This window comes from Pseudomonas sp. LBUM1672, from assembly GCF_059695655.1.
Genome location: NZ_CP166781.1, coordinates 3,672,501 through 3,728,481 on the forward strand (window position 1 = coordinate 3,672,501; position 55,981 = coordinate 3,728,481).

Here is a 55,981-nt window from a genome sequence, read left to right on the forward strand (position 1 = left end):
CTTAACAAACCACCTACGCGCGCTTTACGCCCAGTAATTCCGATTAACGCTTGCACCCTCTGTATTACCGCGGCTGCTGGCACAGAGTTAGCCGGTGCTTATTCTGTCGGTAACGTCAAAACACTTACGTATTAGGTAAATGCCCTTCCTCCCAACTTAAAGTGCTTTACAATCCGAAGACCTTCTTCACACACGCGGCATGGCTGGATCAGGCTTTCGCCCATTGTCCAATATTCCCCACTGCTGCCTCCCGTAGGAGTCTGGACCGTGTCTCAGTTCCAGTGTGACTGATCATCCTCTCAGACCAGTTACGGATCGTCGCCTTGGTGAGCCATTACCTCACCAACTAGCTAATCCGACCTAGGCTCATCTGATAGCGCAAGGCCCGAAGGTCCCCTGCTTTCTCCCGTAGGACGTATGCGGTATTAGCGTCCGTTTCCGAGCGTTATCCCCCACTACCAGGCAGATTCCTAGGCATTACTCACCCGTCCGCCGCTCGCCACCAGGTACAAGTACCCGTGCCGCCGCTCGACTTGCATGTGTTAGGCCTGCCGCCAGCGTTCAATCTGAGCCATGATCAAACTCTTCAGTTCAAACATCTTTGGGTTTTTAAGAAACCCTAAACTTGGCTCAGCAATCGTTGGTTACATCTTTGATTTCTCGCGGAGTAACTTGTGATGCTGATAATCTTGTTGACTATCAGTCTGACTCCACAAGCACCCACACGAATTGCTTGATTCAGTTGTTAAAGAGCGGTTGGTTAAGATCTTTCGTCTCAACCGAGGTGCGCACTCTACAGCACGACTCCTCAAGTAGCAACCCTTAAAAACTCCTGATTTTATTAACAAAATCAATCGCTTAAGCCAGAAGCAGCATCACGCTGCTCGTTAGCGGGAGGCGAATAGTACAGTATTCAAATACGTGGTCAACCCTCTTTTGAAAATTCTTTTCCCTTGCCCACGCAGGTGAGTGTGGGCTGCAAGTGGCACCCTGTTGCAGCACGCCGCAATCCCCCATGGACTGTTGCTGGGCTCGATACTCGCGAGCGCGTTGATTGCCAGCAACCTGCACTTCTCGCCCACCCTGCCCTTCGGCCTTGGCTACGTGCAAATCGTGTTGGGGATCGCGACCGGTCTGATGTTCACCTCGTGGGACAACCACACCGTGGCGGCCATGTTGCCCAGCCTCGGTTTCATGCTTCTGTGCCTGGCAGTCCAAAGCACGGTGGCAGGTTTCTGGTTGTTCAGGGTCTCGGGCTGGAACGTCAAAGACTCAATGTTATCCGTGCACCCGGGCGCACTCGCCGCCGTTTTCGACTTGATCGAGTCCGAACGCGCGTCCGGCAAATTGATCGTCGTGCACCTGGTTCGACTGTTGTCGATCACCTTGCTGGTCAGTTTCTGCATTCCCGGGCGCTGGCGTACATGTCGGGCGCCATCGAAACCATCGCCATCGTCGCGTTCAGTGGCGGGCTCAACGTGGTGTTCATCCTGACGCATCACCTGGTGCGGATGATCGTGCTGCACTTTGCACCGGCGCTGATCGTGCAGGCGCGGCGCTGGCGGGCAGAGTGATTGCTGAACACAAACCGGCAACGCCTCCCACTGTGGAGGCGTTTTGCTTTGTGCTGACGGGAGGAAGGGACTAAGCGGGAGAGATCGTGGCCAAGGCGCCAATCAAAATGGTTAACACCAGAAATCCACCGAGGAAAATTGCCATCTTGCCCATAGGGCCTCCTACATTATGAGTTTACGGTGCAGTGACTGCGCGGCTGCGGACCGTGCTGTCATTGTGAGCTGCAGGCGGGGTGCATTACAGGGGCAGATGGCGACGGAAAATACGGATCAGATCGTTTAATCGGCAGCTACCGATCAGCTCATTGTGGCGAGGGGGCTTGCCCCCTCGCCACAGATAGGTGGAGTTACTCTTTTGGCTCGACGTTATCCAGCGCCTGGTTCACGGCCAATTCCCCTAGCATCACCACTTGCGTGATCCCCAGCAGCGTCTTGCGGTGTGAGTTGTCGAGCAATGCCGCGAAGTTGCTGAGCATGGTGGTGGCCGAGCCCAGTGATTCGCTGGCGTTGGCCAGCAGGGATTCGGTGTCGTACTTGGGGTTGGCGAGGAACATGGGTTCGGGTTCATTAGTGCTCGCCATGATGTGGGCACCCGGGTTGAGGTAGTGGTCGAGGGCGCGTTCGGCGGCGTCGTGGAGTTTTTTCGAATCGAGGGATTCGTAGGGGGATGCCGGATCGGTTTTCGGTGGGTTTGGCGTAGGTTTGAACATAGATGAAACTCCTGGAATAACTAATGAGGAGCCATCACCCTTTGCTACCAAACGCAGGGTGGCGGCCATACACAGGTTGGTAGACCGGTCCAGGAACCCGGCGCCCCCGAAGGAGCCCTGCGCATGGCCACCATAAACAACAGAGATTCAAACGACCTCTACAAACGGTGGCGATATGCGCCTGGAATACCGGGCTACCAAACCCGATCACTGTTTTTCAGTGACCCGGAAACGATAAAACCCGTGCCCCAGACGCACAAGCCGGCGGATTCTGTCTTACGTGTAGGGGGTGGCGCAAGGCGTTGTAGCCTCGATGCGGTAACAGCAAGCTTCATTTAAACGTGTCTGGTTTTTCTGTTTAAACAAGCTGCGAGCGAGCCACATCCGATCGTCACTTCAACAACCACCGCGACATCAACCGCGTCGTCAACGGCATCAGCCAATACACCATATTGAACGACACCAACCCGGCAACCGTGACCTTGAATACCCAGACAGGCAGCCGTAGATCAGACAGCTCCAGCACCACCGCCAACCCCCAAGGCAAAAACACCGTCAACGGCAAAACGATCATCCACGACAGCACCCATTGCTTCCATCGCGCAACAGCCACCCGCCCCTGCACCGGCTCAAACCAGAATTTCGAATCATCGTCAGTGCGATGGTAGTCCTGCCGCAACCAAGGCAAAGACTCGCGCAACAACGCCTGCCGCACCTGGGATTCCAGCCAAGCCACAACATGCCCCTTGCTGACAAAGCGCAAAATGATCGCGTACCGCAGGTGCGAGCCAACTGGCTTGACCACATCTGTCGCCAGATAACCCGGAAACTGCCGATGGGCATCGATAGCCTTGTTCATCCATTGCTCATACAACGCCTGATGCTGCGGATTGACCTCATGCACAATCACGCTGACGCCAATCTCGGCGTCAATGCTCATGGCTGCCGCCGCCTGAGCAGGGCCCGCTGGTAGATGCGTTCGCGCGCCAGAACCATCGGGTCGTGGCTCGGTGCAATGCCGTCGAGCAAGCGTCCGGGGTTGAAGTCGAGGCGCTGCTGGGCGGACTGTTGTTCCTCGGCGGGGACTAGCGCACCAAGGGTCAGAATCCCCAGTTCAACTTCATCGTGGCTTCGCGACCAAGGAATCGAGCCGTCTTCGATGGCATCGCCGGGCGCCGCCAATTGCACCACCAGGCGCATCTTCACAACGCCCCGACCCAATCGTGCGCTGATTTCGTCCTGCAAATAATCCGCCGGCATCGCGGCGGCTTGCTGCTCGCTCAAGGCAGGTTCTGTCCGCAACGGTTCAATCCGGTAGCGACCGACATGCGCTTCACCCTGACGGTTGGTGAACACCAGCGCGTTGATGCCGAAGTACTCGGCGGTCGCGTAACTGCTCGGCGCGGGCTTGGGCGTCTGCAGAAAATGCTCGGCTCTTGGGTGGCTGGCCAGGAAGGCTTGCAGCGGAAGCGGGTCCGGTGGTGTGGCGACATTGGCGGCAATGCCTTGCAGAAAACTCAGGAAGTCTTCGGGGGTGGCCACCGGAAAGCCGTCGAACGAATGGGTCACGATATCCGTGAGCCCGCCATCCGGCAGAGTAAACCGAACGGCCAAGCCATGAGGACTGGCCGTCGGGTCACCGTCCTCGGTAGCGGGCACGCCGCTAAAGTTGGAGAACCTCAGTAACACCGGCACCGGTTGCCCCTGCAAATGGGACGCCCGACTCAGTACAGGCGCGGGCGGCGACGCAATAAAGGTTCCGCTGAGTAATACACCCTTGGCATGGGTCGCACGGAATCCCGGGTGATGGCCGAACGTCGCGGTCAGCGCATCAAGTAACGCGTCGTAAAGTCTGTCCTTGGACATGAGGGCACTTCTCATGGGTGACACATCATTCTCATGGGCGGCAAAGGCAAAGGACGCGGTGAGCGTCCCTGCCAGCAGCGCGCCGATCAATAATCGGGGGGGCCGCACTGGATTCAATCCTGGCGCAGGCCGGGATTGAGGGCGATGTGTTTGTACTCGACAAAATCATCCATGGCCGCCACGCCGTTGAGGCGCCCCTGCCCCGACTGCTTGAAACCGCCCTCCTCAAACTCGTCATAGACCACGGCCCAGTCGTTGACCCACACCGTCCCCGCCTCCAGTTCGCGAGCCACCCGCAGCGCGCGGTCGACGTCGCGGGTCCAGACGCTGGCCGCCAGGCCGAACTCGCTGTTGTTGGCCAACTCAATGCCCTCGGCTTCGCTGTCGAACACCTGCAGCGTCAGCACCGGGCCGAAGGTCTCGTGCTGGACGATGGCCATCTCCGGGTCGCTGACCCGCAGCAAGGTCGGGCGATAGAACGCACCCTTGGCCAACGGCCCCTCGGTCACCGGACCACCGCGAACGATGACTTGGGCGCCGGCGGTGATCGCCTCCTTCACGATTTGATTGACCCGTTGCACATTGGGCTTGTCGATCAATGGCCCCATCTCGCTGGCCGCATCCGCCGCCGGCCCAACACGCACCGCTTGCAGTTTTGCGGCCAAACGCTCGGTCAACGCCGTGGCGATATCCCGTTGCACCAGCAGCCGCGAACCCGTCATGCAGAACTGACCAGCGAACACCGTCAGGGCTTTCACCAAAGTGGGCACGGCGGCATCAAGGTCGGCGTCGTTAAACACCAGCATCGGCGTCTTTCCACCCAACTCCAGGCCAAAGCGCTTGAGGTGCTGGGCACCCGCGGCTGAAATCGCCCGACCGGTGCTGGTGCTGCCGGTGAAACTGATCACCGGAACCCGCGGTGACTCCACCAGATGGATCGAGCCGGCCGCGCCCTGCTCGCTGAACAGATTGATCACGCCACGCGGCAGCGAGGGTGCCTCGCTCATGATCCGCGCCACCAGGCAGTTGGTCTGGGCGGTTTGCCCGGGCATTTTGATGACCGTGGTGCAACCGGCTGCCAGTGCTGGTGCCAGCGAACGAATCATCAGCACCACCGGCGAGTTCCACGGCACGATGATACCCGCCACGCCGACGGCCTGACGGATCACCAAAGAGATCTTGCCGGGTTTTGGCTCGGCCGCTCGCCCGTATTCGGCACGGGCCAGCGCGGCGTAATAACGCAACTTGGAGGGCACCATGCCGACCTCAAACCCGGCTTCGGGCCTGATCTTGCCGTTTTCCAAAGCCAAGGTTGCGATCAGCTCATCGGCGTTGCGTTCGAAGGCATCCGCCAATTCCAGCAACACCTGTGCGCGCAACTGGCGGTCGTCTTTCCAGGGGGTTTCGGCAAACGCCCGTTGCGCCGCCTCGATGCCTTCTTGCGCTTCGTTCAAGCCGCCTTCGGCGTACCGACCAATCAGCTCGTAAGTCGCGGGGTCGATTGAGTCTTTGTAAACGCCGGAGTCCAGCCATTGGCCGTCGATCCAGTTCAATACCGGGGTGCTGTTCATAGAGGCAGGTTCCTGAGGATCAAGCGTAGAGACGGGCAATGTGCTCGGCAGTGGCAATCACGGTGATGTTGGTGGCGACCGAGGGCACGTCGGGGAAGATCGATGCGTCCACCACGCGCAAACCCTGCACACCGATGACCCGCGCTTGCAGGTCGACCACCGCCCGCGCATCCCCCGGTTTGCCCATCGGCGCCGTCGAGGTCGGGTGGTGATAGGTGTCGAGGCTGGCTTTGACGCTGGCCAGCAACGCCTCGTCCGAGTCGTTGCCTTGACCGGGGTTGAGCTCGGAATGGATCAGGTTATTCAGCGGCCCCGTGGTGCCGATTTTGCGGGCCAGGCGGATGCCATCCAGCAAGCGCTGGCGGTCCTTGGGCTCGGCGAGAAAATTCAGGTCGATGTTCGGTGCCACGAACGGATCACGACTGGCCAGCGTCACCTTGCCCCGGGACAGTGGCCGCGTCAGCGCGACGGCGAGCACGAAGCCGACGCCGGTCGGGCTCTGCTCATGAGGAAACAAGTGGGTGGCGGTGATGTGCAGATCCAGCTCGCCATTCTCGGCACTACGGCTGTGGGTCCAGAGCTTGGCGCCGATGGCGGGCGACTGGCTGCCGATCACGTCAGGCTTGGCGGCATAAGCGTTGTAGTAGAACGGGTGATCCACCAGGTTCTGCCCGACCGCCAGCTCCGCGACTTGCGGAATCTGCAACGCACGCAGATCCTCGCCAGGCCCAATACCCGAACGCAAGAGGATCGCGGCACTGCCGTAGCTGCCGGCGGAAAGGATCACTTCACCGGCCAGCAACTTCTCACCGTTGGCCAGTTGCACACCGATCGCACGCTTGCCGTCGAACAGCACTTTGTCCATCAGGCTGTCGGTTTGAATGTGCAGGTTGTCACGGGCGCGCACCTCTTCGGTGAGATACGCCATACCGGTGTTGACTCGCACGCCGTTGACGATGTTCATCGGGTACGGGCCTACGCCATGGGCATCAGCGCCGTCGAAGTCCTCGATTACGCGGTAGCCATTGGCGAAGGTCGCGTAGATGAACGCGCGCTGCATCGGCGTGACGTCGGCCTTGCCGAGTTGATGCACCGGCAGCGGTCCTTCATGGCCGTGCAACGCGCTCGCACCACCGCTGTGGGTTTCCAGTTTTTTGAACGACGGCAGCAGCTCTTCATAGCTCCAGCCCGGCAAATCCCAGCGCTTGAAGTCGGTGGCGCGGGCACGGATGGCCACCGCGCCGTTGATCGCCGAGCTCCCTCCCAACACCTTGCCGCGCAAGGCGCCGATGGGGTGATCGATGTAGCCCGGCCGGCTCTTGTAACCCCACTCGAATTCAGGATTGGCGTTAGCGCCGACGATGTCGCTGCTGGCAACGATCTCGGGGTAATTGTGCGGGCCGTAGCTGTGGCCTGCTTCGAGCAATAACACCTGACGCGTGGTGTTCTCGCTCAAACGACGGGCCAGCACCGCGCCGGCCGAACCACCACCGACAACGATCACATCAACCGGCGCGCGGTGGGTGGCGCGCTTGCCGGCGATACCGCTGGACTCCAACGCCTGTGCCAAACCACTGCCCGCCGCCAACGTCGCAGCGGCCACAACTCCTCCGGCCAAAACCGCACGGCGAGCAGGATTGTTAAGGGTACTCTTCATCCGTCTTCTTCCCTGTCAGACACCAGATTGCGTCTGTTGGGAAAAAGCATATGGGAAGGCGCGCCGGCTCATAAGCCACTGAAAAACGATTCGACGTTCCGTTTTTCTCGAACGAAATCAACTCGGTGGCGACGCGTGATCCGCGAGCATTTGCTCCCACACCGGTGGGCTGCCGATTTGTTCGATGAGGAAGCTGGTCAGCGCATGCAGCTTGGGCGACGCTCGCTGGGAACGTCGGTACACCGCCGAGATATTGCCGCCACGCGGGGCATAAGGCGCCAACACTTCTTTGAGTTCACCGGCCACAATCGCCTGCGCCGCCAGGAAGGTCGGCAGAATTGCCAGGCCCATGCCGGCCTTGGCGGCTTCCATGAGTTGATGGCCATTATTGGTGCGCATCCGACAGCGCACGCGGAACGATTCCAGGGTGTTGTTCACCGGCAGCGTCCACATGCCGTGGGGTTCGCGGTTCACATAGAGCATGGCAAAATGCTGGGACAACTCTTGCGGGGTTTGCGGCGTGCCGTGAGCGGCCAGGTAGTCCGGGCTCGCACAGATGATGTGGCGGTTGGGCGTGATGGTCTTGGCGACCAGCGAGGAGTCCGGCAACTCGCCGATGCGGATGGCCGCGTCATAGCGCTCTTCGTGCAGGTTGACGTGACGGTCATCAAACTCGATATCCAGCCGCAACTCCGGGTAACGCACAGCGAAGGACGACAGGATCGGCGTCAGGTAGCGAATGCTGAAGGCCATCGGCGCGGCAAGTCGCAACACGCCGCGCAAGCTCGATTGAAACACCTGCACCGCGTCTTCGGCGTCCTCGACGTCGGCCAGAATCCGCACACAATAACGGTAAAACACATCGCCCGACTCCGTCAGCCGGGCCTGACGCCCGCGCTCCAGCAGGATGCTGCCCAGGCGTTTTTCCAGTTGCTGGATGCGCAGGCTGACCATTGATTTTGCGATACCCAAACGCCGAGCGGCTTCGGAAATACTGCCGGTGTCCACCACCATGACGAAAGAATGCATCTCGGACAGCTTGTTCAAGTTTTAGTCATCCAGAGAAAAATCGGGGGCATGCCCAAATACTAGCCAGTTAAGCCGTAACGCAAACTTTGTAGCAGCTGGCGCAGCCTGCGTTCGGCTGCGCAGCAGTCGTCAATCCTGAGCACGCGGTTTTTCTGATCCACCGTGCCGTCTGATTTCACGACTGCTTCGCAGCCGAACGCAGGCTGCGCCAGCTGCTACGGATTGCGTTATGGCTTAAATGACTGACGGGATTGTTTGATGGCATCGGCCAACTTTTCCGCCGTCATGATGACGGTCGGGTTCAAGTTGATCAGCGGGATTTCGGGAAAAATAGAGGCATCAATAACGCGCAATCCTTGCATGCCGTACACGCGCCCCTCCTCGTCCACCACGGCACCCGGGTCATCCGGCAAGCCCATCGGCGCCGTAGAACACGGATGCTGCAAGGTTCCCACGCCTTTTGCCAGCGCCGCACGAATGTGACCGTCGCTGTCGTCAGTCGCTGCGCCTGGATAGAGTTCTTCTACGATCAGGCTCTTGAGCGGTTCGGTGGTGGCCAGTTTCCGGGCCAGGCGGAAGCACTCGATCATCCGGTTCATGTCCTCTTCACTGGCCAGGTGATTAAGTTCGATGACCGGTGCCTCTTTCGGATCGCGACTGTTCAAACGCAGACGACCGTGGGACGTGCAATGCATCAATTCCAGTCCCAGCGAAAAAGCGACACCGGTTGGACTGATGGCGGGATCGAGCAGATGCGAAGGAGAAATCCCGATATCCAGTTCCTTATCCGAGCTGGCGTAGGACGAGTGGGTCCACAACTGTGCCCCCACCACCGGATGCTCTTGCCCTTTCAGCGCTTCTACCCCAGTGAAGTTCATCCAGAAAAACGCATGATCGAGCAGTCGAACACCGACCGGCGCGTCTTTTACCAAGGGAATATCCAACGCTTCAAGGTCTGCCCTGGGGCCGATACCCGAGCGTAAAAGAATCGCAGCAGAGCCATAGGCACCTGCACTCAGAATCACTTCGTTGCCGTGGACTTTTTCACCGCCCGCCAACAACACCGACTGAACCTTGCCGTCTTCAAACAACACCTTGTCTACCAGGCTTTGATCAAGGATCGACAGGTTCTCGCGAGCGCGCACTTCACGTGTGAGGTAGGCCATCCCGGTGTTGACGCGAACGCCGTTGATCACGTTCATCGGGTTAGGGCCTGCACCGTTATTGGCCTCGGGGTCGTTGAAGTCGTCGACCTTTTTTGCTCCGCACGCCCATGCTGCCTCGACCATTGCGCGCTGCACAGGGGTGATGTAATCCAGCGACATCTGGTGAATCGGCAGCGGCCCGTTGCGGCCATGCCATTTATCTTCACCGTGGGCCGTGCGCTCCATTTTTTTGTAGTACGGCAGCACCTCTTCAAAGCTCCAGCCTTTCAGGCCTTTGGCGGTGAAGCGCGCAAAGTCAAAGGGCAACGCACGGCAGGCAACGGCACCATTGATGGCAGAGCTTCCGCCCAGCACTTTTCCCCGCGGGGTGTAGACCGCTTGCGGTTGCTCGACCGGCGTTGCGAAATAGCCCCACTCATAACGCTCATCCGCGTTGGCGGCGATGATGTTGCTGCTGTAGATCTCTGCCGGGTATTCATCGGGGTCAAAGGCTCGACCCGCTTCAACCAACAGCACATTCAGTTGCGGGGCTTCCGACAAACGCGCCGCCAATACGGCACCGGCAGAGCCGCCGCCCAGAATGACAAAGTCGAATACCTTGCTGTGCACAGTCATTTTCATATCCCTATTGATTGATGTGGCGACTTGAATTGATATCGCAGGTCATGTTCAGCGCGTGCTGTTGAGCGCTTCGGTAATGACCCTGGCCACGTCTGCAGGTCGGGACTGATGCGGCACATGGCTGGTCGGCAGCGCCGTCGTAGTGGCGTTGATTTTCCGGGCGAGTGCGCGCTGCAAGTCAGGTGCAATCATGCGATCGCGCTCACTGACGATGTACCACGAAGGTTTCTGCTTCCAGGCCGCCACGCTGATACGCTCGTCGAACGCTCGAGAGTTAATGGCGCCTTGCGTAGCGGCCATCACCCGACCCTGGGCAGCGGGCACGTCCGGAGCGAAATCCTGCTCGATACCCTGCTGGGTGAGCGACAGATACCCCGCCTTGTCGGCCAAGAATTGGCCCATGCCCGGCGATGGCGGATAGTCCTTGCCGACCTCAGCCGTGGTCTGCCCAGCGTCAGGGACGAAGGCGGCCACATAGACCAGCGCCGCGACCTTGTCGCTCGCACCGGCCTCGGTGATCACACTGCCGCCCCACGAATGCCCGACCAGCACGACCTTGCCCGGTGCCGTTTCAATGGCACGGCGGGTCGTGGCCACATCATCGGCCAGCGAATTCAAACCGTTCTGCACGGCCTGTACTTTCACGCCCTTGTCCTGCAGCAACCTGATCACCTTCGCCCAGTCAGAACCGTCGGCAAACGCACCGTGCACCAGCACCACGGACGGATCGTTGGCAGCGTTGGCATAACCCACCGAACCCAATGTGACCAAACCCAAAGACATCGCGAAAACTGTCCTGCGTAACATCTGAAGCTCCTTTAATGAACCAACCGAACGGCGGCAATCTAGGCGCTTCGCGGTCTTGTGAACCAGTCCCGAAAAACGGGTTTGTCTTTCCCGTCCATTGGACGATCGTTCTTGTATAGTTGGCCTCTTTTGGCCGAATGGACGCCACCCGGTGCTCGACCTCAATGACCTTCAGTACTTTGTGATGGTAGTGGACCACGGTGGCTTCGCGCCGACCGCACGGGCGCTGGGCATTCCCAAATCCAATCTCAGCCGCCGAATTGCGCTGCTTGAAGAACGTCTGGGCGTGCGCTTGATCATCCGCAACACCCGCCATTTCACGGTGACGGAATTAGGGCAGACGTATTACGCCCATTGCCGCGCCATGCTCAAAGGGGCAGAAGCCGCTGAAGCCGCCGTCGCCCTGACCCGCTCAGAACCCGGCGGCTTGCTGCGCGTCACCTGCCCGACGGTGTTACTGGAAGAATGCGTCGGCAGCATCATCACCCGATTCATGGCCATGCACCCGCGTGTCGAAGTGCATCTGGAAGCCAGCGACCGCCAAGTCGATGTAGTCGCCGAGGGCGTTGATCTGGCACTGCGAGTGCGCCCGCCTCCCCTTCAGGACTCAGACTTGGTCAACCGCGTCATGTCCCAGCGGCCGCAATGCCTGGTGGCCAGTCCCGCGCTATTGAACCGCCTCGGTACACCCCAGGGGCCGGAAGACCTGGCACGTTTCCCCAGCGTCCATCACGGCAGTCCGCAACGTGATTACAGTTGGACGCTGTTCCATCAAGATGGCGCGGAATTCACGATCCAGCACCGTCCGCAACTGATTACCAAGGGCCTGCCGATGCTGCGTTGCGCGGCGATAGACAGCGTTGGCATTGCGCAGATGCCGATGTCGCTGGTGCATGACTTTATTGAGCGCGGGCAACTGGTGGTGGTGTTGCCTGATTGGTCACCGCGGACCGAGATGATTTATGCGGTGTTTGCGAGCCGGCACGGGATGCTGCCGTCGATGCGGATGTTGATTGATTTTATGGTGGAGCAGTTCAGGTTGCTGGATGATCCGGCGCGGGGGATGCGCGGGGTTCCACTGACTTGATGTTTAGTTTCAGGGAAGTCGCCCGTGAACCCAACGGATCCGGATGCCGCACACCAAAAAGCCCTAACCCTTACCGATTTGACCAGCTACCCGCGAGTGTCCCCGAAAAAGTTGTCTCTACCGGCCCACTGAGAAACACCGATCCCACGCCATCCCATTGAACGGTTACGGTGCCACCGTCACATTCAACCTCAACCGAATCATCTAACAAACCACGACGAATTCCGTTAACAACGGCGCCGCACGAGCAGGAACCTGAACCAAGCGGTATACCGCCGCAGCGTTCCCAAATGCGCAACCGGATATGCTTTCGGTCAATGATCTGGACGAAATGCACGTTCGTCCTGAGGGGAAACAGAGGGTTGATTTCAATGGTGGGTCCGATTGTCGCGATATCAATCGCCGCAAGATCATCGACAAAATAAGTGCAGTGCGGATTTCCCATACTGCACGCAGTTGGACCGCCATCAATGGGTAATACAGCGGTATCCATTTCCTGAGCCAGCGGAACATCCGACCAGCCAAAAAGCGGCTTCCCCATGTTGACCGAAATGGCGCCGGTGGAGGTTCGTTCGCAAGTGAGCAGCCCCCGGTTGGTTCGGAGTGCTATCGACATAGCATTCGATTCGCGCATCAGCATATCCGCGGCTCCCCGCGTTGCGCTGCAACACACGTCCAGCGTGGAGCCATCTGCGTTCCAAAACATCAAGCGCGCATCGGCATCATCGCAATCGAGCACCACTGCGAGTTGATTGAATCCAACGCCGCGGTTGCGATCACCCATTCGCCGAGCCATGGAGCCTGTCACTGGATTGGCGGAGTTTCGCGAGTCCACCACAACGAAGTCATCGCCATTGGCGTGCATCTTGTGAAATCTCAGTGGCATAAATTGATCCTGGCGAGGAGACATGGGTGAAGGCGATCTAGCCCCATCAGCATGACTTATGCAAGATAAGACGAGCATTGCCATCGAAATCAAGCCCCGAAAATCCGGGGCTTGATAGGGTCAAACGACATCAGGACTTACGCCCTCCACCTCCGCTCATCCCATCATCATTGCGCCCCGTTCCAGACGACTTGTCGCGGTCATCGGCGAAATTGCCGCCGCGTCCGCTTCCTTGCCCGCCACTGGACGATTGATCAGCCTTTTTGGGCTGTTGTCCGCCTGAAGCCTGGCCACCTTTTTGGCCGGGTTTGGACATGTTTTCCTTATCGTCGGCAAATTCCCCTCCGCGATTTGTACCTTGCCCGCCTCCGGACATGCGGTCGCGCTCGCGCGATGGTTGCCCGCCAGAAGCCTGACCACCTTTCTGGCCTGCTTCAGACGCCCGTTGTGGATCATTGGCAAAATTTCCGCCGGAGGCTCCTCCGCCTTTCTTGCCGGCTTCAGAGGCCTTGTCCCGGTCATCAGAAAAATTGCCTGGATTTTTATTTCCTGTATTGGCCATTTTGTTCACCTCTACATCGTTAGCACGAGCATGGGCTCGTCTAATTCGGAGGACGCACAAAACAGAAAGTTTGAACGAAAACGGGGGGCTGGCGACGAGTGGATTCGGGGATTTGGTTCCATCGAAAAGCCGCGCGGTCGACTGGCGGCGTGTCATTCATCGATGGCTGGCTTTTCATATCAGATGTTCGATGTTTACTAGACTTAATACGCGTACACGCCCTCCAGGCATCACACTCGGGAGGTCAATCGATGACTGAACACATCGTGCATTTTCATTGCCAGATCGACCAGGCAACGGCAGAACGCTTCAGGGATACCTGCCTTGAAGCCATCGATCAGGGTGCCACCTCACTTCTCCTGAACCTGTCCACTTGTGGCGGTAGTACCAATTTTGGCTTCACGCTCTACACGTTCCTGAAGTCATTGCCGGTACCGCTTTGCGCAATCAACGCCGGCAATATCGAATCGATGGGCATCATCATGTTTCTGGCGGCAGGCCGGCGCATCACATCACCTCATGCACGCTTTCTGATTCACCCGATGAACTGGTACTTCAGCCAAAAATCCGTCGACCATCAACGGCTGCGGGAATACCTGTCCAGTCTCGACAATGACCTCGCGCGCTACGTGCAAATCTTCATGCTTGAAACCGCTGATGCAGCGACCAAACTCGATATTTTTCATTGTTTGTCAGCGGAGGAAAAAGTCATCGCTGCACACGAGTCGCTGGCCTACGGCATTGCTCATGAGATGAAGCAGATGGTGTTTGCGGATGACGTGAAACACTGGAAGGTCAGTGGCGGATGATCAATCTTCGTCTTAGCGCCACAATTCGAATTCCGCACGCAAAAAAGCCCACTGACCGTCACCGGCCCAGTGGGCTTTTTACAACGAGACGCGTTTGAACAACGCCCCAACTACTCCAGCGGATCTACCTGATCCAACGTCCCCGATTTACCACTTATTTCGATTGGCCACCTGCGTCGCGATCATCAGCCTTTGATGAACGCCAGTAGATCCGGATTGATCACCTCGGCATGGGTAGTGCACATGCCATGGGGCAAGCCCGGGTAGGTTTTCAGTGTGCCCCGTTTGAGCTGCTTGATTGAAAGGTATGCCGAATCGGCGATCGGTACGATCTGGTCGTCTTCGCCGTGTAGCACCAGTGTCGGCACGTCGATGTTCTTCAGGTCATCGGTAAAGTCGGTTTCCGAGAAGGCTCGAATGCAATCGTACTGCGCCTTGACCCCACCGCTCATGCCTTGGCACCACCAGTTTTCGATGATGGGTTGTGAGACTTTCGCGCCCGGGCGATTGAAGCTATAGAACGGACCTGTCGGAAAATCTCGATAAAACTGGGCGCGATTGTCGGCCAGGGTTTTGCGTAAACCATCGAAGACTTCCAGAGGCAGGCCGCCCGGATTTTTTGCGGTGCGCATCATGATCGGCGGCACCGCACCGATCAGCACCGCTTTGGCGACGCGACCGCGACCATGACGCGCCACGTAGCGAGCCACCTCGCCGCCACCGGTGGAGTGACCGATATGCACGGCGTTCCTGATGTCGAGATGCGCCATCAGTTGAGCAACGTCGGCCAGCGGTGATGGAACACGATCGGCTGTCCGGTGCCCCAGTCCTTGTAGAAAATCCGCGTGCCGTCCTTGACCGTGATCGTCCCCGTGCCACTGGTATCGCCGTCGCTTTTGCTGCCCGCCGGCACGGCTGCCTGGGCCTGCTGCGCAGGTATTGTCACGGCTAGGGCTGCGGCCATGGCACCGGTTCTCATCAATTTTCTACGGGTGGTTCCGCTTGTCTCATCAGTCATTTTCGACACCCCTGTTTGTTCTAAAAGGTTGCGCCTGCGAGGCACAAGACAGTCCGACTGACGACGGCACCGCCCTCTCGGCAACTGAGAATCTATGAGCAAACACTGGCAGTGACCACTGAACATGGGTGTTTGAAATTAACGCTTTGGTATGAGCGGTACCTGACACAAAAAAGCCCGTTGACCGTTACCGGTTCAGTGGGCTTTTGACTGTGTGACGCGTTGAAACAACGGCCTCACCTGCTCCTGCGGATCGGGCCGGTTAGACTGAATGCCAATTCGCTGGCCATGACGCTGGCTGAAGCGAGGGTTTCGCAGCTGTGGGCCTATTTGCGCGCTCGCTGTTCATACCATTGAATGAACGCATCGGCGCTTACCGGTCGGCAGACGTGAAAACCCTGAGCCATATCGCAGTGGTAGTCTCCCAGCGCATTGAGCACGTCGGCTGTTTCTACGCCTTCGGCGATGACCGCCATGCCAAGGTTATGGCCCAGATCGACGACGCTTCTTACGATGAGTTCGTTCGCCTGATCGCTCTGCATGGCCAGTACAAAGGATTTGTCGATCTTAAGCTCGCTGATGGGCAAATCCTTTAACTGAGCCAGACTTGTATAGCCGACGCCGAAATCATCGATGGCGATATGGATACCCATGGAATGTAACTGCCTCAAGATGGTTCGAGCAGCATAGGAATCGAGCATGATCGCAGACTCGGTCACTTCGAGCATGAGCATGTCTGGGGTCAAATGATGGTGTTCAAGTAGATCGACGATCTGATACACCAACTTGTCGTCCAGCAGGTTGCGTGCAGAAATGTTCACGGCAACCGGTATGCATATCCCGATGTCAGCCCAGGCTCGCACCTGAGACATCGCGAGGTTCAGCACGTATCGCGTCAAGGAGCCGATGATTCCGGTCAGCTCGGCAAACGGAATGAACTCATCTGGGTTCACCAGTCCTCGTACCGGATGCTGCCAGCGCACCAGCGCTTCGACTCCGGTGACGGCTCCTGTACTCAGGCTTACTTTTGGCTGGTACTCCAGGAACAATTCGCCTCGCTCCAGACCTCGCCTTAGTTCGCCGAGCATTGCCAAGCGTTCTGGGGAGCGACGATCCGTTCCCGGGTCATAGGCGAGTATGCCCTTGCCCTGCTTCTTGGCTGCATACATGGCGATGTCGGCGCGCTGCATGAGCGTCGAAGGATCGTCACCGTGCAGCCCGGAAACCACTACCCCAAAACTGGCCTCGACATCCAGTTCGACCCCATCGATTTCAAATGATGCGGTAATCGCCGCATGCAGCCGCCGCGCCGCTATCAACGCCCCATCCAGGCCTTCGACGGCGGGGAGCAGAATCGCAAACTCATCACCCCCTAGCCGGGCAACTGTGTCGATTTCCCGTGCTTCACTTTGCAGGCGCTTGCCCATCTGATCAAGCAGGCGGTCCCCGTAGTGATGCCCCAGTGAATCGTTGACTTCCTTGAATCGATCAAGGTCAATCAGCAAAAGGCCTGTGGTCGTTCCCTGGCGACGGCCCAGGCGCAGTGCCTGCTCGAAACGGTCTGCCAGCAGCGTTCGATTGGCCAGCCCGGTAAGTTTGTCATGCAACGACGCGTGCAGGGCATCCTTGCGCTCACTGTCGAGTTCGATACGCGTGCCCCGTAGCACTTGGGCGAACAAGCCAGCCAGAAGCAGCCCGGCCATAAAAACGATTGGAGTGGTATTGGCGTTGAAAGACTCCCGTGTACGCAGCTTCTCCAGCGCCGCGATCGACCCCCGGTGGTGAGCGGCGGCTGCTTGCAGGACAACATTTTCAATCTTTTCGAATAGCGGGTCAGCCTCCTCTTCATCAATTTGGCGCGCCAACATGGAATCTCCAAGCTCCACGGCGTCGAACATCTTGTAGATGCTTTCCAGATAAGGAACCAGTGAGGTACGAACATCCTGGACAAGCAAATGATCAGCAGGTGATCCGGAGTGGTGAATACGCTCCAGCGCCGTGCTCAATTGCGCTGCAACGTCGTTGAAACTACGAAGTATTTTCGGACTGGGGTCCAACCGATACTTATGCTCCAAAGACTCGGCGGCTAACACGGCACTCGCCGCTGCTGTGTAGTGGTCAGACAGCATGCTTGCGGCGATCGCCTCCTGCCCCAAGCGTCCAGTGGCGACGGAAGACCATACCGCAAAACCGCTGACCGCCAGCAATACGACGACCAGGCCATGGCGCGCCCACCTGCTGGGAATTGATTTGCTCCAACGCATGAAATAAGGTGTGGCACTCACTTGCGCACCGACTTCCGGATGCTGCGGACTTGCTGGCGGTAAATTGCTCATACGCTACCTCATGTAGACGCGGCTGCTTCCATTCTTATTGGCAATATCCACCAAAACTTAAGTTTAGATGAAAAATTAAATTAACGTCGAAATGCTCGATCATTTTTGTACGGCGTTCATCACATTTAACAACAACCAACTGATAACACTCACAAATCTGAATAATTTATATTTAAATTAATTATTCAGTCTCCGCACCCTCTCATAGGCATGCCCTAAATTCCATTGGACCGAAGGCGTAGCTAACGGCGAGCAACGGAGAAATGCACCTGATGCGAGCTTAATATCGCACTGCAAAACTTAACATCTGCAAATCTTTTCCTTTGATCGTGAGTCACTGGACTTTTATAAATATTTTTATTGATTAAGCATTCTGTATTTTTTCGCAGCGAGTTAATACCGTGCAGTTCTCGTCGACGGCTTTTGCGCAGAGCACCTATATACGCGCCATGCACAACATAAATAAGCGTTACACCAACAATGCAATAAGTTTAACGACCGATATTTGCAATGACGGGCTTGGAGTTGATGTACGGCGATGAGTGAGTTCAACTTGTTCAGGCCTGCTTCGCCGCCCAACGGGAGCAAGCTCCCTTGCCACAAAACCACGTTAGTTGCGCGATTTCCGTGAATCAGCAGCGTTGAGATTCATGTCTAGCCCTGAAATAGGTTTGCACCTATTTCACCTTGACGCCCGATGCACCGACAACTCCGCCAAGGACATCATCTGTTGGATGGCCGGCGCCATGTTGACAGGCAGAAATCGTCCAAAGCGGTAAGCCAGACTGGCTCAATTGCGAACAAGGCGAAGTCTTTTGTCTGGTTCCATTATGGTTTGCCAGATTGGCTTTCAGCATCAAAGCAAACTCTCGCGGTGCGAAAGCCCTCGGCGTTTTCCAGAAGCCAAGTCCACAACGGCACCATACGCGCCAGAAAACTGCGACCTAACGGGGTCAGTTCATAATCGACCCGTGGCGGCACCTCGCCGTGGTCGAAACGCGCAATCAACCCATCACGCTCCAGTTGCCGCAGGCTACGGGTCAGCATGCGTTGGGTGACGCCCGGCAGGCGTCGGCCGATTTCGGCGTGACGCAATCTTCCTGCGACTCCCAACGTATGGACAATCCCTAGCGACCAGCGATTGCCCGCGTGTGTCAGCACTTCGCGCTTGAGCCCGTCGTCCTCTGCACTGAGCGCATCGCACACGGCTCGGGACTGGCGGATGATCTCTTCTTCACTCATTTCGTTATGCGGTATCACGCGTGTGCCTTCTTTTTAACGTTAACCAATGGTGCCAGGATAAAAAACACAGATGACTGATGATTCCTTGGGAGTTACACATGCACCCGCACAACCCTGCAAAACCCGACAACATCCTGGTTCTGGGCGCCGGCGAGCTCGGCATGGCCGTACTTCGCGAGCTAGCTGCTCGGTCGGCCGCCAGCATCACGGTGATGATGCGTCCCTCGACTCTCGACAGCGTGTCCGCAGATAAAAACCAAACTCTCCTGGAACTGCAAGCTCTGGGCATCGAGGTGCTGCCGGGCGATGCGGTCAATGACTCCGAGGATCAGCTCGCGGCGATGTTCAGCGGTTTCGACACCCTCGTCAGCTGCCTCGGCTTCGTCGCCGGTGCCGGGACGCAACTCAAACTGGCCCGCGCCGCGTTGCAGTCAGATGTGAAGCGTTTCGTGCCATGGCAGTTCGGCGTGGACTACGACGTAATCGGCCGGGGTAGCCCGCAAGACCTGTTTGACGAGCAACTGGACGTGCGCCAATTGCTGCGCAACCAGTCTCGCGTGCAATGGCTGATCATTTCTACCGGGATGTTCACCAGCTTCCTGTTCGAATCCTCGTTTGGCGTGGTCGACCTGAGCCAGAACACCATACGCGCCTTGGGCAGTTGGGACACCGCCGTGACAGTCACCACCTCGGAGGACATCGGGCGACTGACAGCCTCGATCTTGTTCGAGCCAACGCTGGTCAACCGGGTGATCTACACCGCTGGCGATACCCTCACCTACGGGCAATTAGCCGACACTGTAGACCGCTTGCTCGACAGAACGGTCGAACGCGTCGAATGGACGGTACCTGCGCTGAGAGCCGCTCTCGCCGCGGCCCCCAGCGATCCTACCCGTCAATACCGGGCGGTTTTCGCGCAGGGCAACGGCGTCGCCTGGGACAAGGCCCGCACCTACAACGCCGAACGGCAAATAGAAACCACCACCGTTGCACAATGGATCGAACAGCATCTGCTCTGACCGGACAGCGTTGCCAATGTCAGTTAGCAGCACCCTGACGCCGCCGCGGAACTCGGCGCCCCCCCCAAAGCCTATCTCAACGCATAAAAAAATTTGAACCGCTTTTGTACGCGCTCGCCTAATGACTAGCTTGTGATATTCACACAGGCATTGTGCTAATACCGGCATACTCCGAGAGGTGGTCAACGTGGCTAAAGACGAGAAGAAAAGCAAAGGTGAAGCTTCGAAAGCCAGCAAGGACTTGAAAGACAAAAAGTCTTCACCGGCAAAAAAATCAGCTGCGGCCTCGGCTCTTTCGAAATCTTCCGAAAAGAAAGACAAGAAAAAAGATGCCGAACCAAAGAAATCTGCAAAGAAAGCTGATAGCAAGCCAGAGAAGGCTAAGAAATCAGAGAAGGCAGAAAAGCCGGCGAAAAAGAAAAAGTGACATCTGCTATCTGCTAGGGCTTTACGCCCTAGCTTCCTCAAGCGGTGTTGCCTTCAATAGCTATCAATAGCCGTAACATTTCAGGCTTGATTAGCCACGTGCTGGCTGAAATCGCTAGCCGGCGGTGATCCGCGGGCGAGCCGAACGCAGACATGTGGGCCCAGATGAATTTACCCTTTGAGAATCTCTCCTCCACAAAAAAGCCCACTGACCGTCTCCGATCAGTGGGCTTTTTCTGATTACGCTTCTACTTACAAAGCCATATCACTGGCAGCATTAGCCTTCGGCGCTTTCGCTTTATCAGCATCAGCCGGAGCAGCAGCCGGAGCCGCTACCTGGCCAATCGCCGGCGGCGGAGTCAGTTGCAGCACCTTGGCGGTGTAGGCCCACTCCTGCGCAACCTTCTCAGGACTGCCATTCAGTTGAGTGCCATAGCTCGGCACGATCTGATGCAGCTTTTCCTGCCAGGCTGGCGAAGCCACCTTGTCCTTGAACACTTTCTGCAGCACGGTCAGCATGATCGGTGCTGCAGTCGATGCGCCCGGCGATGCGCCCAGCAGGCCAGCAATCGAACCGTCAGCGGAAGCAACGATCTCGGTGCCCAGTTTCAGCACGCCACCGGCAGCTTCATCACGCTTGATGATTTGCACGCGTTGGCCGGCTTGCCACAGGCGCCAGTCTTCGGCTTTGGCGTTCGGGAAGTATTCTTTCAGCGCGTTGAGGCGGTCTTCGTCAGACAGCATCAGTTGGCCGGCAAGGTACTCGACCAGCGGGTATTCCTTGATGCCGACCTTGGTCATTGGCCACACGTTGTGCGTGGTGGTGGTGGTCAGCAGGTCCAGGTACGAGCCTTCCTTCAGGAACTTGGTGCTGAAGGTCGCGAATGGGCCAAACAGGATGACGCGCTTGCCGTCCAGGACACGGGTGTCCAGGTGCGGAACCGACATTGGCGGTGCGCCAACGGAGGCTTTGCCGTAGGCCTTGGCCAGGTGTTGCTCGGCGATGGTCGGGTTCTCGGTCACGAGGAACGAGCCGCCTACCGGGAAGCCTGCGTATTCCTTGGCTTCAGGAATGCCGGACTTCTGCAGCAGGTGCAGTGCACCGCCACCTGCGCCGATGAACACGAACTTGGCGTCGGTTTCGGACTTGGTGCCGTCTTTCAGGTTTTTGTAGCTGACGCGCCAGGTGCCGTCGTCGTTCTTGGTGATGTCTTGCACTTCGCTAGACAGTTTCAAGTCGAACTTCGGCGTGGTTTGCAGGTGCGCGACGAACTGGCGGGTGATCTCGCCGAAGTTGACGTCGGTGCCGATCGGGCTCCAGGTGGCCGCGATTTTCTGGTTCGGGTCGCGCCCTTCCATCATCAGCGGAACCCACTTCTTGATCACAGCCGGGTCTTCGGAGTACTGCATGCCGGCGAACAGCGGGCTCGCTTGCAGGGCTTCGTAGCGCTTCTTCAGGAACTTGATGTTGTCATCGCCCCACACAAAGCTCATGTGCGGCGTGGAGTTGATGAACGAACGCGGGTTTTTCAGCACGCCTTGCTGAACCTGCCAGGCCCAGAACTGACGGGAGATCTGGAACGCTTCGTTGATTTCAACGGCTTTCGGGATCTGTACGTTGCCCTTGTCGTCTTCCGGGGTGTAGTTCAGCTCGGCCAGGGCGGAGTGACCGGTACCGGCGTTGTTCCAGCCGTTGGAGCTTTCCAGGGCGACGCCGTCGAGGCGCTCGATCATTTCCATCGAAGTGCCAGGTTCCAGCTCGTTGAGCCAGACACCCAGGGTCGCGCTCATGATGCCGCCGCCGATCAGCAGTACATCGACTTTCTTTGCCTCTTCCGCGTGAACGGACGTGATCCCCATCGACAAAGCCAGCCCCAGCAGGGCCGTGTTCATTTTCTTAAACATCTGTAGCACCTATGATAAAACGCCATCCGCCCTTCCAATTCTCGCTCACGGCCCCTTGGTTCACGACCTTCAGGCAGGACGTCGTGGGTGCTCGTAAACAAGAATCGAAGGGTGGGCACACAAGGCCGACGTGTCTCCATCGACCTCAGTTTATATGTCCCTACTGAACTGACTTTTTATCATTATTGGCTTCAGCTACTTGAGCGACATTGATCCTGTTGGCACGTCTCAAGGACGTGCAAACTGAATAGGTCAAACCAAGTTGGCGCGCAGAATATCATGGCTGGACGACCGCGCGCTCCCAAAAGGACTTATGAGTCTAGTCCAGACGGGGCTCGTTCGCCGCGTCCCGGCCCAAACGATTCAGCACAAACACCTTGGCGTTGTGGGTCATTTGGTCCAGATGCCGGTCGCGTTGCTTTTCAGCATCGACCATTGCGCGCTTTCCGTGTTTTTGCAGCAAGTAGTTATGTATCTGCCGGACCTCTAAAGAACTGTAGATAAATGTGACATCCAACAGTCCCATCAGGCCTTCGCTACTGTGGTCGTGGGTGTTCATCAGCACCTGCGTGCCGCGCACGCCCAGCACCTGAAAACCCATCGATTCGAACCACGGCACCTTGGCGACGGTGCAGGTCAGTTCGGCGTGCGGGTAGCGGCTGACCATGTCTTGCAACATGGCCCGCGCGACGCCTCGGCGACGATGACCCGAATCGACGGCCATGTAGGCCACGCCGCACGCTTCGGGATCGTCCTTGACCGGCAGGTACAGCACAAAGCCGATGACCTTTTCAGGGGCTTCATCGTCGGTGGCGACGATCAACTCGACCGCGATGCCTTTGCCCCCGCCGAGAGCCTCCAGGTACAGGTGCACTTCGTAGCCGACCGTGTACTGATACACGTTGTACAGCGGGTTGCTCGGCGCGATGCCGACCATGCTGATGTCGGTCAGGTTGTCGACGACCATCTGCAGGATCTGGCTGTTGATGTGCTCCGGGCACGGGGCGTCGAAGTGGGTGAGTTGGGGCATTGAAATTCTGACTCCGGGATCGCTTTACTGGGTTTCGGCGGGGGTATTGTCACAGATTGATCGCCACGCCGCTTCTGCCAGCAATGCCCTGTAGGCCTTCGGACTGGCGACCACCCTCCCCGACAACCATGCGCGGCAGTAACTGTCAGCCTGGCCGATGATCAACGACGGCAGCAATTCAGCAGGAAACGCTCGCAGCTCATCGCGCCGGCCGGGTTCTGCCAGCCATTGTCCGAGCTTCTGGTTACGGGTTTTGTTGCGACTGGCCAGTTCTTCCTTGAACGGGCCTTTGGTGACGGCGAACCGTGCGTGGTACTGGAAACGCGCCCACTCGGGTTGGCTGTCCACCCAATCGACGTAGCTGTGGACCAGCGCGTGCACGCCCTCTTCCGTCGTCTGTGCCTCGGCGAGGTAGTTGTCGCGAAGCAGTGCCTGATCGTCCAGCGCGGTGAAAAACAGCGCGGCCACCAAGCCTTCCTTGTTGCCGAAATGATGGTAGATCGCACCGACGCTGGTATCGCATTCGGCGCGGATCATTTCGATGGTCGTGGCTTCGAGCCCTTGTTCGTTGAACAGAGCCAGGGCTTTTCTGAAGATGTCGCGCTTGAGTTCGGCTCTTCTGCCGGGGTAGCTGCGCTCGAGTAGATCTGCGGTTTCCATGCGGGATACAGGCCAGAGAATTCATGACAAGGCAGGTGGCTGCCGGTGAGAAAGCTGCGGTAGGTTGACAGATTTCATCGCGACAGAATACTGTTCCGTCACAGAACATTATTCTGTTACGGAAAATCATTCTGTAAAACCACCCCTTAGCGAGGCTTCAAAATGAGTCAGTTTCTCAGCATGTTTAACAGCGCCGGACCGGAAACCTTCAGCAAAATGGCCTGCCAGGTGGCGCCCTACTTCAGCACCATCAATCCGCTAATCTCGGAGTTGCGCCCGGGTCATGCCACGGTGCAAGTGCCGTTCAGCAAGGAGATCACCAACCACTTGGGCTCGGTTCACGCGATTGCGATGTGCAACGCCGCCGAACTGGCTGCGGGGACGATGACCGACGTGTCCATTCCCGCCGGTGCGCGCTGGATTCCGAAAGGGATGACGGTTGAGTACTTGGCCAAGGCGAAAACAAACGTGACGGCGGTGGCCGATGGTGAGGCGGTGGATTGGCAGACGGAAGGCGACAAAATTGTGCCGGTGGATATTCATGATGCCGAGGGCAAGAAGGTGTTCACGGCGCGGATCACCATGAATGTGAAGCTCGCTTAAACACCCTCAAGAAAAGCCTGCCTGTTAGAAAAGGGGCTGTGAACACATGACCTGTGGTGAGGGGGACTTGGCCCCCTGCGTTCTTCAGCCTAACTGTGTCGTCAGGTTTTGCGACTGCTTCGCAGCCGAACGGGGACAAGTCCCCTCGCCACAGGGTTTCACCAGGCTCAAGCTCTGTGTGTTAGCGAAGGCCCTCGGTGCTTTTTAGGTGCCGAAGGCTTTTACGTGAGTTGAGAAGTTACCAGTCGTAGCTCATTTCAATCGACGCCACCCACCCCTACTCCGAAACAGCCACCTGATTCCGCCCCCGCGCCTTGGCCCGATACAGCGCCTTATCCGCGTTATTCAGCAAACTTTGCAGATCGTTGTCGCCACTCTCCATCGCTGCAACCCCAAGACTCGCCGATATGCGATGAACAGGCCCGGTCATCAACCCACCGATCGACTGGATAAGATGTTCGGCGATATGCAGGGCCGTTTCAATGGAGGTGTTCGGAAGCAGGATCGCGAACTCCTCGCCGCCCAGCCTGCCGAAGACATCGGTATCGCGAAACGACCGGTTGATGATCACGCCCATTTGCCGCAACACCTGATCGCCGACCTGATGCCCATAGGTGTCATTGATGTGCTTGAAGTGATCCATATCCAGCATCACCGCGCACAGCGGTAGCCGGTTGTTTTTGCAGTCATGGAACAATTGCTGGGCATGCTGGAAAAAAGCGCGGCGGTTTTTCAGGCCGGTGAGTTCGTCGGTTTGGGCGGCATACGTGGCAATGCGATGGGCGCGTTCCATTTCGCGGGTTAGCTGGAAGGCGGTTTCCAGTGCTTCGGACAGTTTGCGCGTCGCGCTGGCCACGAATGAGGCGAACACAATAACGGCCAGCGCCATGCCGATTTGCATCGCTGACGGTTGGAACAGCAGCCAGAAGGTACACGGCAACAAGACCAGGCCAATGGACGCCAACGTCATGTATCGATAGGACGAATAACACGACACCGCACTGACCGACATACCGACGGCAAAAAGCATGACCAACGCCTGGGCCAGCAGGTCGTTTGCCGGCATGACCGCTAAAGCGCCCACCCCCCAGATACTGGCGGACAACATCAACGTGAACCAGTATCTGCGCTCCCAGCGTTCTGGGGTGCGCTCACTCTCCGGGCAGCGGAACCAGGCAACGAACATCAGGATGCGCAGCAACGACGACGCCGTCAGCAGCCCGATCCACGTAAAAATGACGCGGTGGTCAAAACGCTCCCAACACAGTCCGCACAACATGATTGCAGCGAGAAAACTGCCGAAAATCGCAGGGAATGACTGGTGGAATAGCTGATGCAATCGATCACTGCGCACCTGCGCTGCGATGACAGTATCCTGGTCGTGCCGAAATCCTGGGCCACCCATTTGATCCGCCTGATCATGATGCTGCGACAAAAGAAGCGATTGTGGCACCCTGCCACTCAGGCAAACAATCCATTACGACACATGGGTACCTGCACATTCACATTAATGCGCCCCCTGATGGCCTCAGTGACCATCGTCAGAAAAGTAATAGCACACAAGTGCGCTTCTAACGTCTCGTAGTCATCAAGCCAAATGGCATCCATCGCCAACGTGCAACGCGTTCGTCCTGCTACGCTTTTGAAGCCTCCAATGGAATCGGGCGATAATCACAAATACGGGGGGAGCCCCTTGACTGTTGAGGTTGCGCAATGTGAGAGCCCAATTTATCAGCGCCGTCGTTACCCTGACCATGATCGGTGTGACGACTTATGGATTTATAGAGTGGGACGCTGGCGAGCGCGCACGCCGGGATGCGGTGTGCAAGGCAGCGAAGGAACACAAGGAAACAGTGGAAATTCGCGCGCGGGCGATGGCTGCCGGGTTGTCTGTTGATGCTTATGCCGAGGCCGAGAAGGCGGAAGTCGGCAAATTGGTCAGCTCCCTGGATAACGCGAAGAATGATGCAGAGGTTGAAGCGGTCATAGACGCCCACGCCGCCGAGTTGCAGGCGCAGGACGCCGCCACCGATGCGGAATTGAAAAACCAGGGGAGCCAGCAATTCCTCGAACAGAAGTTCAAGGAACAGCGGATAAGCACGGACATCAAGCAGGAAATTGAACGCGCCGAGAAGGCGGTGGCGGACGCCTGTAGTTAGTTCAGGCTGCGGTTTGTTTCCCTTTTATGGCGATCCAGCCTAGCGTGTGCAACAGCTTCGATGAGCAGCTTTATCCCCGTGGGCTCGCTTGATTACTGCTGCGGCGCAACCATCCGGAAGCGGATATTGATGTCGTCGGAAACGACGGTGTCGCCCCATTCACCCTCGCCGACCTTGAAATCGCTACGCTTGAGCGTTAACCGGCCATCGAAGATCCCGATGGCGTTCTCCTCTTTGAGCAGGACTGGAACGGCCACCTCACGGGTGACGCCCCTGAGCGTGAGTTTGCCGGTGATCGAATAGCGGTTGTCACCCAGCGTTTTCACGCCGGTCGACTCAAACGTCGCATCGGGGTACTTCTGCGTGTCGAACCAGGCAGGCTTTTGCAGTTCGGTGTTGGCGTCTTCGCTGCCGGCATCGATGCTGTCGAGCTGGATGGTGAGCGCAGTGTGGCCCGCTTCGGGGTTGGCCGTGTCGAAATCAAGCGTGGCCTTGAACGTGCCAAACGTGCCGTACACCCGCGCGCTGAACTGTTTGTAGGTGAATGAGATCATGCTGGCGGTTTCATTCACTTGCGTGTATTCGGCCGCTTCGGCACAGGGAAAAAAGCCGAAGACAAGCGCAGCAGCCAGTACGGAAAACGACGGGAATCGAGAATTCATGGAGCGCTCCAGTCGTGGCCCACGCGGGCCAGCGATAGGTGGACTAAAGCAAAGAACCTTTGTTTATTCCACCTCGGACCGGGACTTCCGACCACCTGTCGGCCAACGCGACTCATCGCCCGATGCGGCCGCCCGCGCAGGTATTTAATGAATCAAGCACTCATCGCATCGGGAGACTGGACATGAAAATCGTCGTCATCGGTGGCACCGGGCTGATCGGCAGCAAGCTCTGCCAGAACCTGCAGGACCTGGGGCATGAAGCCCTGGCGGCATCGCCGAGCACCGGCGTCAATGTCATCAGCGGTGAAGGGGTGAAAGAGGCGTTGAAAGGCGCGGACGTGGTAGTCGACGTGTCGAACTCACCCTCCTTCGAGGACCACGCGGCGTTGCACTTCTTCGAAACCGCCGGGCATAACCTGATCGCGGCGGAGAAGATCGACGGCGTCAAACACCATGTCGCCCTGTCGGTGGTCGGCACCGAACGGATGCTCGACAGTGGTTATTTCCGGGCGAAGATGGCCCAGGAAAAACTCATCAAGAAGTCAGGCATTCCCTACACCATCCTGCGGGCCACGCAGTTCTTCGAGTTCATTCATGCCATTGCTCACTCCGGGCGTGAGGAAGGCGACACCATCCATTTGACGTCCGCCGCGCTGCAACCGGTGGCCTCGACCGATGTCGCGGCGGCACTCACGGACATCGCGCTGAAAGCGCCGGTCAATCAGACCGTCGAAGTGGCCGGCCCTGAAAACCGCCCCCTCATCGAGTTCGCGAGCGATTACTTGAAGCATACAAAGGACCCGCGCCAGACCGTGTTGGACGACACGGTTCCTTACTTTGGTGCGTCGATCAATGACCAGTCGCTGACACCAGGTGCCAATCCGATCATCGGTGCGACGCGGTTTCAGGACTGGCTTGAGAGCCACTAGGCGACAACGCCAGATCAAATGGTAAGGCGTGGCCGTTGCGCTAGACCACCGCCTCCAGCGAGCCCACGCACAGGAAAATGATCAATGAGGTCAGGATCCATTCCCTGCTCATGAGCAGCCCGGACACTTTCATCAGCAGGCCAGCTCTACGCCTGGCATTGCGATTAAATGCCTGCCAACGATGCTGCCGAAATTTCCGTAGCCACCGATCACCATTACCCTGAGTATCATTCAACGCTTTCCTTGACCAGATCGTGTAACCAACCGCCCGAAAGCGGGAGCGGCAGAGCCTTGCTTAATTCGAATGGGCAGGCAAGCAGCTTGCGCAATTAACTGCGCCTCATTTTCGGTATTAGACGCTTGCGAAGTGACAAACAATAATGGTGCTTCCTTATAACCAAGCACCCATAAAATCGATAAATTCCGGCAAAAACCGACTAAACAACTGTCAGTTCTTACAGGTTCTTCCAAGTCTAACCTCGATTACCCTTAAACAGTACGTTGCGACAAATCACTCACAACTGTAGTCGAAAGGAACTCTAATTATGAGCGAACGGCTAAATTCAAATAATAAGTGGGCTCGCACCCAAAAAGCTTTCCACTCTCAATGGGGAAATCAGAATCAAGTTGTGGAAGTTCGCGATTCAGATTCCAGCCCCCAAGACGGTGAGGGCGAGTGGCATAATTGTTACGTTCACACTCAGGTGGGTTGGTATTTCATAAATAATATTTTTGTCAGCTCATCTCAAATGTTCAGCTACCAGAAAGCCATCCCAACGGGCAAACTATTAAACCCCAAACTTGCAACAGTAAAACTCATCCTCTGCGAAGGGTATGAAACACACCAATATTATGAAATCATGGTGGACATTAACAACACCAGCTTCGAAGAACTGAAGAACATGATACCTGTATTTGCAAAAGAACACTTCATCAAAAGCATTAACTATGAAGTTCTTGCAATGGGTGGAACTGACACAATCACTCGCGAGAGTGTAGAAACAACCAACACGCAAACTTACATAGAAAAAGAAGCACTGGGTAGAAAGCTATGGAGTGCATCTCATAAAAAACCATACGAGTACTACCTGAGTGGAAAAAAATTCACAGAAAATGAAAAAGTAATCAACATCACAGATGGCCCATATGATTTATTGACTTGGTTTCATTACTGGACAAACACGATAGTCGTGGACATGAGAAGAACAGGGAATGAGCAAATTGGAGGCATTACGTGGTGGGAATGGGTACTTGGCGCAGTCTGTAAATAACACACGCAAAATCGGGTGAACACGTAGCGCGTCCTCATTGAGAATCTGGATGCCGCCGCAGGCAATCGCGCCCATCGCGAACTCTTCATGGGAAGGAACGCCCAGCTTGCGCACCAGCATCAGGTCGAGGCGGATCTCCAGCGCAGCAGCCACTTCATAAGCCACCGGCACTCCGCCCTGGGGCAAGGCGAGGATGATGACGTCAGGGCGATGCGCGTATTTGCGCAACGGTTCCACCAGACGCCGACCGACAGCGGCCCGGTCCTGCAGGATGGTGGGCGATGGACTCCATTGGAAAACCTCCCAGGCGATCACGCCTGTCGGTTCGCGGCTCGGGTCACTCAGGATTGTTGGTCGGACAGCGGCTTGCATCAAGTTCAGACCTGAGTTACCCGCGGCGTCAGCGCGAACTCATACAGGGCTCTTCACAGAGGTATTGAATACCTGGAAGCATGCGGCCTTCTTACTTAAAACCAAGCGACCTCCTTGATGCAGGCTTTTATGATCACCTGCACTAAGAAGGTCGCGCTTTTCAGGCTCAGGACAAGCCCGCAAGTTTTACGCAGTGAACCGGCCTATCGTGCGCTCGCTACTGTCCCCGGAGAAATAACGATGGCGTCCTGTGTTTTCAGACGCTGAGTCAATGCCAGCATCGTTAGGAAGCCCAGTGCAATCAGGAGCGGATATGCCATCAACAGTTCTGAGAGAGAGTATTTCCAGGCCAACGGGCGACCGACACCCAGCATGGCCGCATACATCCAGGATACGGCCGACAGCGAGCCACAGAACAGCGCCATCATCCGTGCGCTGAACCCGAGATTGAGCAACGAGCCGGCCTTTTGCAGCGAGGGCAGTACCAGGCGATGCAACATGAGGCCGTTATAACTCAGCAACACGACAATAATTACTTTGGCGTGAAGCTTCGGATTCATAAAGTAATTCATACCTTTTTCGAGGTAATCAATACCGATGATAGCGGCACCCGTCACCCACAACGCTATCAATGCAGCGATGACAGACTTCTGCAGACTTTCCATGTGAGCATTATCATGCTCCGTGAATGTTTTTCGTTTCAACAAGTCTCTGACCATCGCAACATCACTGGTCAATACCAAACCAATGGCCACACAACACGACACTAAATGAACGTAAATAACGCCCAATCGCAAAAATTCCATGCACTCTTTATTTTCGAGCAGGCTCATAATTGTATTTATCGCCACGGTACTTTCTCCACCTTATTCGATAGTACAGATCGATATTAAACAGGGTATTAAACTCTTCGAAACCCTGCGCGATCTTACTTTTATAAGATATGCCAACTCATCGACTTGGCACTGCTTAGCCCATTGGTTCGCCTGGCAAATCAATGACCGGCTTATTTGTTGCCTCCTGAATTTCGGGTAAAAAAATCCCCATTAGCATTCAATGCACATGAGGTTAATTTTCCACTTCTTTTCTGCGGCTGCAGGAGCAGGTCTTGGGTGACGTGCTGCAGGATCAGAGGCCAGGGATCCCGGAATGTTCATTTTTTGAGCAGCGCACCGACAAACGGCGGTTATTGTGAACGTCTCACGCGCCGGTACTAACGTATCAACTTCTCTGTCAGCCCCATGACAACTGGTCTAGTGAATTACAGGGATTTCCAATAGTGTTCATTGGATCCATTAGTTGTTAGGTTACTTACGAAAAGTGCAATAACGATCTGCTCGCATTTAGGACTTCTGCCACTGAAACAGTCATACTTTTACCATTCCACTCGCCGAGAAAAGTGAAGACCTGATTACTGGCGGAACTTGCGTCGCAGGTCCGGACATCAATCAGGGACAGATCGTTGGGGTCGCTCCCCTACACCAACCTCTCGATCTTCTGATGCTGCCAGACCATTTTGTAATACGCCGTCTGCAACACCAGCATCCCCAGATACGCTACCGGAAACGCCATCCACACGCCCTCCAACCCGAACCGCGCGTCCAGCACATACGCCACCGGCAACTGCACGCCGACCACGCAAAAAATCGAAATCGCCATCGGCACCAGCACCGAACCGCTGGCGCGCATGATGCCGCCGACAATCGCCTGGAAGCCGAACACCAGCAGACTCCAGAGCATGATGTGCAACAGATGCTCAGCCTTCGCCCGGGTGGAATCCTCCGTGAGAAACAACCCCAGCAACCAGTGCGACAGCAGATAACCCAACACCACCAGGCCACCGGTCAGGCACACGTTGATCAACAGCCCGGTGCGCAGAATCGGCCCCATTCGCTCAAGGCGCCCTGCCCCGATCGCCTGAGCACCAAGGATCGACGCCGTGATCGCAATCGACAACGCCGGAAACTGCACGTAATTGACGATCTGCGTCACCGCGCCATACGCCGCCGTCGCCTGCGAACCGTGCTGATTGACCAGCGCCAGAATCACCAGCTCCGACACCGACAACACCACCATCTGCAACCCGGTCGGCAAGCCGATGCGCAACACCTTGCCGAGAATCACCAGGTCAAGGCGCATCGCCGCAAACATCTCCCGATCCGGCGCCAACGGATGCCCCTTGCGAATCAACCGCCACGCCAGCCACCCCATCGCCGACAAATTCCCCGCCAACCCGGCGTACGCCGCGCTCTGAATCCCCATCATCGGCAACCCGAACCAACCGCGAATCAGCGCCGGCGTCAGCGCCAAGCCGATACACGTCGACACCACCAAGGCGATCAGCGGCGACACCGTATCGCTTACCCCGCGCAGCAGTTGAGTGAAGAGCACGTAGACCAGCAGCGACGGCATGATCCACATCATCACGTGGGCGTAGGACACCGCGTCGTCGAGGACGTCGGCCGGCGTGCCCAAGCCTTGCAGGGCGGGCCTGGCGAAAACGCTGCCCAATATCGCCGCGACCAGGCCGATCATTGCGCCCAGCAGCAAAGTGGTGCCGGCGATGGTTTTCACCAGATGCGGTTCACGCGCGCCCCAGGCTTGGCCGATCAGCACACCCGCCCCCGCGCCGAGGCCGATGACCAGGGCGATGAAGAAGAAGACGATGGGGAACATGCCGGAGACGGCGGCCAGGGCTTGGACGCCCAGCATTTGGCCGATGTAGATGCTGTTGATGGTGCCCGACATGGATTGGAGGAAATTGGAGAGGACCATCGGAGCGAGGAAAAGGAGGTAGGTTTTCCAGAGGGAGTGTTGAGTGGTGGGGGTTTGCATTGAGGTTCCGTCTCGGGGCGGGGCTGGCGGTGTGCAAATTCTACGCTAGGGAGCCGACACCAACGCGCTCCGATTTCGAAGATTTAAAATCAATGAAGTTGCCGTTGCCTCTGTAGTTCCCGCTTCAACCAGATGCTTGCCGGTTCTACGCCTTGCGAACATCGCACCTCATACTTGGAACCCGTAAACATTGTCAGCCGATTTATTGATTGGCTATGTCAGCCAGGGTTGATACCAGCCGCTCGACAGAAGTCGCCATTCAATCCCGAGCAATCTTGTCATTTGCCAAGGCTTAGGGCAGGGTCGATACCACTGACATCTCTGCCAAAGGAGTCACCCATGTCAAAGCTATATCCCAGTATCGATCCCGAGGGGCTGGTCGAGTACTCAGTGGTCTACACCGACCGCTCGCTCAACCACATGTCGCAGTCGTTTCAAGGTGTGATGAAGAACATTTCCAAGACCCTGAAACAGGTCTACAACGCCCAGGCTGTAGCGGTGGTCCCGGGCAGCGGCACATTCGGCATGGAAGCGGTGGCGCGACAGTTTGCCACCGACCAGCAATGCCTGGTGATACGCAACGGCTGGTTCAGTTATCGCTGGAGCCAGATCCTTGAGATGGGCAACATCCCGGCGGCCACCACGGTGCTGAAAGCCCGACCGGTCGAGACGGGTCGTCAGGCTGCCTACGCCCCACCCCCTCTGGACGAAGTGCTGGCAGCCATTGAGGCGCAGAAACCGCAGATTGTCTTCGCCCCCCACGTTGAAACCTCATCGGGGATTATCCTGCCCGACGGGTACCTGCGGGCCGTCGGCGACGCCGTGCATGCGGTGGGTGGCCTGTTCGTGCTGGACTGCATCGCCTCAGGCACGCTTTGGGTTGATATGCACAAATGCGCAGTCGACCTGCTGATCAGCGCACCGCAAAAAGGCTGGAGCGCCTCCCCTTGCTGCGCCTTGGTGATGCTCAGTTCCTTGGCCCTCGAGCGCATCGAACAGACGCAGAGCAGCAGCTTCGCCTGCGACCTGAAAAAGTGGCTACAGATCATGCAGGCCTACGAACAGGGCGGACATGCCTACCATGCGACCATGCCCAGCGATTCTCTCGCGCGATTTAACGAAGTGATGAAAGAGACGCAAGCCTACGGTTTCGACAAGGTCCGCGACGAACAACAGGCTCTGGGCGACCGGGTGCGCGCAATGTTGACCGGCAAAGGCATCAAAAGCGTGGCCGCAGCCGGCTTTCAAGCCCCTGGCGTAGTGGTGAGCTACACCGATGATGCCGACATCAAGAGCGGCAAGAAATTTGCCAGCCACGGCCTGCAGATCGCCGCTGGAGTGCCGTTGCAATGCGACGAGCCGGCCGACTTCCAAACCTTCCGCATCGGTCTGTTCGGACTCGAAAAGCTGCACAATATCGAGCGCACGGTCAGCACCCTCGAGCAGGCACTGGACGAGGTGATGGTTAACTAAGCCTCATCTTGCCCGCAACACATACCGAACTCGTGAGTTCACGGAAGGCATCCCCGGACGTCATGTCAGCACCATAAGGGAAGCCCGTGCATGCGTCTTGCTGACACGGGCGCCCTTCAGCGCAATCAGAAAAGGTTTCCAATAAAACCTTTCACGGGGCGGCTGTATGACCTGGATCGACCCTCACACCTGATCCACAGCCTCGACCACGCCCTTATCCTCACCCAGGAACCCGCCGCTTTGATGGTGCCAAAGCCGCGCATAAACGCCGTTCTTCCCAAGCAATTCGGTGTGAGTGCCCTGTTCGATGATGCGCCCGTCATCCATGACGATGAGCCGGTCCATCGCCGCAATCGTGGACAGCCGATGGGCGATCGCGATCACGGTCTTGCCCTGCATCATTTCATCAAGGCTTTCCTGAATGGCGACTTCGACTTCCGAATCCAGCGCGCTGGTGGCCTCGTCAAGCAGCAGGATCGGGGCGTTCTTGAGCATTACCCGGGCAATCGCGACGCGTTGGCGCTGGCCGCCCGACAGCTTGATGCCGCGCTCGCCCACAAGGGTGTCGTAGCCGGTGTGACCTTGCCGGTCGCTCAGTTGGCTGATGAACCCATCAGCCTGGGCACTGGCCGCGGCGCTGCGAATTTGCGCGTCGGTCGCATCGGGACGGCCATAGGCGATGTTGTCGCGAATGGAACGGTGCAGCAGGGAGGTATCCTGCGTGACCATGCCAATGGAGCCGCGCAGGCTGTCTTGCGTCACGTGTGCGATGTTCTGGCCGTCAATGCAAATCTCCCCGCTGTCGACGTCATAGAAGCGCAGCAGCAAGTTGATCAGCGTGGATTTGCCGGCGCCAGAGCGGCCAACCAGGCCGATTTTTTCGCCTGGGCGGATGTTCAGGTTCAGGCCATCGAGCACCTGGCGTTCGCCATTATAGTTGAAGCTCACATTGCTGAAGGTTACCGCCCCGCCGGAGGTCACCAGCACGCCCGCGTCCGGCGCATCCTGCACCTTGGCGCCCTGGGTCAGCGTCGCCATGCCATCCTGCACAGTGCCGATGCTCTCGAACAACGAGGTCATTTGCCACATGATCCAGTGCGACATGCCATTGATACGCAACGCCATGGCAGTGATTGCCGCTACGGCACCTGCGCCGACCTGACCCTGATGCCATAGCCACAGGGCATAACCACCGGCTGCCATGATCAACGCCACCACCAAGGCCTGGTTGACGATCTCGAACTGGCTGACCAGCCGCATCTGGCGGAAGCCGGTTTGCTTGAAATCCTCCATCGCCGCACGCGCGAAGTGCGCTTCACGATTGGAGTGGGAGAATAGCTTCACCGTCGTGATGTTCGTGTAGGCGTCCGAGATACGCCCGGTCATCATCGACCGCGCATTGGCCTGTTCCTGCCCGACTTTTCCCAGACGGGGCACGAAGTACAGCATCGCCAGCCCGAACAACACGATCCAGGCCAGGAAAGGCAGCATCAGTTTCAGAGCGAAGCCGCCGGCCAGTGCAATGATCGCGATGAAATACACCCCGATCCCGGGTGCGATCTCGATAAGGGTGAATAGCACGTCGCGCACCGCTAGCGCCGTCTGCATCACCTTGGTCGTGACTCGGCCGGAAAACTCATCGGAAAAAAACGAAAGGCTTTGTCGCAGCATCAGGCGATGGAAGTCCCAGCGCAGCCGCAACGGCAAGTTAATCGCCAATATCTGGTGCTGCACCATGGTGCGCAACGCCACCAGCCCGACACTGGCCACCATGACGATGCCCATGCCCCACAACACGCGGCTTTCCTGTTCTGCCGCTTCACCGCCGGCCTGCCAGGTCGAGAGCAGGTCCACGACCTGCCCGAGGAAGGAAAACAGCCAGGCTTCGTAAATCGACACACCGGCACTGAGCAGCGCAAGTGCAAGGATGTAACCGCGGGCGCCCCGGGTGCAGGCCCACAGGAAGCGAGCCAGGCCGGCGGGTGGCGGTGGTACCTCGTCAGGAGGAAAAGGGTCGAGTCTTCGTTCAAACGCACGAAGCATGGTGGTCTCCAAAACGATCAAGTTGAGGGGGATTCTGCCATTGATCGGCTGCCTTGAGGGTTTTGCGAACTTGAGGTCGCTCGTGAACAGCGCAAGGCCGCTACAACGCAATGCATCGCAGCGGCTAAGCTTTTTCTAAGGAACCTCGTCGTTCAAGGGAGACTCCATGAGCAGCGCCCCCCTGTCTGAACTGGATGCCGCGCTACCCGGTCTGGCGCGCAAGATCCGCGTACTGGATGCCCTGTCCTGGCCGGATGGCGTCGAGGAAATTTTCCTGGCGCATTGGCGCGCAGGGAAAGCAGCCTTGCCTGAAATCGAGCAGCACCCACGCGAGCACCGGGCCGACATCGCCGCCCTGGAAACCTTTATTGGCCGCTGCGATGAGGGGCATCCGGCCGGGAACTACCTCGCCATGACAGCGCGCAGTTATGCCACGGCCGGACGCATGCTCGGTGCGATTGGCACGCCCGCCTTCACTCAATATTCATCCGCGTTGTACCGGCGCCCGGACTTCTATTATCCGAACCAGAAACTCAGCATGCTGGACGCGGCCAATTTCTTTCTCACCACCACCGACGCCCTGCTGGGTGGTGCCCGGATTCCACCGACTCAGGCTGAAATCCCGGCCGAGGCCTTCGCCGCCTGGATGCAGCCGGAACTGGATCGCTTCTTCGGCGAAGGCCGGGTCACGGTCGTACTCGATCCGACCCTGGCTGCCAAGGCAATCGCCGGGTCAAGCCGCATTCGTCTGCGTAGCGGCGCACTGTTCTCTGAACTGGACAAGAATCAGTTGTTGCAGCATGAGGCCTTCGTGCATGTCGCTACCGCACAAAATGGCGCGCTGCAGCCCAACCTCAAAAGTCTGGGTTTAGGGGCGCCACGCACGACTCAAACTCAGGAAGGCATTGCCACCCTCGCAGAACTGTTCACCGGCAGTATGGACATCAGCCGATTGCGCCGCCTGGCCCTGCGCGTGCTGGCAGTTCAGCAAGCGTTGGACGGCGCCGATTTCATACAAGTATTCGAGGGTTTTCTTGCCGCCGGCCAGTCGCAAGAGGAGTCCTTCCGCTCGACCCAGCGGGTCTTCCGTGGTGCCGACCTGCGGGGTGGTTCGGCGTTTACCAAGGATGCCGCCTACCTGACGGGTTTGCTGGGTGTCCACACCCTGCTGCGCATCGCGATCCGCGACAATCGACCCGAGCTGGTGGGTCATTTGTTTGCGGGACGCCTCAGCCTGGCGGATACCGTACGCCTGGCTCCTCTGTTCGATTCCGGCTGGCTCCAGGGGCCAACCCACCTACCGGCCTGGGCCTGCGATCTACGTCTGCTCGCCGCCAACCTGGCCTTCTCCGCTTTTATCGCCCAGATAAAACTGGATGTGCTCGATCTGGAGGTGCTCATGGCCTTTGCCGATGAACACGAAAACGATGCGAGCGCGATGTGATCACGGTACCGATACATTCGCCCTGTTTCAGGAGGGAAAAATCATGCGAAGGATGATCGCAACGGGAGCGCTCTTGCTGGCCTTGGGCGGGTGCGTAACATCACCTATGCGGGTTTCTGATGCGCGGCAAGTGCCGCCCAGTGAGATGTACGCGATCAAAAGCCAGGGTACGAACGATCCTGGACGCCTGACCATTCTCCGTGATGACGGGTTTGTCGGTGCGGGATGTGACGCCATGTTCTACATTGAGGGTCAGCGCGCCGCCAAGATAGGTCCCGGTCAAAAGGCCTCTTTCCTTTTGCCGGCCGGCGAAGTGAATCTCGGCACCGGGCTCGCCGAGTCTGGACTATGTGCGGGTGCTGCGATCAAAACCGTTGCGGCCAAGATCAAGTCAGGGAAAGAAGTGATTTATCGAATCAACTGGGATACGCAAGGGTTCGACTTGGGGCCCTACGTTGAATATGGACGTTGAGCCCAGACGGTTACGGCCTGTTTCGCACGCCAGACCACCTCTCCTGTTCCGATGTTGTTTTATTTCAGTTCCGTTCGTATCTCGGTTCCGGGTACGAAAAGTTTACCGGGATCATCGACCTGTTTCAGGTCAACCAAGGCTCGGCAAATGCAATGTGAGAATTGTTTTTGCAACGTTTCGGGGTCTTGCCATGCCATTTGCGAGGCTTGCAAATGCTGTGCATCGGGCGATTTATAGCAGACGCAATTGTCCAGTCGGGTGACGCCATTGTCATTGGTGCTCTGACACGCAGTGGTCAGCAAAGAGATCGCGATGAGCATGACGAAACGTTTCATTGGCTCCCCTCCGAGGCTGTTGTGAAGGGCTGATGCTCAAGATCGGGCTAGCTCGCTGAAGGCGGTTAAACGCCATGGCCGCAAAGCCCAATCTGCTCAATAAGCCCGACAGTAGAAAGAAGCTTAGCTCTCATTTTGCGTCGCTCCATCAGCTGACTGTTTTTCGCCGATCCCGGTCGTTAAAAGGCTCGTATTCAACACCCATTTTCTGTCCCTCCCCACTCGGCTGTTTTGCAGAGCGTGGCAGCTTTGACATAGACAACTGCCCGGTTTGATCTAGCCTTGAATGAGATCACGCGGGAGAAAACCCCATGCCCCTCGCTCTCAGAAATCTATCCGCCCTGGCGTTGGGTGCGTTCTTTTGCATCGCCGCGTGGGGTCAAGAGGTAGCCGACACCCATCAGCCACCGGCCATACTCCCAGTGGAATCTGAGACGGGGCCAAAACTCATTGCCTATCCGCCGCTCCCCGCGCCGCTGGCCCGCGGCGTTGTCATCATCCAGTATCGAACTGAGCACGCCCGGATCATGCCGGTATTTGGCAAAACGGCTGTGGAAGTTTCACCACGGCTCGGCCACCTGCATGTGACCGTCGACGACTGGAAAGGTACATGGGCGCACACCAGTGAAGATCCGATTATTTTGGTTGGGCTGACGCCTGGGGCTCATAAGGTGCTTCTTGAAGTGGCTGATCCGAGTCATAAGATTTTGACGAGTACGGTGGTGAGTTTTGAGGTTCCGGAGAAGAAGCCGTGAATTAAGGGGACTCGCTGATTTGGGGCACGCCATCATCAAATAGATCTGTCACCTTTGCCTCACACTACAAACATCCCGTCCTCATCAAGGAGCAATAGATTGAGCAATGGACCTTTCATTTACAGCGCGATGCTGTTTGCAACGTTGCTATCCCCGTTGACAGATGTGTTAGCCGAAAACATGAAGTGGGTGACAACAGACCGCACCGATCGACGAACCTGTCCGTCAACAAAATGTGGCGTTGCTGGTCACCTGATGTTTCGGGAGGGTGTCGACATTCTGGAAACAAAAAACGGCTGGAGTCGAATTACCAAAACCTACTCCGCATCCTGCGCAGGGGGCAAAAGTGGCTACGTTAAGGAAGGTAACAGCGCCTGCACCAGCGCCAATGGAATCCAAAATGGAAAATTCGCGGAATGGGTGCAAAACAAGGATTTGAGTCCGAAGCGGCCCGATGATCCAGGTGAAGGGGCAACCGGTGACCATTCACTTGTCAGCGGCTCAGACGATTATCGTCTCTACAAAGACCAGTTCGCCAAGACTGCTCGCAAGTTGATCAATGACGGCATTTGTACGGGGGCGGACTTCAAAGAGATGGGTGGATGGATGGCTTCTACCAATCGCGGGAAAGGGATGTACTTTACGTATTGCGGTGGCATGACGTTGAGCAACAAGGTCTATCTCGACGCTAACTCAGGAGAGGTCAGCCGATAGCTGACAAAGGTGTCGGATCTGGTCCTACACTTTTCTCGGAATCCCTCACCTTGCCCGCCGTTCCGATGAAGCTTATAGTCCGCCCGTCGTCCAAAATGGCGATCGGGTTTGGCGACCCGAGATACGAGTGCGAGGGCGTCCTGCTTATTTGCAGGCGTCATCGCATCCGCAAAACTGCAGTTCTATGGCGGTTGTGCGCGGGAGACCTTCGGGTCTGCCGGTTACTCGTTTCCGGTTCGCCAACCTGCGCACAACTGCCACCTTATTCGTTTGGCGACGATTCGTTGGCAGTCTCAACAAACTAAACGAGATTTTATCTATGGAAAGATACATGCCCCTCACCGGAATCGACCTGATCCCGGCCTCCCTGCTCATCGACACCCAAGCTCCACTCGACGTCCTGCAAGCCATGGCCGATTACCGCATTCGCACGGTCACGCAGGTGCTGGAAAACATCGCCTTCCGCGCCGAGCTCGGTTGCGACACGGTAGTGTTGACGGACTTTTCCAAACTGCTGGCCATTCCATTGCGCGATGGCTGTGATTTGATGGATGTGATCGGCCGACGCTTGCGGGCGCAGGCATCTGAGTAAATGAAAGCGGGCGCCATGACGGCGCCCGCTTTTGTGTCCGCAATCAAAGAAGTGCGCCAGCCTCCCTCAGACTTGCCAGTTCTGAGGGAAATCGAAGATTGTGTGCGGAAATGGCTGAAGCGGAGGTTTTCGCATGGCCAACTTCTCAATGGTCGAGAGTACATCGCAGCCGTCTACTCTCCAGGCAAACCCATCTCTCAACAGTTTGGATGAATTCAAAAATGGGTCAGATGACTGAACAATTGATCGACGTTCTGGATCAACTCGCCACCGTGCTTGAAAGCGATGGAGATACTCACTGGAGCCAATGGATGCGCAAGTCCAAGGCCCACTTGATGAACTCTGATTACTACGGGGTTGAATACTTTCTGTCAGCCTTTGGTGGAATGGGCTCGCTCAATGACCTGATCCTTGGGCAACACCGCGTCGATGGTGTTTGGGGCTGGAAGCCTGGGCATGTCGAGCTCAACGAAGAATTCAATGCTTTATGCAGCAAAGCCACAACGCTCGCCCGAGCCATACAACGTACGCAGTAAAATATAACTGTCCCCGCTTTATAGTTTCGCTAAACCCTGAAAAATCAGGAGCCAAACCATGAGCAAACAACCCCAACCCCGCAGCCGCTCCAACCCTCAACCCCGATCCCGTCCGGTCGTGCCAAACCTGCCCAGCAAAACCGGTAACAAGTCCGGGGGCTTACGTGGCAACTACCCGCCGAATAAGCATTGATCTCTCGGATCCCATCGGCAATAAATCCGAAATCATCTGGCCGGCCTCCCCTGCCTCACGGTATTTACCGTCGAACCAGCCCAGCGCCCAGAGGTCAAAGCAGTTGATGGCATCGCCAATGATCTAAGGCCTCTCGCCTATTTCATTCAAGGACGAAGCCAGTCGTTCACACACTGTAGGGTGCGCCGGATAAATTTCAGTAGGCTCGAACTCTGCTCAGGGCAGGGGCTGACTGCTGCTCACATCCAATGCTCCCTTATCGGAGTACGAAAATGACTCAGTCAATGCGGTTCTTCCTATCCATAGTCCTCGCGACTGCCTCACTGGCATCGGCGAGTTTCCTGAACACTGCCGGTGCGGCAACCGCCGAGGACCTGAATACCGACTCTCGGCAAGCGTTGCAAACGCTCTACAAGACTCATCCATTTGCCGAGACCATGTCGCACAACGCCAAAGCGATACTGGTTTTCCCGAAAATCATCAAGGCAGGCCTTGTGTTTGGCGGCAGCTATGGCGAAGGCGTTTTGTTCAAAGGCAAGACCGTTGAGGGTTATTACAACTCCGTCACCGGATCATGGGGGTTGCAGGCCGGTGCCCAGTCGTATGGCTATGTGGTTTTCCTCATGACCGACAAAGCCGTGAACTATGTTCGCGAAACCAAGGGGTGGGAACTCGGCGTAGGGCCCACCGTCGTTGTAGTGGATGAAGGGATCTCGAAGAACCTGTCCAGTTCGACACTGAAGGACGATGCCTACGCGTTCATATTTGACCAGCAAGGGTTAATGGCCGGAGTCAGCATCGAGGGCACGAAGATTTCCCTGATCAAGCGCTGAAATCCGTCTATCAAGGCGCCTTGCGTTGTCTGCAAGACGCCCCGACAGCGCGTTATCACCGTCCTCGCCAAGAGGTGGCCTGATGAGTCTTCTAACCAGATGCAAGGGTGTATGTATTCCTCTGGTGCTGTGCGTGGCGGTGTTCCTGACAGTGGTGATTTCCTGCAGTACATTGCCGAGGATAGTGCCCGACATGGCTCGCGCGCCCTCTGCGCCAGTGCAACTGGACGGGGTCCACGGACCTCTGTCAGCCGAGCGCAGCAAAGCCATTCTCGACCGACTCAAGTCCACAGGCGCAGAAACCAACATCTTCGATGTGCACCTCGCTATCGAAGAATCCGTTGTCGGTAGTCCGCTAACGGAAGGAAACAAGGTCGACTTGCTGCAGGACGGCCCCACCACCTACCAGTCGATGATCAAAGCCGTGGAAGGTGCGCGCGACCACATCAACATGGAGACCTACATCCTCGACGATGATGAAGTCGGCCAGCGCTTCGCCGCCGCACTGATCGCTCAGCAACACAAAGGTGTGCAGGTCAATCTGATCCGTGACAGCGTCGGAACCCTTGGAACACCCTCAGCGTTTTTCGCTCGATTGACCGAAGCGGGCATCAAGGTGCTGGAGTACAACCCGGTCAATCCGGCGACGGCCAAAGCGGGCTGGGACGTGAACCAGCGCGACCACCGAAAGCTGCTGATAGTGGACGGCCGTGTTGCCTTTCTTGGCGGGATCAACATCAGCAGCGTCTATTCGGGGGGCTCGTTCAGCACTCACTCGAAAACTCGCCCCACTGGTGATTTGCCCTGGCGCGATACCGACTTGCGCATCGAGGGGCCGGTGGTTGCGGATCTGCAGAAGCTGTTCATCGAAACATGGACGACCCAGAAAGGTGAACCCCTCGCCGCTCGCGACTACTTTCCGCCACAGGAGCGCAAAGGCACCGAGGTGGTTCGCGCCATCGGCAGCTCGCCAGATGAGCCGTTCAGCCTGATCTACGCGACGCTGATTTCGGCGCTGCATAGCGCGCAGACCGAGATATGGCTGACGAACGCCTACTTTGTGCCCGATCCGCAGTTGTTGGCGGCACTCAAGGAGGCGGCGGCCCGTGGCGTCGACGTCAAGCTGGTGCTGCCCAGCAGCACTGATTCGTCGCTGGTGTTTCATGCCGGACGCGCTTACTACAGCGAGCTTCTGAAGGCCAACGTCAAGCTTTACGAACGCCGTGACGCGCTGCTCCACGTCAAGACGGCAGTCATCGATGGCGTGTGGTCGAGTGTCGGCTCCACCAACCTCGACTGGCGCAGCTTTCTGCACAACGATGAAGTCAACGTGGTTGTGCTGGGCACCGGGTTCGGAAAAAAGATGCAGGCGGCATTCATGGCTGATCTGGCGAAGTCGAACGAAATCAAGCTGGAAAAGTGGCAGCGCCGCTCGCTCGCGGTGAGAGCCAAAGAGCAGATGGCGCGACTCTGGGAATACTGGCTCTGAGTCGAGTCGCGCATCGCCGGGATGCGCGCTCCTGCTCCCTGATGGGTATTTCGTCAACTTACCGAGTCACTGCCGCACGGCGAGTCCCCGCAAACGCACTTGTACCGAGCCAGCGCCACAAGTTCTCCGCATCCTTCACCGCGCCATCCACACGCAGCTCTTGCGATTGAAGCACCTCCCGCGGTGTGCGGTCGCCGGTCCAGACCTCGGTCAACGCGCGCACGCTTGAATCCACGACCAGCGTCAGTTCGCGGCCCGGGTCGTCGCGGCATAGATCCGCCACGCCCTGCTCCACCACCAGCCACCACGCTTGCTCGCCGGGTCGCGCATCGCGGAATGTGAACTGGATGACCACCGGTCGGGACGGGAAGGTTTCGATGCGCACGAACCGGCGTACGTCCCACATCAGCAGGCCGGCGTCGAGTTGATCGTCACGCAGGCGACTGCCGATCCAGCGTGCGCCCCAATGCCCCAGCGCCATGATGATGGGGCGCAGTTCCTCGCCCGCCTCGGTCAGGCTGTATTCCCAGACTTTGCCGGTGGCCGTGCGGTGAATGACGCCGATGTCTTCCAGATGGCGCAGCCGTTGTGCCAGCAGGTTGGTGGACATCCGGGGGACGCCGCGGTGCAGTTCATTGAAGCGTTTGCTGCCGCACAGCAGCTCGCGCACCACCAAGGGTGTCCAGCGCTCGCACAGGGCTTCCGCACCGCGGGCGACCGTGCAGAACTGACCGTAGCCTTCTTCCATCGCCAGGACTCCGCAATTGCAACGCTTCACTTTTTGAACTAGCCCGGCCCCTTCGCCACGCGCACGCTCAAGCCTTCGAAAGCCAATTTTCAAAGGAGAACGCCATGACCACGGTAGCCATCATTCAGCGCCCGCCCGTGCTGCTCGATCGCAGCGCAACGATCGCCCGGGCCGTGCAATCGGTCGCCGAAGCTGCGGCGGCGGGAGCCTCGCTGATCGTTTTGCCCGAATCGTTCATTCCCGGTTATCCGTCGTGGATCTGGCGGCTGGCGGCGGGAAAGGACGGGGCTGTCATGGGCCAGTTGCACACGCGGCTGCTGGCCAATGCCGTCGACATCGCCAACGGTGATCTGGGCGAATTGTGCGAAGCCGCCAGGGTTCACGCCGTGACGATCGTGTGCGGCCTCAATGAATGCGATCGGCGCACGGGAGGCGGCACGCTCTATAACAGCGTAGTCGTTATCGGTCCGGACGGCGCCGTGCTCAACCGACACCGCAAGCTGATGCCGACCAATCCAGAGCGCATGGTGCATGGCTTCGGCGATGCGTCCGGGTTGCGCACGGTCGACACACCGGTCGGCCGCGTGGGCGCGCTGATCTGCTGGGAAAACTACATGCCGCTGGCGCGCTATTCGCTGTATGCCCAAGGGGTGGAAATCTACGTCGCGCCCACGTACGACACCGGCGAAGGCTGGATCAGCACGATGCGGCACATTGCACTCGAAGGGCGCTGCTGGGTGCTGGGCAGTGGCACTGTGCTGCGCGGCAGTGACATTCCCGAGGACTTCCCGGCGCGTGCGCAACTGTTTGCCGATCCGGAGGAATGGATCAACGACGGCGACTCGGTGGTGGTCAGTCCGCAAGGCCGGATCGTGGCCGGTCCACTGCACCGGGAGGCCGGCATTCTGTATGCGGACATCGACGTCGCACTCGTGGCGCCAGCACGGCGGGCGCTCGACGTCACCGGGCATTACGCGCGTCCGGACATTTTTGAGTTGAAAGTGCGGCGCACGCCGGCGACAGCGGCGCATTTCATCGACGAAGGAGTCATGCCATGAGCATTGAACGGTCTTACAAGGGCAGTTGTTTCTGCGGCGCGGTCGAGTTCACCGTCAGCGGCGAGCCGGCCGGAATGGGCTATTGCCATTGCGAGTCGTGCCGGCACTGGTCAGCAGGACCGGTCAACGCCTTCACGCTGTGGAAACCCGACGCGGTGCATGTGACACGGGGTGCCGACAACATCGGCACCTTCAACAAGACACCTCGCAGTTACCGCAAGTGGTGCAAGACGTGCGGTGGACACCTTTTCACTGAACACCCTGAAATAGGGCTGATCGATGTGTATGCCGCGGTCATTCCGGACCTCGAGTATTCGCCGGGTGTTCACGTGCACTATCAGGAGACGGTGCTGCGGATCAAGGATGGATTGCCGAAGTTGAAGGATGTCCCCGGCGAGTTAGGCGGATCGGGTATCAGCGTGGAGGAATAGCACAGCGAGGCCGAACGCTGAATTCAAGCGTTAATCAAACGCACCGTTCAGCACTTCATAGATGAGCCCGGTGGCCAGCGCGACCAGGATCAAATCAGTCCCCGCTTGCTGCCATTCATACCCATCGTAATGAGGCAGCCTGCCGATCAACCGGCCATCCAGTTTTTTGGCAATGCCGGGGGGAAGCGGCTTGCCACGAGCAAGGTTCTTTTGAATGCCGGGTGGCAACGCAGGCCCGGGACTCCAGTAGTCCCGGTAGCCGCCCACAATTCCCAGAATGTTGCTGCGATTGATGCTCGGCCCATGATCCCAATCGCCGCCTCCTGAGTTTTTACCTTTGCCCGCCTGACCGCCCTGATTGCCATGGGTCTGGCTGTTTTGCGGGTTTCCCTTGCCGTTGCCCTGGCCTTTTCCATTCCCGGGATCGGCCAATGCAGTTACCGAACCGCAGGCCAGAGCAAGACTTGTTACAGCAGCAATCAACGAGTGGGATCTGAACATCGGGTCGTTCCTTCAGTAGGCGATAGCCCTCTGACTGTAGACGCTTTGGACGGTGTGGGTTCCATGTACCGATGCAGGACACTTCCCCCACGCCGCCATTGCACCGAACGCTTGAGCAACATCAACAAATAGCCGATCCGCATGGGGTATCTTGACGCGACTCTTGCGCGCTGAGGATTCGCCATGCCTTCTACCCCCACCGAAGTGGACGTCGCGATTATCGGCGGCGGCCAGTCGGCACTCGCCGTGGCGTACTTCCTGCGCCGAACCGGGTGTTCGTTTGTGATCATTGATGCCGAAGCCGGACCGGGCGGCGCCTGGCGGCACGGCTGGAACTCCCTGCGACTGTTTTCACCCTCGACCTGGAGCTCCATCGCCGGCTGGATGATGCCGCCGGTCACGGACGGCTACCCAAGTCGCGACCACGTACTCGATTACCTGCGCCAGTATGAGCAACGCTACCAATTCCCTACCGCGCGGCCCTATTGGGTGAACGCTATTGAACGCCGGAACAGTCGCCTGCTCCTCAAGACCGATAGCCGTAGCTGGCTGGCCCGCACAGTGGTCAGCGCGACGGGCACCTGGCGCCATCCCTTCCTGCCGCATTACCCCGGCAGTGAAACCTTTACCGGCCAGCAATTGCATTCGGCTCACTACGTCGACGCCAAGCCGTTTGCCGGAAAAAAAGTCCTGGTGGTGGGCGGTGGCAACTCCGGTGCACAAATCCTCGCTGAAGTCTCGCAAGTGGCCGACGTCACCTGGGTCACCCCGCAGCCGCCACAATTTCTCGCCGATGACGTCGATGGCCGAGTGCTGTTCGAACGCGCCACCGAACGCTGGAAAGCTCAGCTCGCCGGCACGGTCATTGAACAACCGGTCGGTGGCTTGGGCGATATCGTGATGGTGCCGCCAGTCGTCGAAGCCCGGGAGCGCGGCGTATTGCACGCGGTTCGGCCGTTCTTGCGCTTTACCGAAACCGGCGTGGTGTGGGCCGATGGCTCGCAAACGCCGGTCGACGCGGTGATCTGGTGCACCGGTTTCCACCCTGCCCTCGGCTATCTGGAATCACTGGGCGTGTGCACCGCCGATGGGCACGTGGCCGTCGAAGGCACGCATTCAATCCAAGAGCCGCGCTTGTGGCTGGTGGGCTATGGCGACTGGACAGGCGCGGCTTCCGCGACACTGATCGGCGTCACGCGCACGGCACGCAGTACCGTGGAAGAAATCGACCGATTTTTAACGGAACACTGAATCCAAGGGTGATCGCCGCGGCGGGGTCGATTTACACCCCCAATGTCTTGCGTAAATAACTCGCCGACGCCGGGCATAACTGTTTGAACTGGACGGTCTGGCTGATAGCCGCGGGGGCCGTCTGCCGATCGAACCGTTCATAACCATTGGCCGAGAAAAACCCGGCCGCCCCTTGGGTCAACAAATGCAGGCGGAGTGCACCTTGGGAGGCGGCACACTGTTCCAATGCAAGCAACACGGCGTTGCCCAGCCCTTCGCCACGACGTGCATCACTCACCACGACGGATCGCAGCAACATGTCGGGCGCAGCGCCCTCCAGGCCCCCAAACGCCACCCACTTCCCGTCCGCTTCAAACCGGTAAAACTGCCGACCGGGTTCGCTGACATCGTCACAGGGTAATGCCGCCTGACGCAGCGCATCACGCAGTTGATCCAGAGCGTTGTCGCCGACTTTAGTCATCTGCATATGAAGCGCCTTTGAAGGTCCGAATGCGTTGAAGGCTAGCAGGCCGCTTGAGCCGCCGACGATGCCCGAAAGATTTTCATCGACACCACCTCGGCCTGAATCGCCACATCCTTGCCGGGGATGCGCAAGGAAGACGCACTGGCAACGATCTGCGCACCGCGGGTGCCTCCGGCCTGAAAGCCAAGGATCAGCAGGGTACTGCGTGGATTGGGCGACCGACATCGCGCAGCTGATCTTTATTAACGGCGCGCTACGGGGTGCCCTTCAGTCGAACCCGGCCAATGGCTTGACGATGGTCAAACTGCAGGATGCGCGGTTCAACACGCTTTCGGCCGTGCTGCCGATGAACCGGTCGATCCCGTGCCGACTGACCGTGCCGAGTACCAGCACGTCGAAGGCATTCTGGCGGGCGAACAGGGCGATCACTTTGTGGGGGATGCCGGACAGTCGATGCTGGCATTTTTTCTCGATGCCATAACGCTCGGCAAGCAATTCAAAGGCCTCGTCCTGGGCATCGTTGACCGCGTCGCGCAAACTGCCATCCAGACTCCACGTCGGCACACTCATTGCGGAGTCGCCCACTACGGACCAGTTGCTGACGTTTAACACGTGCAAGACGGCGCCACAGGAAACCGCCAGCGTCGAGGCCAGGTCGAGAATCCGGTCATTGAGCCCTTGGGTCAGCTCCTCCAGGTGGGACAGGTCGATGGCCGCGAGAATGCTCAACGGTTTGGGATTGCGGGCGTCGGTGACCAGGTGCAAGTGTCCAGGACAGTCGCGCAGCAATAGCCAATCCAGCGGGCGATGAAACGCACGGTCGAGTGCCGGCACATGCTGGGTGTCCTTGATCACCAGGTCCGCGTGGAAGTCATTCACATACTCAAGCACCTGCGCCAGGCTTGACCTGGCCCAGACCACTTCAGTGGTCACCTGCAAACCGCCACACCGTTGAAACCGCGCTTGCTGCTCCAGCCAGTGGCGATGCACCTGCAAGTAGCCCTCGCGCGCCTGAGCCATCGCATCGTGGTCAAACAGCCCGGCCACGGCCAGCGCCTGCACATAGTCAAAGGCGACGATGTGCAATAAGGCGCCGGTGGCACACGCCAGTGCATGCGCCCGGTCGAATGCCGGGGTGCGGACCATCTCCGAGGGGGCAATCAATAAGATACGTTTGAGTCTCAGCATCACATACCTCGTCCCGTGAGCGACTTGTTGCCTTACCGCAAAATCGACTCCTGTCGGCGTTTGTGCAGCTCTTCAGGATCATGGCGGCTGGAAAGCTATCGTTTGAGTATCGGGCGTTATCCCGTGAAGGCTCTGATCTTTGTCAACTAATGGAAGGCTTTCGGCGGGCGTCCCATCGACTTCGGGCTCACAGAAGCATTGTTGATTTAGCTCAATGATTTTTCGTCGCCCAGGCGTAGAAAACACTGAGCGGACTCACGGTTACGTAATCTATGCTCGACCCCGCTCGCCCAGACACTCCGCTCTCGCTAGAGGTTCGCCATGCTCGCAGTCACGCTGATCAATACACTGGTGGTCATCGTCGTCGTGGTGATCCATTACGAGTGCCTGTTGCGGCTCAACGATTGGCTGCCCCGGCTCAAGCTCTGGAGCCGCTTCAGGATCGTCGTCGGGGTATTCGGGGCGCTGTTTGCCCACGCATTGGAAGTCTGGTGCTTTGCCTTGGTCTATTACCTGATGGCGCGTGACGGCCGATGGGGCAACCTGACGGGCAACTTCGATGGTTCGTTCATGGACTGCGTGTACTTTTCCTTCACCACCTACACGACCATCGGCTTCGGCGATATTTCACCGGTGGGCAACCTCAAATACCTGACCGGCCTGCAAGCCTTGACCGGTCTGGTCCTCATTACCTGGACAGCGTCTTTTCTGTTTCTCGAAATGCAGAAGTACTGGAAGCGCAAATAACCGGGCTCATGCACCGGGGTGGTCCCGGGCACCGGCGTCGAAAGCGGTTTCGCGCTGCCAGGCCCGCTGCAACAGGTCGATGACCTCTTGATCCGACGTCTGGGAAAAATCCATGTACCAATAACCGATCGACATGAGCCATTCGGGGATGATCGGACAGATCAGCTCATCCACCTCGCGGCGCAACGCCTCGACGGTTTCGAGCGGGGCGACGGGCACCGCAACCACAATCCGCGACGGCGCCTGTGCACGCGCCGCATGGATCGCCGCCTGCATTGAAGCGCCGGTCGCCAGGCCGTCGTCGATCAGGATCACCACCTGATCCTTGAGCGACACCGGCGCGCGCGTTCCCCGGTAAACCTGCTCGCGACGCAACAACTCGCGGGTTTCCCGGGCGACCACGGCGTCGAATGCCGCCTTATCGATGGGGTGAGCCCGCAACGCTTGTTCATTGAGGATCTGGATGCCGCCACTGGCAATCGCGCCCATGGCGTACTCCGGGAGGGATGGCACGCCGAGCTTGCGGACCAGCATCAGGTCCAGGCGCACCCCAAGGGCAGTGGCCACTTCATAGGCCACCGGAACACCGCCACGGGGCAACGCGAGAATGATCACATCGGGTCTGTGAGCGTATTGCAGCAGCGGTTCCACCAGGCGTCGACCGGCGGCGGGCCGGTCCTGCAAAGTGGTGGGCAACGCGAGATTCGGACTCATCGAAAAACCTCCTCAGGCGATCAGGCCTGTCGACTCGCATCACATCGGCGATCTATCGATTGTCGTGCTGAAGACGGCGGGCATCAACCCTGCCTCGATGCCGTCTAGACCGCCAGTACGTTGCACGGCACCTGATACAAAATGTGCTCGGTGGTGCTGCCCAGCAGCTTGTCGACGCCGGAGGACTGGACCTTGCCCATCACGATCACATCCACGTCATGCTCGTGAGCAAATTCGCTTAGCGCCTGGACCGGATGGCCGGAAACGATGTGGCGACGATCCGCAGGCACACCAAATTGGCCGGCGAGTTTCACGAAAGCTTGCTGCAGGTCCTTGCGCAGCGCTTTGGTCAGGTCTGCCAGGGTCAAGCCATCCATGTCCGCCAGAAAAGCCGCCGAAATGTCACAGGCATACACCAAATGCAATTCGGCATCGCACTGGATGGCCAGGCTTGTGGCCTGACTGATGATCCGCTCGTTCAGCGTGTTGTCGGGTGACTCGGTATCGAACACTTCCACCGCCGCCACGATCTTGCGCGGCCAGCCGTCGCCATGCCCCCCGCCCACCAGATAGACCGGCATCGGGCAGTGACGCAGCAAGTACCAATCCAGCGGCGTGAAAAAGGCGCGTTTGAGCGCTGATTCGTGCTGCACCTGCTTGATCAACAGGTCGGGCTGCATTTCCGTGACGTGATCGAGGATGTCTTGCTCCATGTCCTCAGCCCAGGTCACCTCCGTGGTCACGTCGAGGCCCTCGCAGCGCAGCGTTTCGGCCTGCACCTTGAGCCAGTCACTCTGATCCTGCAGGTAGCGCTGACGGGCCTGTTCCCGATCACCTTCCTCCAGCAGCGACAACAATTTGAACGAAGGAATGAACGCGGCGATGTGCAGGCTCGCGCCGCTGGCCTTGGCCAATGCCGCCGCATGCTTGATTGCCGGGGAATGGCGCAGGGCCGGATTGATGATGAGTAACAAGCGTTGATACTGGCTCATGATTTTTCTCCCGTCAGGTGGGTATTGGCCGGCGTCCATTGCCAATTCAGCACCTCGGGCATGTCTTGCCCGTGCTCGATGAGGTAGAGCTTGTGCCGCTCCATCGTCGACCAGTAGCGCGACCGCGCGGTGTGCACCTGATCGTGCAGCCGTGGCACGCGCTCGATGACGTCCAGCGCCAATTGATAGCGATCCAGATTGTTGATCACCGCCATGTCGAACGGGGTGGTGGTCGCGCCCTCCTCCTTGAAGCCACGGACGTGGAAATTGTCATGATTGGTGCGTTTGTAGAGCAGGCGGTGGATCAGCGCGGGGTAACCGTGGAAGGCGAAAATCACTGGTTTGTCGACGGTGAACAGCTCATCAAACGCCGAATCCGATAACCCATGGGGATGCTGAAAGGACGGCTGCAACACCATCAAGTCGACCACATTGACCACCCGCACCCGCAAGTCCGGCACGTACTCGCGCAACAGGGTCACGGCGGCCAGGGTTTCCAGGGTCGGCACGTCCCCGGCGCAGGCCATGACCACGTCCGGGTCTTCATCGTTCTGGCAGGCCCACGCCCATCGGCCGATGCCGGTCTGGCAGTGGCAGATGGCGGCATCGATGTTCAGCCACTGCCATTCCGGTTGCTTGCCGGCGACGATGACGTTGATGTAATTGCAGCTTTTGAGGCAATGGTCAGCCACCGACAGCAGGCAATTGGCGTCGGGCGGCAAGTAGATGCGCACCACGTCCGATTTCTTGTTCGCCACCAGATCGATGAACCCGGGATCCTGGTGGGAGAAGCCGTTATGGTCCTGACGCCAGACATGGGAGGTCAGCAAATAATTGAGCGAAGCAATCGGTTTGCGCCACGGTACTTCGCCGGCGGTTTTCAGCCATTTAGCGTGCTGGTTGACCATTGAATCGACGATATGGATGAACGCCTCGTAACAAGACAGCAGGCCATGACGCCCGGTCAGCAGATACCCTTCGAGCCAGCCCTCGCACACCTGTTCGCTGAGGATTTCCATCACCCGGCCATCGGCCGCCAAATGGATATCGTCCGCCTCCAATGGATCCATCCAGGTCTTGGCGCTGACTTCATAGACCGCGTCCAGTCGGTTAGAGGCGGTTTCATCCGGGCCGAACAGGCGAAAGTTGTTCGAGGCCAGGCTGTTTTTCATCACGTCGCGCAAAAACGTGCCCATGACTCGCGTGGCCTCGGCGCGAAGGCTGCCGGGCTCTTCGAGTTTCACCGCATAGTCGGCGAATCGTGGCAGGTCCAGCGGTCGCAACAACGCGCCGCCGTTGGCGTGGGGATTGGCACTCATGCGTCGATGCCCGGTCGGTGCCAGCGCAGCGATTTCAGGCAGCAACGCGCCATTGGCATCAAATAGCTCATCGGGACGGTAACTGTGGAGCCATTCCTCCAGTTGCCGCAGATGGATCGGTTGCTGGAAATCGGCCAAGGGCACCTGATGCGCACGGCAGGTGCCTTCGACACGATGGCCGTCGACGAATTTCGGCCCGGTCCAGCCTTTGGGGGTGCGCAACACCAACATCGGCCAAAGCGGCCGCTCTGGCGCCCCGGACTGCCGAGGCTGGCGCGCTTCGCGCTGGATCTCGCGGATCTTCAGCACCATCGTATCCAGCGTCCGGGCCAGGGCCTGATGCACTTGCGCCGGCTCGTCACCTTCAACGAAATACGGGTCGTAGCCATAGCCATACATCAGGGCCGACAACTCATCCTCGCTGATTCGGGCCAGCACCGTGGGGTTCGCGATTTTGTAACCATTGAGGTGCAGGATCGGCAATACCGCCCCGTCACGCGCCGGGTTGAGAAACTTGTTGGAGTGCCAGCTCGCCGCCAGCGTGCCGGTTTCGGCTTCACCGTCGCCAATCACGCAGGCGACGATCAAATCGGGATTGTCGAACGCCGCGCCATAGGCATGGGCCAAGCTGTAACCCAGTTCGCCGCCTTCATGGATCGAGCCGGGAATCTGCGCCGACACATGGCTGGAGATTCCGTATGGCCAGGAAAACTGCCGGAACAGGCGAACCAGCCCGTTGGTGTTGCGCTCCACCGAGGGATAACACTCGGTATAGGTGCCTTCCAGGTACGTCTGCGCCACCACAGCGGGCCCGCCATGGCCAGGGCCTGCCACGAACAGCATGTTCAAGTCGTACTGTTTGATCAGGCGGTTGAGGTGGGTATAGATCAGGTTCAGCCCCGGCGTTGTGCCCCAGTGACCGAGCAGACGCGGCTTGATGTGCGCCAGGGTCAGCGGCTGGTGCAGCAGCGGATTGTCCTTGAGGTAGATCTGCCCGACGGCCAGGTAATTGGAGGCCCGCCAATAGGCGTCCAGCCCTTCCAGTTGCTCATCACTCAGGAAATCGCTCATGAAGTTCTCCGTAAAAGATCCGACCGGCCGGCAATCCTTGATCAATTCTGGGAGTCTGGAACGCTCGGGACTTGATTTACATCAAGTCTCCACGCCACTACTCAAGCTCAATGACATCAAGGGCTACGCCAGGTTGACCAAAACTGCCGATAGCGGGTTTCCCCGTTCGTCTATTACTTCAGCAATCGACTGAATGAAAAACACGCCCGAAGGCCCTCCCGCCTATGCTTAGCAGACCCCCAGACGGCGTCATTCCCCCATGCCTGAAACTCGTCCGCTGCAAGTTCATTACCTCAAGGCTGCGTGTTCCAGCTGCAGTGTGTTGGAGTTGTGTCTTCCCATTGGTATGACCGGAGCGGAAGTCGAACGGCTGGATACGCTGATCGTGCAACGCTTCAAGGTTAAAAAGGGCACCGCGCTGTACCGCACCGGCGACCCTCTGCGTTCGCTTTACGCGGTGCGTATCGGCTCATTCAAGACCTGCGTGGTGTCCGTCGATGGCCGTGAACAAGTCACCGGTTTTCACATACCCGGCGAAATGCTCGGTCTGGACGCCATCAGTGCCGAGGAGCACGCCTGTACGGCGATTGCCCTGGAGGACAGCGAAGTCTGTCCCATTCACTTTGCGCAGCTGGAAAAACTGGCGCAAACCCTGCCGTCGTTGCAGCACAACCTCAACCGGCTGCTGAGCCGCGAAATCGTGCGCGATCACAGCATGCTGATGTTGATGGGCAACATGAACTCCGATGAGCGCCTGGCGGCGTTTCTGCTGAACCTGTCCCAACGGTTCAGCATCCGTGGTTATTCATCCAAAGCGTTCGTGCTGAAAATGCGTCGCGAAGAAATCGGCTCCTACCTGGGGCTACGCCTGGAGACCATCTGCCGGGGCATTGCGCACCTGCGGGACCAAGGACTGGTGGAAATCGCCGGCCGCGACGTCAAGATCCAGAACATGGAAGGGCTCAAGCAGATGGTCGCCGGCTGTCATCGCCAACCCCGCTGATTTCGCCCGACTGGAGCTTCGTCATGCGCGCCATGGTTCTGTCTATCCCCGGCCAGCCGTTGCAACTGCAAGAACGCCCCATCCCGATACCCGGCCCACACCAACTGCTGCTTAAAGTGCTCGCCTGCGGCGTGTGCCGCACCGACCTGCACCTGGTGGACGGTGAGTTGCCGCAAGCCGTGCTGCCACGGGTGCCCGGCCATGAAATCGTCGGCGAAGTCACGGCGGTGGGCAGCGAGGTCACGCCCGACTGGATCGGCCGGCGGGTCGGCGTTCCGTGGCTTGGCTGGACCTGCGGTCAGTGCGGGTTCTGTACCTCGGGCCGGGAAAACCTGTGCGACCGTGCGCAGTTTACCGGTTGTCATCTGGACGGCGGATATGCCGAGTACACGGTGGCCGACCAGCGCTTCTGTTTCCCTATTCCCGAGGCGCTCTCGGACATCCAGGCTGCGCCGCTGCTGTGTGCCGGCCTGATCGGCTTTCGCGCGTTGCAAATGGCCAAGGGCGCTCGTCATTTGGGTCTTTATGGCTTCGGGGCCGCCGCGCATCTGGCGATTCAGGTGGCCCGGGGCCGGGGTCAACGGGTGTCGGCCTTCACTCGCCCGGAGGACAGCGAAGGCCAGGCCTATGCCCGATCACTGGGCGCGGAATGGGCCGGCCCTTCGGACCAGCCTCCGCCGCACTTGCTCGATGCCAGCCTGATTTTCGCGCCCGTCGGTGCGCTGGTGCCGCTGGCACTGGCCGTCACTGCCAAGGGCGGCTGCGTGATTTGCGCCGGTATTCACATGAGCGACATTCCCGCCT

At 58.1% G+C, this 55,981-nt stretch carries 55 protein-coding genes, 1 rRNA gene and 4 pseudogenes (2 of these 60 only partly in view); 26 read left to right on the forward strand and 34 right to left on the reverse strand.

Annotated elements, in window-relative coordinates:
* Nucleotides 1-593 (reverse strand): 16S ribosomal RNA (locus ACA053_RS16595) (it extends 946 nt beyond the left edge of the window).
* Nucleotides 594-969: 376 nt separating this feature from the next.
* Here ACA053_RS16595 and ACA053_RS16600 point away from each other — a divergent pair.
* Entirely contained in the window at nt 970-1,494 is a 525-nt protein-coding gene (locus tag ACA053_RS16600) for an AbrB family transcriptional regulator (RefSeq protein ID WP_497393128.1), read from the forward strand.
* Nucleotides 1,425-1,574, forward strand: coding sequence for a hypothetical protein (locus ACA053_RS16605; protein ID WP_497393129.1), 150 nt, complete (start codon nt 1,425-1,427; stop codon nt 1,572-1,574). The genes ACA053_RS16600 and ACA053_RS16605 overlap by 70 nt, the downstream gene beginning before the upstream one ends.
* Before the next feature lie 347 nt (nt 1,575-1,921).
* On the opposite strand, the gene ACA053_RS16610 is transcribed toward ACA053_RS16605, so the two are convergent.
* The 8 genes from ACA053_RS16610 to ACA053_RS16645 form a co-directional block, all read right to left on the reverse strand.
* Nucleotides 1,922-2,284 carry a DUF6124 family protein gene (locus ACA053_RS16610; RefSeq protein ID WP_497393130.1) on the reverse strand — a complete coding sequence of 121 codons (363 nt, stop codon included), beginning with the start codon at nt 2,282-2,284 and terminating at the stop codon, nt 1,922-1,924.
* A gap of 391 nt (nt 2,285-2,675) precedes the next feature.
* Nucleotides 2,676-3,224, reverse strand: a complete 549-nt coding sequence (locus ACA053_RS16615) for a hypothetical protein (protein WP_497311808.1) — start codon at nt 3,222-3,224, stop codon at nt 2,676-2,678.
* On the reverse strand, nt 3,221-4,150 hold the full coding sequence (locus tag ACA053_RS16620; protein ID WP_497393131.1) for a catalase family peroxidase: 930 nt from the start codon (nt 4,148-4,150) through the stop codon (nt 3,221-3,223). The genes ACA053_RS16615 and ACA053_RS16620 overlap by 4 nt, the downstream gene beginning before the upstream one ends.
* A 113-nt stretch (nt 4,151-4,263) precedes the next feature.
* Entirely contained in the window at nt 4,264-5,721 is a 1,458-nt protein-coding gene (locus ACA053_RS16625; protein ID WP_497393132.1) for an aldehyde dehydrogenase family protein, read from the reverse strand.
* Between the two features lie 19 nt (nt 5,722-5,740).
* Nucleotides 5,741-7,378, reverse strand: a complete 1,638-nt coding sequence (locus tag ACA053_RS16630; RefSeq protein WP_497393133.1) for a GMC family oxidoreductase — start codon at nt 7,376-7,378, stop codon at nt 5,741-5,743.
* Nucleotides 7,379-7,495: 117 nt separating this feature from the next.
* Nucleotides 7,496-8,425 (reverse strand): LysR family transcriptional regulator, encoded by a 930-nt coding sequence (locus ACA053_RS16635; protein WP_109632382.1) that lies wholly within the window; start codon nt 8,423-8,425, stop codon nt 7,496-7,498.
* 209 nt (nt 8,426-8,634) lie between these two features.
* Nucleotides 8,635-10,188, reverse strand: coding sequence for a GMC family oxidoreductase (locus ACA053_RS16640; protein ID WP_497393134.1), 1,554 nt, complete (start codon nt 10,186-10,188; stop codon nt 8,635-8,637).
* A gap of 54 nt (nt 10,189-10,242) precedes the next feature.
* Complete coding sequence (locus ACA053_RS16645; RefSeq protein WP_497393135.1) at nt 10,243-10,977, reverse strand: alpha/beta fold hydrolase; 735 nt, start codon at nt 10,975-10,977, stop codon at nt 10,243-10,245.
* A gap of 175 nt (nt 10,978-11,152) precedes the next feature.
* On the opposite strand from ACA053_RS16645, the gene ACA053_RS16650 reads away from it, so the two are divergent.
* Nucleotides 11,153-12,088, forward strand: a complete 936-nt coding sequence (locus ACA053_RS16650) for a LysR substrate-binding domain-containing protein (protein ID WP_497393136.1) — start codon at nt 11,153-11,155, stop codon at nt 12,086-12,088.
* 70 nt (nt 12,089-12,158) lie between these two features.
* Here ACA053_RS16650 and dapF read toward each other — a convergent pair whose 3' ends face one another.
* Nucleotides 12,159-12,974 carry a diaminopimelate epimerase gene (gene dapF, locus ACA053_RS16655; protein ID WP_497393137.1) on the reverse strand — a complete coding sequence of 272 codons (816 nt, stop codon included), beginning with the start codon at nt 12,972-12,974 and terminating at the stop codon, nt 12,159-12,161.
* A 400-nt stretch (nt 12,975-13,374) separates the two neighbouring features.
* Nucleotides 13,375-13,536 (reverse strand): annotated as a pseudogene (locus ACA053_RS16660) (con-10 family general stress protein); the annotation flags it as partial.
* A gap of 251 nt (nt 13,537-13,787) precedes the next feature.
* On the opposite strand from ACA053_RS16660, the gene ACA053_RS16665 reads away from it, so the two are divergent.
* Entirely contained in the window at nt 13,788-14,345 is a 558-nt protein-coding gene (locus tag ACA053_RS16665) for an ATP-dependent Clp protease proteolytic subunit (protein WP_109632399.1), read from the forward strand.
* Between the two features lie 185 nt (nt 14,346-14,530).
* Here the strand turns inward: ACA053_RS16665 and ACA053_RS16670 are convergent, their stop codons facing one another.
* The 5 genes and pseudogenes from ACA053_RS16670 to ACA053_RS16690 all read right to left on the reverse strand — a co-directional run bounded on the left by ACA053_RS16670 (nt 14,531) and on the right by ACA053_RS16690 (nt 18,941).
* Nucleotides 14,531-15,172, reverse strand: a complete 642-nt coding sequence (locus ACA053_RS16670) for an alpha/beta fold hydrolase (RefSeq protein WP_497396188.1) — start codon at nt 15,170-15,172, stop codon at nt 14,531-14,533.
* Entirely contained in the window at nt 15,115-15,309 is a 195-nt protein-coding gene (locus ACA053_RS16675) for a hypothetical protein (RefSeq protein WP_497393138.1), read from the reverse strand. The genes ACA053_RS16670 and ACA053_RS16675 overlap by 58 nt, the downstream gene beginning before the upstream one ends.
* A gap of 308 nt (nt 15,310-15,617) precedes the next feature.
* Nucleotides 15,618-15,689: pseudogene (locus ACA053_RS16680) on the reverse strand (DUF6124 family protein); the annotation flags it as partial.
* A complete protein-coding gene (locus ACA053_RS16685; RefSeq protein WP_497311819.1) occupies nt 15,690-17,699 on the reverse strand; it encodes a putative bifunctional diguanylate cyclase/phosphodiesterase in 2,010 nt (669 codons plus the stop codon). It abuts the pseudogene before it with no gap.
* An 828-nt stretch (nt 17,700-18,527) separates the two neighbouring features.
* Nucleotides 18,528-18,941, reverse strand: coding sequence for a winged helix-turn-helix transcriptional regulator (locus ACA053_RS16690; RefSeq protein WP_497311820.1), 414 nt, complete (start codon nt 18,939-18,941; stop codon nt 18,528-18,530).
* A gap of 98 nt (nt 18,942-19,039) precedes the next feature.
* On the opposite strand from ACA053_RS16690, the gene ACA053_RS16695 reads away from it, so the two are divergent.
* Together ACA053_RS16695 and ACA053_RS16700 are read left to right on the forward strand one after the other, a co-directional pair.
* On the forward strand, nt 19,040-19,960 hold the full coding sequence (locus ACA053_RS16695) for an aromatic alcohol reductase (protein ID WP_497311821.1): 921 nt from the start codon (nt 19,040-19,042) through the stop codon (nt 19,958-19,960).
* Nucleotides 19,961-20,138: 178 nt separating this feature from the next.
* On the forward strand, nt 20,139-20,387 hold the full coding sequence (locus tag ACA053_RS16700) for a hypothetical protein (RefSeq protein ID WP_497311822.1): 249 nt from the start codon (nt 20,139-20,141) through the stop codon (nt 20,385-20,387).
* Between the two features lie 251 nt (nt 20,388-20,638).
* On the opposite strand, the gene mqo is transcribed toward ACA053_RS16700, so the two are convergent.
* The 3 genes from mqo to ACA053_RS16715 form a co-directional block, all read right to left on the reverse strand.
* The gene (mqo, locus tag ACA053_RS16705) at nt 20,639-22,291 is read right to left on the reverse strand and encodes a malate dehydrogenase (quinone) (RefSeq protein WP_497393139.1); all 1,653 of its coding nucleotides are present in this window, start codon (nt 22,289-22,291) and stop codon (nt 20,639-20,641) included.
* 319 nt (nt 22,292-22,610) lie between these two features.
* Complete coding sequence (locus ACA053_RS16710) at nt 22,611-23,321, reverse strand: GNAT family N-acetyltransferase (protein WP_497311824.1); 711 nt, start codon at nt 23,319-23,321, stop codon at nt 22,611-22,613.
* A 24-nt stretch (nt 23,322-23,345) separates the two neighbouring features.
* Complete coding sequence (locus ACA053_RS16715; protein ID WP_497311825.1) at nt 23,346-23,981, reverse strand: TetR/AcrR family transcriptional regulator; 636 nt, start codon at nt 23,979-23,981, stop codon at nt 23,346-23,348.
* A 162-nt stretch (nt 23,982-24,143) separates the two neighbouring features.
* On the opposite strand from ACA053_RS16715, the gene ACA053_RS16720 reads away from it, so the two are divergent.
* On the forward strand, nt 24,144-24,584 hold the full coding sequence (locus ACA053_RS16720; protein ID WP_497393140.1) for a hotdog fold domain-containing protein: 441 nt from the start codon (nt 24,144-24,146) through the stop codon (nt 24,582-24,584).
* Between the two features lie 277 nt (nt 24,585-24,861).
* Here the strand turns inward: ACA053_RS16720 and ACA053_RS16725 are convergent, their stop codons facing one another.
* Nucleotides 24,862-25,989: a GGDEF domain-containing protein gene (locus ACA053_RS16725; RefSeq protein WP_497393141.1), complete on the reverse strand. Its 1,128-nt coding sequence runs from the start codon at nt 25,987-25,989 to the stop codon at nt 24,862-24,864.
* Between the two features lie 310 nt (nt 25,990-26,299).
* On the opposite strand from ACA053_RS16725, the gene ACA053_RS16730 reads away from it, so the two are divergent.
* A complete protein-coding gene (locus tag ACA053_RS16730) occupies nt 26,300-26,743 on the forward strand; it encodes a hypothetical protein (protein ID WP_497393142.1) in 444 nt (147 codons plus the stop codon).
* Nucleotides 26,744-26,835: 92 nt separating this feature from the next.
* Here ACA053_RS16730 and ACA053_RS16735 read toward each other — a convergent pair whose 3' ends face one another.
* Nucleotides 26,836-27,405, reverse strand: coding sequence for a YceI family protein (locus tag ACA053_RS16735; RefSeq protein WP_497393143.1), 570 nt, complete (start codon nt 27,403-27,405; stop codon nt 26,836-26,838).
* A 182-nt stretch (nt 27,406-27,587) separates the two neighbouring features.
* Between ACA053_RS16735 and ACA053_RS16740 the strand changes: the two genes are divergently transcribed.
* Together ACA053_RS16740 and ACA053_RS16745 are read left to right on the forward strand one after the other, a co-directional pair.
* The gene (locus tag ACA053_RS16740) at nt 27,588-28,334 is read left to right on the forward strand and encodes an SDR family oxidoreductase (protein WP_497393144.1); all 747 of its coding nucleotides are present in this window, start codon (nt 27,588-27,590) and stop codon (nt 28,332-28,334) included.
* 545 nt (nt 28,335-28,879) lie between these two features.
* Complete coding sequence (locus tag ACA053_RS16745; RefSeq protein WP_497393145.1) at nt 28,880-29,605, forward strand: hypothetical protein; 726 nt, start codon at nt 28,880-28,882, stop codon at nt 29,603-29,605.
* Here the strand turns inward: ACA053_RS16745 and ACA053_RS16750 are convergent.
* The 3 genes and pseudogenes from ACA053_RS16750 to ACA053_RS16760 all read right to left on the reverse strand — a co-directional run.
* Nucleotides 29,600-29,917 (reverse strand): annotated as a pseudogene (locus tag ACA053_RS16750) (phosphoribosyltransferase); the annotation flags it as partial. The gene ACA053_RS16745 and the pseudogene ACA053_RS16750 sit on opposite strands and share 6 nt — an antisense overlap.
* A 263-nt stretch (nt 29,918-30,180) precedes the next feature.
* Nucleotides 30,181-30,828, reverse strand: a complete 648-nt coding sequence (locus ACA053_RS16755) for a hypothetical protein (protein WP_109632419.1) — start codon at nt 30,826-30,828, stop codon at nt 30,181-30,183.
* Nucleotides 30,829-31,453: 625 nt separating this feature from the next.
* Nucleotides 31,454-32,812 carry an MATE family efflux transporter gene (locus ACA053_RS16760; protein WP_109632421.1) on the reverse strand — a complete coding sequence of 453 codons (1,359 nt, stop codon included), beginning with the start codon at nt 32,810-32,812 and terminating at the stop codon, nt 31,454-31,456.
* 339 nt (nt 32,813-33,151) lie between these two features.
* On the opposite strand from ACA053_RS16760, the gene ACA053_RS16765 reads away from it, so the two are divergent.
* A complete protein-coding gene (locus ACA053_RS16765) occupies nt 33,152-34,285 on the forward strand; it encodes an aminotransferase class V-fold PLP-dependent enzyme (RefSeq protein ID WP_497393146.1) in 1,134 nt (377 codons plus the stop codon).
* Between the two features lie 183 nt (nt 34,286-34,468).
* On the opposite strand, the gene ACA053_RS16770 is transcribed toward ACA053_RS16765, so the two are convergent.
* Nucleotides 34,469-36,328 (reverse strand): ABC transporter ATP-binding protein, encoded by a 1,860-nt coding sequence (locus ACA053_RS16770; RefSeq protein WP_497393147.1) that lies wholly within the window; start codon nt 36,326-36,328, stop codon nt 34,469-34,471.
* Nucleotides 36,329-36,494: 166 nt separating this feature from the next.
* Here ACA053_RS16770 and ACA053_RS16775 point away from each other — a divergent pair, with 166 nt between their 5' ends.
* Nucleotides 36,495-37,772, forward strand: coding sequence for a peptidase MATCAP family protein (locus tag ACA053_RS16775; protein ID WP_497393148.1), 1,278 nt, complete (start codon nt 36,495-36,497; stop codon nt 37,770-37,772).
* Nucleotides 37,773-37,815: 43 nt separating this feature from the next.
* Nucleotides 37,816-38,244: a hypothetical protein gene (locus ACA053_RS16780; RefSeq protein ID WP_497393149.1), complete on the forward strand. Its 429-nt coding sequence runs from the start codon at nt 37,816-37,818 to the stop codon at nt 38,242-38,244.
* A gap of 59 nt (nt 38,245-38,303) precedes the next feature.
* On the opposite strand, the gene ACA053_RS16785 is transcribed toward ACA053_RS16780, so the two are convergent.
* On the reverse strand, nt 38,304-38,579 hold the full coding sequence (locus ACA053_RS16785) for a hypothetical protein (protein WP_497393150.1): 276 nt from the start codon (nt 38,577-38,579) through the stop codon (nt 38,304-38,306).
* A gap of 311 nt (nt 38,580-38,890) precedes the next feature.
* On the opposite strand from ACA053_RS16785, the gene ACA053_RS16790 reads away from it, so the two are divergent.
* The 6 genes from ACA053_RS16790 (at nt 38,891) to cls (ending at nt 43,691) form a co-directional block, all read left to right on the forward strand.
* Nucleotides 38,891-39,334 carry a DUF6130 family protein gene (locus ACA053_RS16790; RefSeq protein WP_497393151.1) on the forward strand — a complete coding sequence of 148 codons (444 nt, stop codon included), beginning with the start codon at nt 38,891-38,893 and terminating at the stop codon, nt 39,332-39,334.
* Nucleotides 39,335-39,433: 99 nt separating this feature from the next.
* Complete coding sequence (locus ACA053_RS16795; protein ID WP_497393152.1) at nt 39,434-40,048, forward strand: SH3 domain-containing protein; 615 nt, start codon at nt 39,434-39,436, stop codon at nt 40,046-40,048.
* A gap of 319 nt (nt 40,049-40,367) precedes the next feature.
* On the forward strand, nt 40,368-40,640 hold the full coding sequence (locus tag ACA053_RS16800) for a hypothetical protein (protein ID WP_497393153.1): 273 nt from the start codon (nt 40,368-40,370) through the stop codon (nt 40,638-40,640).
* A gap of 221 nt (nt 40,641-40,861) precedes the next feature.
* Nucleotides 40,862-41,176 (forward strand): DUF6966 domain-containing protein, encoded by a 315-nt coding sequence (locus ACA053_RS16805; RefSeq protein WP_497393154.1) that lies wholly within the window; start codon nt 40,862-40,864, stop codon nt 41,174-41,176.
* A gap of 465 nt (nt 41,177-41,641) precedes the next feature.
* The gene (locus ACA053_RS16810; RefSeq protein ID WP_109632458.1) at nt 41,642-42,202 is read left to right on the forward strand and encodes a lipid-binding SYLF domain-containing protein; all 561 of its coding nucleotides are present in this window, start codon (nt 41,642-41,644) and stop codon (nt 42,200-42,202) included.
* Nucleotides 42,203-42,284: 82 nt separating this feature from the next.
* Entirely contained in the window at nt 42,285-43,691 is a 1,407-nt protein-coding gene (cls, locus tag ACA053_RS16815; RefSeq protein WP_497393155.1) for a cardiolipin synthase, read from the forward strand.
* Between the two features lie 58 nt (nt 43,692-43,749).
* Here cls and ACA053_RS16820 read toward each other — a convergent pair whose 3' ends face one another.
* Nucleotides 43,750-44,439, reverse strand: coding sequence for a winged helix-turn-helix transcriptional regulator (locus ACA053_RS16820; RefSeq protein ID WP_497393156.1), 690 nt, complete (start codon nt 44,437-44,439; stop codon nt 43,750-43,752).
* Nucleotides 44,440-44,543: 104 nt separating this feature from the next.
* On the opposite strand from ACA053_RS16820, the gene ACA053_RS16825 reads away from it, so the two are divergent.
* Both ACA053_RS16825 and ACA053_RS16830 read left to right on the forward strand, forming a co-directional pair.
* Entirely contained in the window at nt 44,544-45,497 is a 954-nt protein-coding gene (locus ACA053_RS16825) for a carbon-nitrogen hydrolase family protein (RefSeq protein WP_497311843.1), read from the forward strand.
* A complete protein-coding gene (locus tag ACA053_RS16830) occupies nt 45,494-45,928 on the forward strand; it encodes a GFA family protein (RefSeq protein WP_497311844.1) in 435 nt (144 codons plus the stop codon). Before ACA053_RS16825 ends, ACA053_RS16830 begins: the two co-directional genes overlap by 4 nt.
* A gap of 30 nt (nt 45,929-45,958) precedes the next feature.
* Here the strand turns inward: ACA053_RS16830 and ACA053_RS16835 are convergent, their stop codons facing one another.
* The gene (locus ACA053_RS16835; protein WP_109632467.1) at nt 45,959-46,429 is read right to left on the reverse strand and encodes an anti-virulence regulator CigR family protein; all 471 of its coding nucleotides are present in this window, start codon (nt 46,427-46,429) and stop codon (nt 45,959-45,961) included.
* Nucleotides 46,430-46,612: 183 nt separating this feature from the next.
* Between ACA053_RS16835 and ACA053_RS16840 the strand changes: the two genes are divergently transcribed.
* Nucleotides 46,613-47,680, forward strand: a complete 1,068-nt coding sequence (locus tag ACA053_RS16840; protein WP_497393157.1) for an ArsO family NAD(P)H-dependent flavin-containing monooxygenase — start codon at nt 46,613-46,615, stop codon at nt 47,678-47,680.
* A 31-nt stretch (nt 47,681-47,711) separates the two neighbouring features.
* Here ACA053_RS16840 and arsN2 read toward each other — a convergent pair whose 3' ends face one another.
* From arsN2 to ACA053_RS16855, 3 genes and pseudogenes are all read right to left on the reverse strand, one after another.
* Nucleotides 47,712-48,146, reverse strand: a complete 435-nt coding sequence (arsN2, locus tag ACA053_RS16845; protein WP_497393158.1) for an arsenic resistance N-acetyltransferase ArsN2 — start codon at nt 48,144-48,146, stop codon at nt 47,712-47,714.
* Between the two features lie 62 nt (nt 48,147-48,208).
* Nucleotides 48,209-48,361: pseudogene (locus ACA053_RS16850) on the reverse strand (MBL fold metallo-hydrolase); the annotation flags it as partial.
* 49 nt (nt 48,362-48,410) lie between these two features.
* Nucleotides 48,411-49,331 carry a universal stress protein gene (locus tag ACA053_RS16855; RefSeq protein WP_497393159.1) on the reverse strand — a complete coding sequence of 307 codons (921 nt, stop codon included), beginning with the start codon at nt 49,329-49,331 and terminating at the stop codon, nt 48,411-48,413.
* A gap of 321 nt (nt 49,332-49,652) precedes the next feature.
* Between ACA053_RS16855 and ACA053_RS16860 the strand changes: the two genes are divergently transcribed.
* The gene (locus ACA053_RS16860; protein WP_109632482.1) at nt 49,653-50,078 is read left to right on the forward strand and encodes a potassium channel family protein; all 426 of its coding nucleotides are present in this window, start codon (nt 49,653-49,655) and stop codon (nt 50,076-50,078) included.
* A gap of 6 nt (nt 50,079-50,084) precedes the next feature.
* On the opposite strand, the gene ACA053_RS16865 is transcribed toward ACA053_RS16860, so the two are convergent.
* The 3 genes from ACA053_RS16865 to ACA053_RS16875 all read right to left on the reverse strand — a co-directional run bounded on the left by ACA053_RS16865 (nt 50,085) and on the right by ACA053_RS16875 (nt 54,174).
* Complete coding sequence (locus ACA053_RS16865; protein ID WP_497393160.1) at nt 50,085-50,792, reverse strand: phosphoribosyltransferase; 708 nt, start codon at nt 50,790-50,792, stop codon at nt 50,085-50,087.
* Between the two features lie 104 nt (nt 50,793-50,896).
* Nucleotides 50,897-51,784 carry a universal stress protein gene (locus ACA053_RS16870; protein WP_497393161.1) on the reverse strand — a complete coding sequence of 296 codons (888 nt, stop codon included), beginning with the start codon at nt 51,782-51,784 and terminating at the stop codon, nt 50,897-50,899.
* Nucleotides 51,781-54,174 (reverse strand): phosphoketolase family protein, encoded by a 2,394-nt coding sequence (locus tag ACA053_RS16875; protein ID WP_497393162.1) that lies wholly within the window; start codon nt 54,172-54,174, stop codon nt 51,781-51,783. Before ACA053_RS16875 ends, ACA053_RS16870 begins: the two co-directional genes overlap by 4 nt.
* Here ACA053_RS16875 and ACA053_RS16880 point away from each other — a divergent pair.
* The 3 genes from ACA053_RS16880 to ACA053_RS16890 all read left to right on the forward strand — a co-directional run.
* Nucleotides 54,173-54,367: a hypothetical protein gene (locus ACA053_RS16880; RefSeq protein ID WP_109632490.1), complete on the forward strand. Its 195-nt coding sequence runs from the start codon at nt 54,173-54,175 to the stop codon at nt 54,365-54,367. The genes ACA053_RS16875 and ACA053_RS16880 overlap by 2 nt on opposite strands.
* Nucleotides 54,368-54,433: 66 nt before the next feature.
* Nucleotides 54,434-55,177: a fumarate/nitrate reduction transcriptional regulator Fnr gene (gene fnr, locus ACA053_RS16885; RefSeq protein ID WP_497393163.1), complete on the forward strand. Its 744-nt coding sequence runs from the start codon at nt 54,434-54,436 to the stop codon at nt 55,175-55,177.
* A 23-nt stretch (nt 55,178-55,200) separates the two neighbouring features.
* Nucleotides 55,201-55,981 carry the 5' portion of a zinc-dependent alcohol dehydrogenase family protein gene (locus ACA053_RS16890; protein ID WP_497393165.1) on the forward strand. Its footprint extends 203 nt past the window's final position, so only the first 781 of its 984 coding nucleotides appear in the window; its start codon is at nt 55,201-55,203; the stop codon falls past the right edge of the window.

Coding starts and splice junctions, on each gene's coding strand:
- ACA053_RS16760 (WP_109632421.1), bottom strand. CDS start 32,812: ATGCAAACCCCCACCACTCAACACTCCCTCTGGAAAACCTACCTCCTT.
- ACA053_RS16710 (WP_497311824.1), bottom strand. CDS start 23,321: ATGCCCCAACTCACCCACTTCGACGCCCCGTGCCCGGAGCACATCAAC.
- ACA053_RS16640 (WP_497393134.1), bottom strand. CDS start 10,188: ATGACTGTGCACAGCAAGGTATTCGACTTTGTCATTCTGGGCGGCGGC.
- ACA053_RS16860 (WP_109632482.1), top strand. CDS start 49,653: ATGCTCGCAGTCACGCTGATCAATACACTGGTGGTCATCGTCGTCGTG.
- ACA053_RS16805 (WP_497393154.1), top strand. CDS start 40,862: ATGGGTCAGATGACTGAACAATTGATCGACGTTCTGGATCAACTCGCC.
- cls (WP_497393155.1), top strand. CDS start 42,285: ATGAGTCTTCTAACCAGATGCAAGGGTGTATGTATTCCTCTGGTGCTG.
- ACA053_RS16690 (WP_497311820.1), bottom strand. CDS start 18,941: ATGAGTGAAGAAGAGATCATCCGCCAGTCCCGAGCCGTGTGCGATGCG.
- ACA053_RS16820 (WP_497393156.1), bottom strand. CDS start 44,439: ATGGAAGAAGGCTACGGTCAGTTCTGCACGGTCGCCCGCGGTGCGGAA.
- ACA053_RS16735 (WP_497393143.1), bottom strand. CDS start 27,405: ATGAATTCTCGATTCCCGTCGTTTTCCGTACTGGCTGCTGCGCTTGTC.
- ACA053_RS16675 (WP_497393138.1), bottom strand. CDS start 15,309: ATGGCCGCAGCCCTAGCCGTGACAATACCTGCGCAGCAGGCCCAGGCA.
- ACA053_RS16715 (WP_497311825.1), bottom strand. CDS start 23,981: ATGGAAACCGCAGATCTACTCGAGCGCAGCTACCCCGGCAGAAGAGCC.
- ACA053_RS16625 (WP_497393132.1), bottom strand. CDS start 5,721: ATGAACAGCACCCCGGTATTGAACTGGATCGACGGCCAATGGCTGGAC.
- ACA053_RS16695 (WP_497311821.1), top strand. CDS start 19,040: ATGCACCCGCACAACCCTGCAAAACCCGACAACATCCTGGTTCTGGGC.
- ACA053_RS16780 (WP_497393149.1), top strand. CDS start 37,816: ATGCGAAGGATGATCGCAACGGGAGCGCTCTTGCTGGCCTTGGGCGGG.
- ACA053_RS16865 (WP_497393160.1), bottom strand. CDS start 50,792: ATGAGTCCGAATCTCGCGTTGCCCACCACTTTGCAGGACCGGCCCGCC.
- ACA053_RS16790 (WP_497393151.1), top strand. CDS start 38,891: ATGCCCCTCGCTCTCAGAAATCTATCCGCCCTGGCGTTGGGTGCGTTC.
- ACA053_RS16835 (WP_109632467.1), bottom strand. CDS start 46,429: ATGTTCAGATCCCACTCGTTGATTGCTGCTGTAACAAGTCTTGCTCTG.
- ACA053_RS16645 (WP_497393135.1), bottom strand. CDS start 10,977: ATGTCTTTGGGTTTGGTCACATTGGGTTCGGTGGGTTATGCCAACGCT.
- ACA053_RS16665 (WP_109632399.1), top strand. CDS start 13,788: ATGACTGAACACATCGTGCATTTTCATTGCCAGATCGACCAGGCAACG.
- ACA053_RS16685 (WP_497311819.1), bottom strand. CDS start 17,699: ATGAGCAATTTACCGCCAGCAAGTCCGCAGCATCCGGAAGTCGGTGCG.
- ACA053_RS16775 (WP_497393148.1), top strand. CDS start 36,495: ATGAGCAGCGCCCCCCTGTCTGAACTGGATGCCGCGCTACCCGGTCTG.
- ACA053_RS16830 (WP_497311844.1), top strand. CDS start 45,494: ATGAGCATTGAACGGTCTTACAAGGGCAGTTGTTTCTGCGGCGCGGTC.
- fnr (WP_497393163.1), top strand. CDS start 54,434: ATGCCTGAAACTCGTCCGCTGCAAGTTCATTACCTCAAGGCTGCGTGT.
- ACA053_RS16740 (WP_497393144.1), top strand. CDS start 27,588: ATGAAAATCGTCGTCATCGGTGGCACCGGGCTGATCGGCAGCAAGCTC.
- ACA053_RS16875 (WP_497393162.1), bottom strand. CDS start 54,174: ATGAGCGATTTCCTGAGTGATGAGCAACTGGAAGGGCTGGACGCCTAT.
- ACA053_RS16610 (WP_497393130.1), bottom strand. CDS start 2,284: ATGTTCAAACCTACGCCAAACCCACCGAAAACCGATCCGGCATCCCCC.
- ACA053_RS16825 (WP_497311843.1), top strand. CDS start 44,544: ATGACCACGGTAGCCATCATTCAGCGCCCGCCCGTGCTGCTCGATCGC.
- ACA053_RS16855 (WP_497393159.1), bottom strand. CDS start 49,331: ATGCTGAGACTCAAACGTATCTTATTGATTGCCCCCTCGGAGATGGTC.
- ACA053_RS16810 (WP_109632458.1), top strand. CDS start 41,642: ATGACTCAGTCAATGCGGTTCTTCCTATCCATAGTCCTCGCGACTGCC.
- ACA053_RS16880 (WP_109632490.1), top strand. CDS start 54,173: ATGAAGTTCTCCGTAAAAGATCCGACCGGCCGGCAATCCTTGATCAAT.
- ACA053_RS16630 (WP_497393133.1), bottom strand. CDS start 7,378: ATGAAGAGTACCCTTAACAATCCTGCTCGCCGTGCGGTTTTGGCCGGA.
- ACA053_RS16840 (WP_497393157.1), top strand. CDS start 46,613: ATGCCTTCTACCCCCACCGAAGTGGACGTCGCGATTATCGGCGGCGGC.
- ACA053_RS16620 (WP_497393131.1), bottom strand. CDS start 4,150: ATGTCCAAGGACAGACTTTACGACGCGTTACTTGATGCGCTGACCGCG.
- ACA053_RS16745 (WP_497393145.1), top strand. CDS start 28,880: ATGAGCGAACGGCTAAATTCAAATAATAAGTGGGCTCGCACCCAAAAA.
- ACA053_RS16785 (WP_497393150.1), bottom strand. CDS start 38,579: ATGAAACGTTTCGTCATGCTCATCGCGATCTCTTTGCTGACCACTGCG.
- ACA053_RS16720 (WP_497393140.1), top strand. CDS start 24,144: ATGAGTCAGTTTCTCAGCATGTTTAACAGCGCCGGACCGGAAACCTTC.
- mqo (WP_497393139.1), bottom strand. CDS start 22,291: ATGTTTAAGAAAATGAACACGGCCCTGCTGGGGCTGGCTTTGTCGATG.
- ACA053_RS16765 (WP_497393146.1), top strand. CDS start 33,152: ATGTCAAAGCTATATCCCAGTATCGATCCCGAGGGGCTGGTCGAGTAC.
- dapF (WP_497393137.1), bottom strand. CDS start 12,974: ATGCCACTGAGATTTCACAAGATGCACGCCAATGGCGATGACTTCGTT.
- ACA053_RS16800 (WP_497393153.1), top strand. CDS start 40,368: ATGGAAAGATACATGCCCCTCACCGGAATCGACCTGATCCCGGCCTCC.
- ACA053_RS16870 (WP_497393161.1), bottom strand. CDS start 51,784: ATGAGCCAGTATCAACGCTTGTTACTCATCATCAATCCGGCCCTGCGC.
- ACA053_RS16615 (WP_497311808.1), bottom strand. CDS start 3,224: ATGAGCATTGACGCCGAGATTGGCGTCAGCGTGATTGTGCATGAGGTC.
- ACA053_RS16725 (WP_497393141.1), bottom strand. CDS start 25,989: ATGGGTGGCCCAGGATTTCGGCACGACCAGGATACTGTCATCGCAGCG.
- ACA053_RS16605 (WP_497393129.1), top strand. CDS start 1,425: ATGTCGGGCGCCATCGAAACCATCGCCATCGTCGCGTTCAGTGGCGGG.
- arsN2 (WP_497393158.1), bottom strand. CDS start 48,146: ATGCAGATGACTAAAGTCGGCGACAACGCTCTGGATCAACTGCGTGAT.
- ACA053_RS16770 (WP_497393147.1), bottom strand. CDS start 36,328: ATGCTTCGTGCGTTTGAACGAAGACTCGACCCTTTTCCTCCTGACGAG.